This is a genomic window from Mycobacterium sp. SMC-18, from assembly GCF_045310895.1.
Classification (GTDB): Bacteria; Actinomycetota; Actinomycetes; order Mycobacteriales; family Mycobacteriaceae; genus Mycobacterium.
The window spans coordinates 1-55,717 of sequence record NZ_JBJIAL010000008.1 but is presented as its reverse complement, the minus strand read 5'-3'; the positions used below and the strand labels follow the sequence as shown (position 1 = coordinate 55,717).

The following is a 55,717-nucleotide window of genomic DNA, read 5'->3' as shown; positions in this document are numbered from 1 at the left end:
CCACACCGCCCGGCCGGCGTGTCGCGTGCCCAACGCGCATGTCGGGCGCGAAAACGTCAGTCCAGCAACACGGTGGCGTACGTACCCAGCTGGCTGAACCCGATACGCCGGTAGATCGCCCGAGCCGGGGCGTTGAAATCGTTGACGTAGAGGCTGGGCGTCCGGCCGCTGCGCAGCACCGCCGACGCCAAGCTTGCCGTGCCGGCGGCACCGAGACCGCGGCCACGCCAGTCCGGGTGTACCCACACACCCTGGATCTGACCGACCCGCGACGTCTGGGCGCCGATCTCCGCCTTGAACACGACCTGGCCGTCCTCGAACCGCGCCCAGGCCCGGCCCGCGGCGATCAGCCCCGCCAGCCGGCGGCGGTAGCCGCGGCCGCCGTCGCCCATCCGCGGGTCGACACCCACCTCACCGATGAACATGTCCACTGCCGCAACGACATACGCGTCCAGCTCGTCCATCCGGACCGGGCGCACCGCCGGGTCGACGGGGCACTGCGGAGCGTCGGACAGCGTCAGCAGCGGCTGGCAGTCCCGCACCTCGCGGGCCGGTCCCCACACCTGGGCCAGCTGCTGCCACATGGGCAGTACCAGCTCGGCGCGGCCCACGAGCGACGAACACCGCCGCGGCGCGCTCATGACCTTGTCGGCGAACACCATCATGTCGGCCGCGGTGCCCCGCATCGGGATCAGGTTCACCCCGGCGAAGCACAGCGACTCGGCGGGCCGGCTACGCGTCCACAGCTCACCGCCGATGGCCACCGGATCGAGGCCGTGGTCGCCGACGCGGGCAGCCACCATGCAGGTGCCGACCGGATCCTCGTCGAAGACCTGCTGCACCTGGGCGACCTCGCGCACCACTGAGATCCGGCGCGCATCTGCGATCCGGAACAGCGGAGGAGCCGACATTCACCGACCTTCTGCGAGTGTGACCTGGTTGCTAGTTGGGGCTGTCCGTGACCGTAGTCACAGAACTGTGCTCAGCTTACGGTTACGACGGGCGAACCGCTCGCATCGGTTCCCGACTCGGCGGCGATTCGCATCGCCTCTTCGATCAGGGTCTCGACGATCTGCGACTCGGGCACGGTCTTGATCACCTCGCCGCGCACGAAAATCTGGCCCTTGCCGTTGCCGGACGCCACGCCGAGGTCCGCCTCGCGTGCCTCGCCCGGCCCGTTGACGACGCAGCCCATGACGGCGACGCGCAGCGGCACGTCGAGCCCGTCGAGGCCGGCCGACACCGCGTTCGCGAGCTTGTAGACGTCCACCTGGGCACGTCCACAGGACGGGCACGACACGATCTCCAGGCCGCGGGGCCGCAGGTTCAGCGACTCCAGGATCTGGTTGCCGACCTTGACCTCCTCCACCGGCGGCGCGGACAGGGACACCCGGATGGTGTCGCCGATGCCCTCGCTCAACAGCGCGCCGAACGCGACGGCGCTCTTGATGGTCCCCTGGAACGCCGGACCGGCCTCGGTCACGCCGAGGTGCAGCGGGTAGTCGCACTTCGCGGCCAGCTGCCGGTAGGCCTCGACCATGATCACCGGGTCGTTGTGCTTGACGCTGATCTTGATGTCACCGAAGCCGTGTTCCTCGAACAGCGAGGCCTCCCACAGCGCCGACTCGACGAGCGCCTCCGGGGTCGCCTTGCCGTACTTCTCGAGCAGCCGCGGGTCCAGCGAACCGGCGTTGACGCCGATGCGGATCGGGATGCCGGCAGCACCGGCGGCCTTGGCGACCTCCTTGACCCGGCCGTCGAACTCCTTGATGTTGCCCGGGTTCACGCGCACCGCGGCGCAGCCGGCGTCGATGGCCGCGAAGATGTACTTGGGCTGGAAGTGGATGTCGGCGATCACCGGAATCTGGCTGTGGCGAGCGATCTCTGCCAGCGCGTCGGCGTCCTCCTGCCGCGGACAGGCCACGCGCACGATGTCGCAACCGGACGCCGTCAGCTCGGCGATCTGCTGCAGCGTGGCGTTCACGTCGTGGGTCTTCGTGGTGCACATCGACTGCACCGCGATCGGGTAGTCACTGCCGACGCCGACGTCGCGCACCATCAGCTGACGGGTCTTGCGGCGCGGCGCCAGGGTCGGCGGGGCCGGCGGTTCACTACCGACACCCGGCATACCCAAACCGATGGAGGTCATCACGGTCTCCTACTGGAAGATTCGAATGGGGTTCACAAGGTCTGCCGTCACGGTCAGCAGCATGTAGCCGCCGATCACCACCAGCACGACGTAGGTGGCAGGCATCAGCTTGAGGTAGTTCACGGGCGCCGCGGCGACTTTGCCACGGGACGCGCGAATCATATTGCGCAGCTTCTCGAAGACCGCGACCGCGATGTGTCCACCGTCGAACGGCAGCAGCGGCAGCAGGTTCACCGCGCCCAGCACGAAGTTCAGCTGCGCCAGGAAGAACCAGAACATCACCCACAGGCCGCGGTCGACGGTGTCGCCGCCGATGATGCTGGCCCCGACGACGCTGATCGGGGTCTCCTTGTCGCGCTCGCCGCCACCGATCGAGTGGATCAGGGCACCGACCTTGGTCGGGATCTTCGCCAGCGACTTGCCCAGTTCGACGGCCAGATCGCCGGTGAAGGTGAACGTCGCGGGCACTGCGGTCAGCACGTTGTACTGCGTCGGTCCGGGCTGCGGCGCCGCGGTCACGCCGATGGCACCGACCGTTGCAGCGGTGTCGGAGTCTTTGTTCGTGAATCGCTGCGTCTGCTCGACGTTGACGGTGGTGGTGAACGTCTGGCCGCCGCGTTCGTAGACGACCGGGACAGTGCCGCTCAGGCCACGGATGGCCTTCGCCATCTCCTCGAAGGTGCTGACCGGCTTGTCGCCGACCTTGACCACCGTGTCACCGGCCTTCAGGCCCGCCGCCGCGGCGGGGCCGGCGCCCGGGTGCGGGCACGGCCCGAACAGGTTGTCCCCCGTCTTGGTGATCTGCGGCGCCACACAGGCGGTCTCACCGATCTCCGCGGTCGTCGTCGGGTGCAGGTTGGGCAGGCCCCACGTGACGGCGATGCCGTAGATCAGCACCAGGCCGATGATGAAGTTCATCGCCGGTCCGGCGAACAGGACGGCGACGCGCTTCCACACCTTCTGCTTGTACATCGCGTAGGGCTCGTCCTGCGGCGCGATCTCGTCGACCGACGTCATGCCCGCGATGTCGCAGAAGCCGCCCAGCGGCACGGCCTTGAGCCCGTATTCGGTGGTGCCGAGCCGGTTGGGCCGGTGCGTGGACCACAGCGTCGGGCCGAAGCCGACGAAGTACCGCCGCACCTTCATCCCGGTGGCCCGGGCGACCCACATGTGACCGCACTCGTGCAGGGCCACCGAGACCAGAATGGCCAGCGCGAAGAGCGCAATACCGATCACGAACATCATCGGGCGGGCACAACCTCCTGTGCGACGATGCGCCGCGCCCGGTCCCGGGCCCAATCCTGCGCATCGAGTACGTCATCCACGGTACTGGGTTCGGCGGCCCATTGATCCGCAGCGCCCAGCACTTCAGCAACGGTCCGCACGATCGCCGGGAACGTGATCCGGCCGTCGAGGAACGCGGCCGCGGCCTCTTCGTTGGCGGCGTTGTAGACCGCGGTCAGGCAACCGCCGCGGGTACCCGCCTCGCGGGCCAGCCGGACCGCAGGGAAGACGTCGTCGTCCAGTGGCTCGAACTCCCAGGTCGCCGCCGTGGTCCAGTCGCACGCCGAGGCGGCGCCCGGGACGCGGGCCGGCCAGCCCAGCGCCAGCGCGATGGGCAGCTTCATGTCGGGCGGGCTGGCCTGCGCAAGCGTCGAGCCGTCGGTGAACGTGACCATCGAATGCACGATGGACTGCGGGTGCACCACGACGTCGATGCGGTCGTAGTCGATGCCGAACAGCAGGTGGGTCTCGATGAGCTCGAGCCCCTTGTTGACCAGCGACGCCGAGTTCAGGGTGTTCATCGGGCCCATGGACCAGGTCGGGTGGGCACCGGCCTGCTCGGGCGTGACGGCCTCGAGGTCCTTGGCCGCCCAACCGCGGAACGGTCCGCCCGACGCGGTGAGCACCAGGCGGGCCACTTCGTCGGCGGTGCCACCGCGCAGGCACTGGGCCAGCGCCGAATGTTCGGAGTCGACGGGCACGATCTGGCCGGGCTGCGCCGCCTTGAGCACCAGCGGGCCGCCGGCGACCAGCGATTCCTTGTTCGCGAGGGCGAGCCGGGCACCCGAGTGCAGTGCGGCCAGCGTCGGCTTCAAACCGAGCGCGCCGACCAGAGAGTTGAGGACGACGTCGGCCTCGGTGTCCTCGACCAGCCGAGTGGCGGCGTCGTCACCCGCGTAGGTGACGTCGCCGATGCGCTCGGCTGCGGTGGGGTCGGCAACGGCGATGTTGGTGACGCCGGTCTCGGTGCGCTGCCGGGCCAGCAGTTCGGCGTTGCCGCCGCCGGCCGCCAGGCCGACGATCTCGAACCGGTCGGGGTTGGCGGCGATCACCTCCAGCGCCTGGGTACCGATCGACCCGGTACTGCCGAGCACCAGGACTCGTAGCCGCTCACTCACGTCTCTATTGTGCCGCCCCGGCCTGGCTTCGGCGCCGTCGGTGGCACATCCAGATCAGCAATGACGGATCGCCGGGACGGGCCGCGTCAGGCAGGCACGGTCGTGGCGCGGCGGATCGTGATGTCGCCCGAGGCGGTGCGGGCGTGCACGGTCAGCCGCCGGTCGTCGTGCTCGGGGCCCGCGGCGGGAGTCAGGTCGCTGCGCACGGTCCCCGACCGGCTGTCCAGATCGAGGTTCGCGGCGGTCCCCTGGGCCACGCCGACCTCGACGTCGCCGCTGGCGGTCGCGGCGGAGATCGATCCCGACTCGGCGCCGGCGACGGTCAGCGATCCGGATGCGGTCCGGCTGTGCACGCTCCCGCGCAAGGTGCCGACGGTCGCCGAACCGCTGGCCGCCTGGAACTTCAGGCCGCCGTCGAGGCCGTCGATCGACAGCTCCCCCGACGCCGTGGCTACGTTGGCGTTGCCCACCACGCGACGAGCGGCAACGTCACCGGAAGCGGTGGCGGCCTTGATGTTTCCCTCGACAGCGTCGAGCGCAGCGGTGCCACTGGCAGCGTCGAACCGGCAGTCGCCGATCGTGCCGTCGACCCGCAGGTCCGCTGACGACACCGCGACAGCGAGCCTCGACAGCGACGGCATCGCGATGTCGACGTTGACCGCGCCGCGCGACAGTGACAGCAGTTTCTTGCCGACGGTCACCGTCAGCGCGCCGTTGGCGAAATCGATGTGCGCCTGCTCGGCCCCTCGGACGTCGGCTGCCCGCAGCGGGTCACGCGGCGTGACGCGCACCTCGGTGTCAGCGCGGTCGGCGGCGGTGATGCGCACCGCGCCGGCACCCAGTTCGATCGTGGCGGTGATGGGGCCGGGCGTGGGAAAGGTTCGCATTGTGGTCTCCGATCGGTGGATGGGTTTTCTTCGGTTCGGCGTCGTCAGCGGACCCAGCCGGTGACGGTGTTGCCGCGCTTCCGGTCACGTGGCGCCGGCCCGCCGAGCGCGGCGCCGACCGCGCGAACCAGCCAGGCGTTGACCGACAGGCCGTCGCGCCGGGCGGCGGCGTCCACGCCGCTGCGCAGCCCCTCGGGCAGCCGGAGGGTGACGCGCCACGTGCCGCCGTCGTCGCCGGCCGGGACTGCGACGTCCCCGTCAGGCAGCTCCGCATCGGGGTCGGCACTGCGTGGATCGGCTTCGGCCGACAGCCCGGTCACGGCGAATTCCGGGTCTCGACCGCGCAGGCGCACGTCGACCGACGCGGGCGCCAGCTCGCGGGTGATGTGCTCGGCCGCCTCCGACAGCGCCTCGAGCAGCGCGAGCCGCAAGGCGGAGTCCAGCGGCGCGGTGAGCCGTTCGGCGAGTTCAGCGGCTTCCTCGCCGCCGGCCGCAGCGGCGATTTCCAACTCCAGCCGAACTCCGTCGACATACGGTTGCAGATCCATGACACCAATATGACACCATTACGGTGTCACCACAAGCGTCATTTTGACGCCACACATCGCGGCGCCCGCGCCGACGACACCCACCCGCAGCGCTCCTCCCACGAATACGACCGAGCGTCGTATGTAAGAATGTCGGCAATCCACCGGATCGTTAAGGAGTAGCCGTGGCCACCACCGAGGTCGAACGAAGCACCGGAGTCGACGTCGAGGACGTCCCCTCTGCCGAGTGGGGCTGGTCCAAGATGAACCGCGGCGTGATTCAGGCCGGTGGCATCCTGTCGGCCATCTTCCTGCTGGTGATGCTGCGCGGTAACCACGTCGGCCACGTCGAGGACGCCTGGCTGATCGGCTTCGCCATCCTGATCATGGTGATCGTCGTGCGCGGCTGGTGGCTGCGTCGTCGCGGCTGGATCCGCTGACCTCGATCTTTTACGGCAAAGGCCACGAACTCTCGCGAGTTCGTGGCCTTTGTCGTTGACGCGTTCTAGGCGGCGGCCTCGGGCTCCCGGTGCCGCTTGTCCGAATGGAAGAACGTCACGAGTGTCGTTGCGCCACAGATCAATCCAACGGTGCCGATCAGCTGCGGGCCGGTGAGGCGGTCCGCGAGCCCGCCACCCACGCCCGCGCCGATCATGAACGACCCCAGCAGGGCGAGATAGCCGAGCCAGTCGTAGACGGTGCCGTTGCCGCAGATGTGGCGTTCCAGCCCCTGTCCCAGCTTGACGACCGTGCCGGTGACGTAGCTGAGCGGTACCGCTACCTCACCGTTCTTGACGAAGCTGGTGTTCAGCGCGCCCACCGAGAAACAGATGATGAGGATGCCGGTGAAGTTGACGTCCTCGTAGTACCAGCCGTCCTCATAGAGCTCGACGACGGACGCCACCAACAGGCCGAAGGTCACCAGGGCCGTGGCCCCGTGCGGATGGTTCTGCCAGTACCTGCGCCGCAGGAACGACGCCACGAAGACCCCCGCCAGGAAGCAGGCCATCAACCACAACGCCGCCTGCGGCCCGGCTCCGGACACTTTCTGCCGTTCCGCGACGTCGAACCAGCCGAGTACGGCGCGTTCGGTGTTGCCCGTCATGAAGGTGACGAAGTATCCGGCACTGTGCAGGAACGCGACCGCGCCGATCATGCCGGCCAACCACGACAACAGCCACGACAACCGGGCCTCCGGTCCGATGGCGGCTTCCTTGCTCACAACCCTGTCTGGCGACTGCTCATCCACCGGCACATTATATACGGCAGGGTCGGCGGACGGCCCAGATCAGACCGGCGCGGTCACCGGTCCTGCGACCGGCAGGTGAAGCCGAGGCGGAACTTGCCGATCTGGATTTCGTCACCGCTGGTGAGTGGGAGGGCCTGAACCGGGGTCCCGTTCACATAGGTGCCGTTGAGGCTGCCGGCGTCGATGATCCAGTATTCGTCGTCCAGCCAACGGATTTCGGCATGGTGCCGGCTGACGGTGATGTCATCGAGAAACACCGCGCTGTCGGGGTGCCGGCCGGCGGCGACGACTTCGTCGGCCAGCAGGAACTGGCCGCCGGGTCCGGGACCGCGGTTGATCACCAGGACACCCGAGCCCGGGCGTACCTCGGACGCCTTCCGGTGGACGGCAACGTCGTCGCCGAGGCGTGGCTCGTCGATCAGACTCATATCGGGTTTCCTTTGCCTGGATGGGTTTTCGAGGCGCTGCGGGTGGTGTGGCTGCGGGCGTGGGCGATGGCATCGTCCAAGTTTTCGATGAGATGGTTCTCGTGCCGCAGGGAGTCGATGATGCCGACGCCCGCGAGGAGGTCCCGGTGCTCGGGCCTGACCCCTTTGATGATCACGGTGATGCCGCGCGCCTCGAGGTCTTCGACGATCTGCGTCAAGGTGTGCGCGCCTGTCGCGTCGAGCATGCCGAGCTGCGACAGCCTGATGATGACGACGGACGTCTCGGGATGGTTGCCGTCGGTGATCGCGGTCGAAATCCGTTCGGCCGCACCGAAGAACATCGCGCCGTCGAGCCGCAGCACGGCGATGCGCTCGTCGCCCGGCACATACGGCCCCGGCAAGTCCTCGCGGGTGACGCTGCTGCGCCGGGCCAGGGTGCGCAGCGCGAACAACGCCGTCGCCGCGATCCCGATCTCGACGGCCTGGATCAGGTCGAAACAGACTGTGACGGTTGCGGTCAGCACAAACGTCAGCGCGTCCGAACGCGTCGACCGCAGAATCCGCATGACCGTGTGCGGCGAGATCATCCGGAACGCCGTCACCATCAACACGGCCGAGAGCGCCGCGAGCGGAATGGTCCCGACCAGTCCGCTGACGAGGTACACCACGGCGAGCAACACCAGCGCGTGCACGATGGCCGCGACGCGGGTTCGCGCGCCGGACCGCACGTTGACCGCGGTGCGGGCGATGGCGCCGGTGGCCGGCATACCGCCGAACACCCCGGATGCGACCGACGCCAACCCTTGTCCCACCAGTTCGCGGTTCGGATCGTAGGGCCCCGTCGGGGACATCGTCGCCGCGACCCGCGCCGACAGCAGCGATTCGATGGCGGCCAGCGCGGCGATCGCCAGTGCCGCGCCGAACAGGGAGTGCAGCACCGCGAGGTCGGCGTGCGGCCAGACGGGAGCGGGCAGCCGCGACGGCAGCTCCCCGATGCGGGGCGCGGACATTCCGGTACCGGCCACCAGTGCGGTCGCCACAACAACGGCCACCAGGGACGCCGGTACCGCGGGATGCAGCCTGGGCAGCCCGATCATCAGGACCGCCACCAGCGCTGTGACGAGCAGAGCCGGCCGCGCCGCGTCCATATCGATGTGCGAGACGACGACGCCCGCGGCCACCAACGGGGACCGTCCGGCCGGTGCCGCCTGCCCGAATGCGGCCGGAACCTGCTGCAGGAAGATGATGGCCGCGATGCCGAGGGTGAATCCTTCGATCACCGGCCACGGAATGAACGTCACCGCGCGTCCCACGCCGGTGAGGCCGGCCACCGCGACGATGATCCCGGCCAGGATCGTGACCGCGGCGACGCTGCCCAGTCCGTACTGCGCGACGATCGGCGCCAGCACCACCGTCATCGCCCCGGTCGGCCCCGATACCTGAACGTGCGATCCGCCGAAGACCGCGGCCACCAGACCCGCCACAACCGCCGTGACGAGACCGGCCGCCGCACCTACACCCGAACTGATGCCGAACGCCAGCGCGAGCGGCAACGCGACCACTCCGACCGTCACGCCGGCGAGGACATCGCGGCGCCACGAGCGACTCAGGCCGGCATAGTCCGCGCGCGACGGCAGCAGCCGGGTGATGCGGTCGGCGGTGAGCGTGGTCATCGGCTGGTGCCGATCGGCGGCAACGAGCCGACGGCATCGAGCTGATCACGTTGGGCGGCAAGGGTATCGGCGAGGAAGGTCCGCGCGATGAGCAGCAGTTCGGCGATCTTCGGATGCGCCAGCGTGTAGTACACCGCGTTGCCGGCCCGGTAGCCGCTGACCACGTGATGACGTTTGAGCACGGCCAGATGCTGGGAGAGCAGCGTCGGTTCGATATCGCTGGCCGCGAGGATGTCGCTCACCGGAGTCGGGCCCTCGGAGGTCGACAGGATCTCCAGCACCCGGATGCGCGCTGGGTGCGCCAGCGCTTTGAAGAGGTTCGCCTTGATCTCGTACAGCGGCCGTTCGGGACCGTCGAGCACGCTGTCGACCATCTACGGCCCCCTATTTGATGGATTGAAGAAATTCTCAATCCATCATAGCGTGGCAGGCCCTCCCGACCGATTCGCCAGGTGACCTTCCCCCAGACAACTCACAGGCTCGCGCAGCGAAATATTGTGGGCTGGGTAACATTCGCGATATGACCGTAGCCGACAACACGATCGACCTGGGAGATCAAGCCTCCTTCACCGGCTTACGGGCGCTGGGCCGCGGCCCGCTCATCCAATACACCTGGATCTACGAACATCCGGTGAACCTGGATGGCCTGCGCCGCCTGCACCGCAACCTGGGTAGCGGCGGCCTGCTGGGCCGCCGCATCGAGCGGTCGCCGCTGCCGTTCGGCCGCCACCGGTGGGTCCGCTCCACCGGGCCGGTGGACCTCGACATCGCTCCCGGGACGCGGCCCGTCTCCGAGATCAACGACTGGGTCAACGAACGCGGCTACATCCCCGTCGACCCCGAGCACGGTCCGCCGTGGCACCTCGGCGTGCAGCAACTCGAAGGCGGCGGCGCGGCCGTGTCGCTCGTGGTGTCGCACACCGTCGGTGACGGCCTGGCCATTGCCGAGGCCGTCGCCGACGCGGTCAACGGGTCGCCGCGCGATCTCGGCTACCCGATCGCCGGGGCCCGTACCCGGCGCGAGGCCCTGCGCGAAGACCTCCGCCAGACGGTGCGCTCGGTGCCCAGTTGGTTCAAGGCCGTGGTCGGCGCGGTCAAGATCGCCCGCGACCAGAAGGGCGACCTGGCGGCGTCGGCCAAATCGGTGAGCGCGCCGGTGTCCAGCGGGATCACCACGCCGGTGACGCCGCCGTTCGTCGTCGTCCACATCGGCATCGACGAGTGGTACCAGCGCGCGAAAGCCCTCGGCGGCACCAGCAACGTGCTGTTCGCCGCGCTCGCTGCCCGGCTCGGGCTGGTGGTGGGCCGGTTGGGCGACGACGGCCGCGCCATGCTGTCGTTCCCCGTCAACATCCGCACCGAGGGCGACACCCGGGGCAATGCCCTCAGCACCATCACCGTGATGGCGGATCCCGAAAAGGTCAGCACCGACCTGTCCGAGTTGCGCAGCGACGTCAAGCGCGAACTGGCCGGTGTCGACGAGTGGACCCGCATGATGCTCACGCCGCTTCCCCTCACTCCCCTGGTGCCGAAGTTCGCGGTGCGGCGGCTCGAGAAGATGGTGCTCAAGGTCGGCAAGCCCATCGGTTGCTCCAACCTGGGCCAGTTCCCGCCCGCGTTCAACCGGCCCGACGGGACCGACGCCGACAATTTCCACGCCCGCCTGGTCGAGCCGGGCCTGACCCCGGTGGACCTCGAGCGTCTGAACGGCCACCTGTTCCTGGTGTTGTGCCAGACACCGACGTCGATGATCGTGACGGTCACCGCATGGGAACCGGGCGAGACGAACACCAAAGCGGCACTGGCTGATTCCACCCGCAAAGCGCTGGCCGAACTCGGACTCACCGGAACCGTCGACTAAGTTACCGGGTAGTACCATCTGTTTCGTGGACAGCACGGCGAGCAATCAGGGCAGCTCCGTCGAGGACGCCTCGACCCCGAGCCGAATCCTGGTGGCCACCGCGGAAGTGCTTGCCCGTCAGGGCCAGACCAAGCTCAGCCTGTCCGAGGTCGCCACGCAGGCCGGCGTCTCGAGGCCCACCCTGTACCGCTGGTTCGCCTCCAAGGAGGCTCTGCTCGAGTCGTTCGGACGGTACGAGCGCGACTTGTTCGTCGACGGCATGACCGCGGCCACCGAAGGGCTGCGCGGCAACGAAAAGCTCGATGCCGCACTGCAATTCATCGTGCAGTACCAGAAGACCTATTCCGGCGTACGGGTCATCGACATCGAACCGGAGGCCGTGCTCGCCCAGCTGCCGAACGTGGTGCCGACCATGCGTGCCCGCCTGCAGAAGCTGCTGTCCGGGCCGAACGCCGAACTGAAGGCCGCCACGGCCATCCGGATCGCGGTGTCGCACTACCTCGTCCCGAGCGACGACACCGAGCAACTACTGGCGCAGCTGCGGCACGCCGTCGGTTTGCGCTAGCCGGCTAGCCCTCGGCCGCCAATTGCCCACAGGCAGCGGCGATTTCGCGGCCGCGGGTGTCACGCACCGTGCAGGACACCCCGGCGGCCTGTACCCGGCGCACGAACTCCCGCTCGACCGGCTTGGGACTCGCGTCCCACTCGCTGCCGGGGGTCGGGTTCAGCGGAATCAGGTTCACGTGCACCAGCGGACCGAGCGCGCGGTGCAGTTTCTTGCCCAAAAGGTCTGCGCGCCAAGGCTGGTCATTGACATCGCGGATCAGCGCGTACTCGACCGACACCCGGCGACCGGTGACGTCGGCGTAATACCGGGCGGCCTCGAGAACTTCGGAGACCTTCCACCGGTTGTTGACTGGGACCAGCGTGTCGCGCAGCTCGTCGTCGGGGGTGTGCAGTGACAGCGCCAGCGTCACCCCCAGCTTCTCGTCGGCGAGTTTGCGGATCGCGGGTGCCAGGCCGACGGTCGAGACCGTCACCGACCGGGCGCTGATCCCGAAACCCTCCGGCGGCGCCGCGGTGATCCGGCGCACGGCGGCCACGACCCGGTTGTAGTTGGCCAGCGGCTCCCCCATGCCCATGAAGACGATGTTGGACAGCCGGCCGTCGTGCTCGTTGCGCATGGCGGCCGACGCCGCGCGGACCTGCTCCAGGATTTCGGCGGTCGAGAGGTTCCGCTTCAGGCCGCCCTGACCGGTGGCACAGAACGGGCACGCCATGCCGCAGCCGGCCTGCGACGAGATGCAGACGGTGTTGCGCTGCGGGTAGCGCATCAGCACCGACTCGAACGTGGTGCCGTCCACCGCGCGCCACAGGGTCTTGCGGGTCTCCCCGGCGTCGCACTGAATCTGCTTCGCGGGGGTGATCAGGTCGGGGAACAGCGCCGAGGCCACCTGATCGCGCACCGATGCGGGCAGATCGGTCATCTCGTGCGGATCGGCGATCAACCGCCCGTAGTACTGGTTGGCCAGTTGCTTGGCCCGGAACTTCGGCAATCCCAGCTCGGTGACGGCCGCCACGCGTCCCTCGGCATCGAGGTCGGCCAGGTGCCGCGGCGGCATGCCGCGGCGCGGTGCATCGAACACCAGAGGAAGGGAAACGGCCATAACGGGCTTCAGTATCGCACCGACGGCACCCCCGGGACGAAATCACAGCCGAAAATCGTTGGACTCGGCGTCTATGAACACTCACCATGAGCCCATGCCGCCCCGTCCCGCGTCGCTCCTGGCCTTCGTCTACGCATTGGGTTATCCCATTGGTGCCCTTGCGGTTTCGGCCCTGACACCCATGGCGACGCTGGTGTTCCGATTCGGCCTCGCCGCCGCCATCCTGTCCACGTGGGCCCTGGCCGCGCGTGTGAAATGGCCCACTGGCACGCGGCTGGTGCACGTCGTGATCAGTGGCCTGCTCACGCAGGCCGTGCAGTTCATCTGCCTGTACCTGGCACTGATGCACGGCGCTCCCGCGGTGCTGGGTGCCGTCGTCATCTCGATGAACCCGGTCGCCACCGCGCTGCTGGCCGCCGTGTTCCTGGGCGAGCGTCTGACCGCCATGCGCGTCGTCGCCCTGATCCTCGGCGCACTGGCGGTGCTGGCCGCGTGCGCCCAGCGGCTGCTGATGGTCGGTGGCGTCGACGCGGTGATCGTGCTGCTGGTCGTCTCGCTGCTGGCGCTGGCCTCCGGCGGCGTCTACCAGCAGCGGTTCTGCCGCGGCGTGGATTTCCGCGCCACCGCTGCGGTGCAGAACGCGGCTTCCTTGGTCCCGGTGGCGATTCTGGCCGCCGTCATGCCGTGGACAGTGACCAACGTGCACACCGCGGTGCTGGCAGTGGGGGCTGTGGTGCTGCTCAACGCGACGTTGTGCATGACGATGTACGTGCGGGCCATCGATCGCTACGGCGCCGCCGCGGTGGCCATGCTGTTCGCGGTCATCCCGGCCATCGCCGGCGTGCTGTCGTGGCTGCTGCTGGGCCAGCGCCCAGACCTCGGTGTGGTGGTCGGCCTGGTGCTCGGCGCGCTGGCCTGCTGGCTCAATTCGCGGGCCGTGGCGCGGACCGTCAGGCCAGCAACTCCAGCACCAGCCACGCCGCCACTCCAGACGGCAGAATCGAGTCGATCCGGTCCATCAGACCGCCGTGACCGGGCAGCAGAGTGCCCATGTCCTTGATCCCGAGGTCGCGCTTGACCTGCGACTCCACCAGGTCGCCGAGCGTGCCCGTGATGACGAGCATGATGCCCAGCGGCACACCGACCCACAGCGGCCGGCCCGCCAGGTAGTGCACCGACAGCACCGAGACGACGATGCTGAACAGCAGCGACCCGCTGAAGCCCTCCCAGGACTTCTTCGGGCTGATCGCCGGCACCATCGGGTGCTTACCGAACAGCACGCCCGCGGTGTAGCCGCCGATATCGGAGGCCACGACGCCCAGCATCATGCAGAACACCTGCATGGCACCCTCGTGGTAGCCGCCCTGGTGCGGGTAGATCAGCAGCGCCGTGAAGGCGCCGAACAGCGGTACCCAGGACGCCAGGAAGATCGTCACCGACACGTCGCGCGTGTAGTTGACCGGCGCCGCTTTGAGCCCGCCGGACAACAACCGCCAGATCATGCACAGCGCGACCGTGGCACCGAACGCCCCGAGGGCGCCGGCTTCCCGGTAGGGCCACGTCAGCCAGATCATCGCCTGGCCGCCGATCAGCAGCGGGATCACCGGGACGGCATAGCCACCCTCACGTAGCCGGCGCACCACCTCGTGCGTGGCCAGCGCGACGGCCAGAGCCACCAGCGCCACCCACAGCTGCGGGACGAACAGCAGGGTGGCGATGACGGTGCCGCCCAGGAGGACGCCAACGGAGATGGCGGCGGGCAGATTGCGCCCGGCGCGCGATGTCTTCTTGGGCTCCCCCGTGGGGGTGGTTTCGGTGGCCACGAATGTGCGGATGCGGACGGCTGGAGATCCTCAGACCTCGAGCAGTTCGCCTTCCTTGTGCTTGACCAGCTCGTCGATCTGAGCCGTGTAGGTGGCGGTCGTCTTGTCCAGGTCCTTCTCGGCGCGCGCGACCTCGTCCTCGCCGGCCTCGCCGTCCTTCTTGATCCGGGACAGCTCGTCCATCGCCTTGCGACGGATGTTGCGCACCGACACCTTCGCGTCCTCGCCCTTGCCCTTGGCCTGCTTGACCAGTTCCCGGCGGCGTTCCTCGGTCAGCTGCGGGATCGAGATGCGGATGACGCTGCCGTCGTTGCTCGGGTTGACGCCGAGGTCCGAGTTCCGGATGGAGTCCTCGATGGCCTTGAGCTGGTTGGCCTCGTACGGCTTGATGACGACCAAGCGCGCCTCGGGGACGTTGATGCTCGCCAGCTGGGTGATGGGCGTCATCGAGCCGTAGTACTCGATGTTGATCCGGTTGAACATGCCCGGGTTGGCCCGGCCGGTGCGGATCGACCCGAGGTCGTCACGGGCCACCGCGACGGCCTTGTCCATCTTCTCTTCGGCATCGAAGAGGGTTTCCTCGATCACTTCATCTTCTCCCGTCAGTCCCGCTCGCCCGGCCCCAGCTCTAGCTGGAGACCAGCGTTCCGATCTTCTCACCCGCGACCGCGCGCGCGATATTGCCTTCGGTCAGCAGATTGAAGACCAGCATCGGCATGCCATTGTCCATGCACAGGCTGAACGCGGTGGCATCGGCGACCTTCAAGTCGCGTTCCAACACCTCACGATGGGTGATGCTGGTGATCATCTGGGCGTCGGGCACCTCACGCGGGTCCGCGGTGAAGACGCCGTCGACGGCCTTGGCCATCAGGACCACCTCGGCACCGATCTCCAGCGCGCGCTGCGCGGCGGTGGTGTCGGTGGAGAAATACGGCAGGCCCATGCCCGCGCCGAAGATGACCACGCGGCCCTTCTCGAGGTGCCGACGGGCCCGCAGCGGGATGTACGGCTCGGCGACCTGCCCCATGGTGATGGCGGTCTGCACGCGGGTGTCGATGCCTTCCTTCTGCAGGAAGTCTTGCAGCGCAAGGCTGTTCATCACGGTGCCGAGCATGCCCATGTAGTCACTGCGGGTCCGCTCCATGCCGCGCTGCTGCAACTGCGCACCGCGGAAGAAGTTGCCGCCACCGATGACGACGGCGACCTGGGCACCGGCGCGGACCACCTCGGCGATCTGCCGGGCGACCAGAGCGACGACGTCGGGGTCCAGGCCCACCGCGCCGCCGCCGAACATCTCACCACCGAGCTTGAGCAATACCCGCTTGTAGGCCGGCCGGATCAAACTCTGGCCACCGTTGTCTGCCTCGTTGTCTGGGCTGCCCATCAGACTCCTTCGGTCCCCACAAGTCACAACTGCCCCGGCGATCGGCAGCGGCTCCATCCTGCCTCATGGCGATCGTGCCGGAGGCAAGGAGGGTGGAACCCGATGGGCGGGCGGCTACCCGACGGACTACCCCAGGTGCGCCTGCAACAACCACGCGCGAACCGACTTGAGTCCGTTCGGCTCGTCCCTGACGTCGACGTCGGCGAAACCTCCGCCGGGGGCGCCGGTCGCGCCGAAACCGTCGGGCATGTTGCCGTGGATGCGTGCCGGGGAGATGTCGTCGATCACCCAGTACTTGCCGACGACATCGCGCAGCTCGTCCTCGGTCACCGGGTTGGCCGGGCCGGCGGGCATGCCGCCGCGGTCGAAGACGAGAACGATGTAGGTGGCGCCGGGCGCGGCGGCCCGCACGATCGAGCGCTGGTAGCCGTCCCGGAGTTCGACGGGCATGGAGTGGAACAGCGTGCTGTCGATGATGGTGCCGAAGCGGCCGTCGTACCCGGTGAAGTCGCTGATGTCGGCGACCTCGAAGCTGGCATTGTGGGCGCCGCGCCGGGCAGCTTCGGCCCGGGCCAGTTCGATGGCGGTGGCCGACTGGTCCAGACCCACGGTGGTGAAGCCGCGCTCGGCCAGATAGATCGCGGTGGCGGCCTCGCCGCAACCGGCGTCGAGGACGTCGCCGTGCACCTTGCCGGCGTCGATCAGCGCGGCGATCTCGGGCTGCGGCACGCCGATGCTCCACGGCGGCCGGGCACCCATCTCGGGAGCCTCGCCGCGGTACGCGCTTTCGAACATGGCATCTGTGGGTCTGGTCATACCTCCGGTTTATCAACGAGCTTGATATATGTCAATATAATTGACATGTTCGAAGGTGAAGACGCTCCCCTGGGCTATCTACTCAGCCGTATCGCCAACGCGCTGCGCGCCGAGATCACCGCCAACGTTCTCGAACCGCTCGGCCTGAGCTTCCCGCAGTACGTCTGCCTGCGCATATTGGACAACCGCTCCGGCATGTCCAATGCCGAGATGGCACGCTTCATCGGGGTGTCACCACAGGCGATGAACATCGTGGTGCGCGCGCTGCAGGACCGCGACCTGATCACCCGGCCCTCGACCGTCGCAGCCGGACGCTCCCGGCCCACCGAGCTGACCCGGGCCGGCCGCACCCTGCTGGGCAAGACCGACGCCGGGATTCGCGCAGCCGACGACGCCCTGCTGGCCAACTTGAGCCCGGCCCAGCGCCGGCAGTTCCGCGAGACGCTGACGAGCCTGATGCCGCCCGACTAGAGGATCGCGGCGGCGACGATCAGGCCGAACGCCAGGTACGCGGCCGCGACGTCGAGCACGACCGGGGAGAACTTCTCCTCGTGGAGCATCTCGCCGATGTCGAGGCCCTTGACGGCGCCGATGAGGCGCACCGAAAGCGCCTGTGCGGCAATGCCGACGAGGCCGAAGACCAGCGTCTTGATCAGGCCGCCGGCCAGGTCGCCCGTCGAGCTGTAGATGGCGAGCACCACGATGAAGGCCATCGACAGCACACCCGAGGCGGCCACCGCCGCGGCATTCGGCCGGCCCGAGCGGACCAGCTCGCGCAACGGTCCCGGCGTGGTCCAGTCGATCACGAAGAAGCCGAGGATCATCAGCGCGCCGCCGACGATCGCGTACAGCGCGATGGCCGACGCGCCGTGTCCGACGATGGACCAGTAGTCGTTGCCAAGAGCGGTCAGGGTCATGAAGTTCGTTTCCTTCCGGTCACTGCGGGATGCGGTGGGGCACAAAGGCTGCGCCGTTGTCGGTGACCAGACCCGAGGTCTCGCGGATACCGAGGCCGGCCGATTCGTCGCCGACGATCCAGGCGCCCAGCGCGGGACGCATGTCGTCGAACTGCGGTAGCGGGTCGAGCAACTGGTACACGTAGCCCTCTTCGCCGTACACGCCGCCGGTCTGTGTCTCGTAACCCGCGCCGACGATCGTGACGTTCGCCCCCTCGCGCCCGAGTTTGGGCTTGCGGACGTATTCGGTCAGCTCGTGTGGATCATCGATGTAGGCCGGCAGCAGGTTCGGGTGCCCCGGGTACATCTCCCACAGCACCGCCAGGATGGCCTTGTTGCTGAGCAGCGACTTCCACAGCGGCTCGATCCACATGGTCTCCGGCAGGGATTCGGCCGCGTACTTGCCGAATTCGTCGTCGAGCACCCATTCCCAGGGGTAGAGCTTGAACAGCGTCGAGATCGGGGCGTCTTCCAGATCGACGAAGCGATTCAGGTCCCGGTCCCAGCCCAGTTGCTCGATGGCCAGGCCGACGGTGTTCATCCCGGCCTCGGCGGCGCACTCCTGCAGGTAGGCCAGCGTCACGTTGTCCTCACCGCTGGTGTCCGCAGAGGACCAGGTGAAGTGGGCTTCGTTGCCGGGCAACCGATCCTGGATTTCCTTCCACCGCTCCACCAGCTTCTCGTGCAGCGAGTTCCACTGGTCGTCGGCGGGAAAGACATCGGTCTTCCAGTACCACTGCAGAATCGCGGCTTCGAGCAGCGACGTCGGGGTGTCGGCGTTGTACTCCAGCAGAACCGGGGGCCGGCGGCCGTCGTAACGGAGGTCGAAGCGACCGTAGAGGTGCGGATCGCTACGGCGCCACGACTTTTCGATGTGCGGCCAGCTCCACTCCGGCAACCCGAAGTCGCGGTAGCGCTCGGTCAGCACGATGTTCTCGACGGCTTCCAGGCACATCGAGTGCAGCACCTCGACCGAAGCCTCGATCGAGAGCACCTCGTCCATGTCGAACACGTAGTGCACCGACTCGTCCCAGTACGGACGGTCATTCCCGTGTGCGTCGGTGGCCGGGGTGTCGAAACACATGCCCTGGCTGGCCACGATCTGCTGCCACCCCGGTCGCGGGGCGTGACGTTCGCGCCGCATCAGCTACCGGAGCTTCCGTGGCTCGACGAACCGAAGCCGCCGCGCGACACCGATGACCCCGACTTGGAGATGGAGGTGCCGGATTTTGTTGTGGCCGTAGTGCCTTTCGGCAGGGTCAGGGTGCCACCGTGGGCGATGCTGCCCACGCCGGAGTTGGAGCCGCCGTAGTAGTACCGGTACGGCGATCCCATGTACAGAAACGTGCTGCCGCCGCCGTAGTTGGTGCCGCTGCTGCAGTAGCTGTCCGGCACCACTTCGTTGCTGCCGTCCTTGACGCAGGACGCGCTGATCTGATCGTCGCGATGGAAGATCGCGTAGCCGGCGGCGACCACCGCCACCACGCCGACGCCGACCGCCGAACCGATGAGGACCTTCTTGCCGGTGGCCGCGCGCTTACGCGCCTTCTCGGCTTTGACCCGCTCGATCTCTTCTTCGGCTTCGCGCGCCCTCTTGGCCTTGTCGCGGGCCCGGGCCTCGGCGACGGTCGGCTGCCGCGGCTTGGCGGTGGCCGGGTCCTGCCAGCGGACGGAACCCTGCGGTTCTGCCGGGGGTGCCGGCGGCGTGAACTCCGGTGTCGGATTCGGGGTGGGACCCGCCGGGGGCACCGGCGGCGAACTCGGCTCGGACCCGGGCGCGGGCTCCGGCCCGCCGCCTTGTGCCGACGACTTCCACGGCTGCCTTTCAGCCCCGTTCTCGGGCCCGACAGTCATGCACACCCCCAATTGACGCAACCTGTGAGACAGCATAAGGCTGGCCGCCCGACAAAGCGGCCGTTGCCGCTGCTTGCGTCGAGCAAAAATAGCCCCGCCGGCCGGTCGACGTCAGCGCGCCGCGAGCGACGGCCAACCGATTTCCCGCTCGAGCTCGAACGCCAGTGCCAGCAGCGTCGCCTCCTGCCCCGCCGCCGCGCCGAACATCATCCCGACCGGCAGCCCCGACGCGGACCGGGCCAGCGGCAGCGAAACCGCCGGGGCGCCACTGGCGTTCTGCAGCGGCGTGAAGCCGACCCAGTCGATGAGCCGCGACATGACCTGGTCGAAGTCGGCAGTCGGGTCCAGGTGCCCGATCGGCGGGGTGACCTCGCTGAGGGTCGGGGTGAGCACCACATCGTAGTCGCGGGCCAGGCGCGCCGGAATGCGCCGTGACGCGGCCAGCCGGGCGATGGCGGCCGGCACGCGGTGCAGATTGCGCGCCGCCTTTGCTTCCAGTCCCAGTGTCAGGTTGTCCAACTTGCCGCGATCGAAGCTGGGGCCGAAGGTGCGTTTTCCACTACGGACCAGCGCAAAGGCCAGGAAAGACCAGTAGAGCAGGAAGTCGTCGCGGAACCGCTCCGGTGCCGGGTTGCCGATCTGGGTGACGCGATGGCCGAGCTCCTCCAGCCGGGCCGCGGTCTGCATGGTCAACTCCCGGATCTCGGGGCCGGCGTCCCGGCCGATCGAGCTCGTGCACACCGCAATACGCAGCCGGCGCCGACCGGGCGCGGTGACGTCGCCGATGGCCGGCAGTTTCGGGTTCCGATAGACGCGCTCGGCTTCGCGGTAGAACGCCGCGGTGTCCCGGACGCTGCGGGTGAGGACGCCGTTGGCGACGATCTGCAGCGGCATCCGGGTCTCACGGTCCAGCGGCAAGCGGCCACGGGTGGGCTTGAGACCGACCAATCCGTTGCAGGAAGCCGGGATTCGGATGGAACCGCCGCCGTCGTTCGCGTGGGCGATGGGCACCACGCCGGCCGCGACGAACGCCCCCGACCCGGACGACGACGCCCCCGCGGTCACCATGGTGTCCCACGGATTGCGCACCGGGCCCAGCCGGGGATGCTCGGCCGAGGCGCTGAAACCGAACTCCGACAGCTGTGTCTTCCCGAGGGCCACCAGCCCCGTCGACAGGTACAGGCGCGCCCACTCCCCGTCGGCCGGCACCGGCCGGGGCGCCCAGGCGTCGGCGCCCTGCATGGTGGGCCAGCCGCCGACCGCGACGTTGTCCTTGATGAACGTCGGTACCCCGTCGAAGAATCCCCCGAAAGGTCTTGGTGCATTCGCCTTTTCAACAGCCTGCTCGAAGGCTTCGTACGCCATGCCGTTCAGTTCGGGCTGTGCCTTCTCGGTACGGGCGATGGCCGCCTGCACCACCTCGACCGCCGACACCGCACCGCTGCGGATCGCGTCGGCGACACCGACCGCGTCGAGGTCGCCGAGGGCGTCGTCACCGAATGTGCTGATGCGTGTCATGGCACCCACGGTACCAAGCAGTACCACCAGCCCGCCTTACCCCCAGATTTCACGTTGTGAGTCCGGACACCGACTGCGTGCACCGTTGAACGCGCTGCGTAAACGCCCAGTTTCCCCGGCGTAACTTTCCATTTGAACTAGTGCCATATGGAAGTAACTGGTGCTAATTTCCGTTCGACCCGGCTGCTGCAGGTCGCAGACCGGTCCGGTCATCGGCGCCCGTATCCGAGCTGCCTGCCTGATGCATTGCATCACTGGCGATTACGACGGATTCGACAGGAACGCGTTCATGACTACCGAGCAATCCCTAGACGAAGTGCACGGCCAACCGATGGCCGCCGCCCGCGTCGGCCCATGGTCCCGCTTCGTCACCTGGGCCAACCAGGACACCATCGAGGACTTCTCACTTCGCTACGCGCCCAAGTCTTTTCGCAAATGGTCGCCGATGGCATGTGCCGTGGCCGCCTTGGGCGGCATCGCCTACCTCGCCGACTACTCCATCGGCGCCTCGATCGCCGTCACCCACGGCGCGGCCAGCGCGGTCGTCGCGATCCTGGTCGCCGCGGTCACGATCTTCCTCACCGGCATCCCGATCGCGTATTACGCCGCCAAATACAACATCGACATGGACCTGCTCACGCGCGGAGCCGGTTTCGGATACTTCGGCTCAACCCTGACGAGCCTCATCTACGCCAGCTTCTGCTTCATCTTCTTCGCGCTCGAAGGCGCGATCATGGCGCAGGCGATGAAATTGGCGTTCGGCATTCCACTGGCCGTCGGCTACATCATCGGCTCACTGATCATCATCCCGCTCGTGCTCTACGGCATGACCGCCCTGGCCAAGTTCCAGGTCTGGACCCAGCCGTTGTGGCTGATCCTGTTCGTCGCCCCCATCGCCTTCATCGCGACCGCGGATCCGGCGGGCTTCCACGGGTTCCTGAGCTGGGCGGGCAACGGCGGCAGCGAGCAGGTGACGGCCATCGGAGTCGGCGCGGGCGCCGGCGTGGCGTTGTCGCTCATCGCCCAGATCGGTGAACAGGTCGACTACCTGCGCTTCATGCCCGAGAAGTCGGAAACACCGCCGCTGCGCTGGTGGGCCGCGGTGCTCGCCGCCGGCCCCGGCTGGGTGATTCTCGGTGCGGCCAAACAGATCTGCGGCGCCTTCCTGGCCTTCTACGTCGCGGGCAAGGTCGGTTTCGCGGCCGCCACCGAACCCATCGAGCAGTTCCTCGGCGGCTTCGGCTCGGTCATCCACAACGACGCCCTCGCCCTCGGTCTGGCCACGCTGATGGTGTTGCTGTCGCAGGTGAAAATCAATGTGACAAACGCATATTCGGGCTCGTTGTCCTGGTCGAACTTCTTCAGCCGGGTGCTGCACGTGCACCCGGGCCGGGTGGTGTACCTCGGTCTGCACATCGCCATCGCGCTGGCACTGATGCTCAGCGACATGTTCGCCGTGCTCAACACCATTCTCGGGTTCTACTCGAATGTCGCGATCGCCTGGATCGGTGCGATCGTCGCCGACCTCGTGATCAACAAGCCACTGCTCAAGCTCAGCCCGTCGTACGTCGAGTTCAAGCGGGCCTACCTCTACAGCATCAATCCGGTCGGATTCGTCTCGATGCTGGTCGGTTCGGTGTTCTCGATCATGGCCTTCTACCACGCTTTCGGAGATTTCCTCGCGGCCTGGTCGCCCTAGCTGGCGCTGACGCTGTCCTTCGTGCTGTCACCGGTGATGTGCATCGCGACGAAGGGCAAGTACTACCTGGCGCGGCGCAATCCGCTTCGTGAGGAGATCGAGAAGGAGCCGCTGTGGGCGGGCCAGACGCTGCTGGACGTCGTCGACCAGAAGCGGTACGAGCTGCCGGACATGGTCCACGACTGCCCCTTCCACCACGGCACCGTGTCCTCGCTGACCTGCACGCTCACCAAGGACTGCCATGACATGTGCAAGAAGGACGGCTACACCGATTTCACCAGCGCGGAACTACTGAAAACTGCGGTGACACCGCAGTCGAGCTGACGCACCGTCATGGCCTCGCCCAGAGCACCGGGCGGGGCCATGACTGTCGGTCAGGGGGTGAGTTCGGCGATCACATCGAATTCGAGTTGGTCTGCGCTGGCGAGGTACACGGGTTGACGAGTATGAGCACCACGCATGACGACCTCGCCGCGCGGACCCTGGTAGGCGACATTGGAGCGCGCCCGGTCGATCGCGGCCACCTCCAGGCTGCGGGCCGTCTGCGCCAGCGCGGTGAGCAACAACAGTCCCTCGTAACAGGATTCACCGATGTTGTTGAGAGCCGGGGCCGCACTGCCGAACCGCTGCAGATAGTGCGAGCCGAACCCCATGTTCACCTCCGTGGGGAGGCTCTCGAAGTAGCCGCACGCGGTGTACAGGCCGGTGGTCGCCCCACTTCCGCTGGCGCACAACACATCCTCACCGATCATCAACGACAGGCGCACGACGCTCTGGTCCAGGCCGGCGCGGGCGAACGCGCGATTGAACGCCGCGTTGTCCGCACCCACCATCAACACCAGCACCCCGTCGGCATCCGAGGCGGTGATGACGTCGAGCATCGTCCGGAAATCTCGCCCGCCCAACGGAACGAATGCCTCGCCGACGAACTCGAGGCCCGACCGCCACATGTACTCCTTGGTCACGCGGGCGGTCTGCCGCGGCCAGATGTAGTCGTTGCCGACGATGCACCAGCGTTTCAGCCCGAGGTGCTCACGCAACCACGTCAACGCCGGAAACAGTTGCTGCTCCGGCGTTTCCCCCACCATGTACACGCCGTCGGTGCTCTCGCCGCCCTCGTAGAACGTGGTGTACACGTAGGGCACCCGCCCGGCCGTCTGCGGGGTGATGACCCGCCGCGCATTCGACAGGTGCCAGCCCACCACGGCGTCGATCTGCTGCTGGGCCACCAGGCGGCCCAGTTCGTCCGCGAGCTCGTTCAACGGCGCGCCGGCGTCAACGGCATGAATGCGAACCGGCCGGTCCAGGATGCCGCCGGCGGCGTTGATGTCCTCAGCGGCCAGTTCGGCGCTCGCCTCGCACGACGGTCCGAACATCCCGGCGGGCCCGCTCAACGGCACCACGAGCGCAATGTCGACCGCATCCCGGTCGGGGCGCGCGGGAGTCGTCGCAGGTTTCGGATTCACCATCACCTCACCTTGGGAGACCAGCCCAGCCCTGCCACACCAATCGCGACGACCACGACGTCCGGCGGCCGGGTGGCCAGAATTCATTTTGAAGATACCTTCCGATCAGCGCTGTTTCACGGCGAGACGACAGGTCCGACCACGGTAGGCTGGGCGCCACCATGGAGATGAAGCCCGGCGCCCGTGCTGACACCATCGAGGAACTCGCTCGACTGGTGAAGTCGGTCGCCTTCGAACTGGACCGCGTCGTGACCGATCACCTGGGCGGTCTGACGGTGCGTCAGTGGCACGTGCTGGCCGCACTCGAGGGTGGCGCCGGAAAACCGATGACGGCACTGGCCGAGGTGACGCTGCTGCCCGGGCCGAGTCTGACCCGGCTCGTCGACGGGATGGTCGACGACAATCTGGTGCTGCGCAAGGCCGATGTGGTCGATCGCCGGCGGGTGTTGGTCTACCAGACCCGCCGGGGCAGCGCGCTGTACCGCCAGATCCGGGATCGGCTCAACAAGTCCGAACAGCTGGCCGCGCTGTGCACGTCAGCGTCGCTGCAGCCCGAAGCCCTGACCGAGCTGCTGGGCGTCCTGCAGGGTTCGAGCTCCCCGGCAGACCTGCGCGGCTGACACCGGTACCCGCCAAACAGCCAGTCCCCCAAGGTAATCGGGGAACTGGCTGCCGGCTGCGGGATCAGAAACTGGCGTGTGGCGCGCCCATTCCGGGATCGATCTGGTAGGGCCCCGATGCCGACGGCGCCACCGGGAAATCGAAGATCGCCGTCGGGATGTACACCGTCGCACAGGAATTCGGGATGTCCACCACGCCGGAGAGCCGGCCCTCGATCGGCGCGGATCCGAGCAGCAGGTAGGCCTGCTCCGGGCTGTAGCCGAACTTCGTCAGGTAGTCGATGGCGTGCAGACATGCGCGCTGGTAGGCCAGATCCGAGTCGAGGTATTTCTGCTCGCCGTCGAGCGTCACCGAGGTGCCGGAGAACGCCAGCCATTCCGAGTACTGCGGGTCGGTGTTGCCGGGCATGAAGATCGCGTTCTCATGCACGCCGTAGGTTTCCATGCCGCCCTTGATCAGATCCACGTGCAGGTCCATGAACCCGCCCATCTCGATCGCGCCGCAGAACGTGATCTCGCCGTCGCCCTGCGAGAAGTGCAGGTCGCCGAACGACAGGTTCGCGCCGGGGACGAACACCGGATAGAACACCCGGCTGCCCTTGGTGAGGTTCTTGATGTCCTGGTTTCCGCCGTTCTCGCGGGGCGGCGCGGTGCGGGCGGCCTCGGCGGCAGCCTTGGTGAAGGCATCGCCGCGCAATGAGCCCAGGATCGCGTCCTGCGGTTCGGGCGGCAATGCCAGCGGCGGCACGCGGTCGGGATCGGTCGCGATCAACGCGCCTTCGCGGGCGTTCCATTTGGCCAGCAGCGCCGCCGACGGCGCGGTGCCCATGAGGCCGGGATGCACGATGCCGGTGTACTTCACATGGGGCACGTGGCGCGAGGTGGCCTTCTGCCCCGAGAAGTCCCAGATCGCCTTGTAGGCGTCGGGGAATTGGTCGGTGAGGAACCCGCCGCCGTTCTGCTTGGCGAAGATGCCGGTGTATCCCCAGCCCTGCCCAGCCAGCGGCCCCGAGTCTTCCTGCGGAATGGGCCCGACGTCGAGGATGTCGACGATCAGCAGGTCACCCGGCTCGGCGCCCTCGATCGCGAACGGCCCGGACAGGCAGTGCACGCCCTTGAGTGGCGCGTTGAGGATGTCCTCGGCCGAGTCGTCGTTGTGGATGGCACCGTCGAACCACTCGCGGCAGTGCGCCCGGAAGCTGTCCCCCGGCTTGACGGTGACGGCCGGCGGGATGTCCGGGTGCCATCGGTTGTGGCCGACCAACTGTTGGTCGGTGAACTTCTTCGCCGAATCCAAGGGGAACAGCAATTCCGGCACATTGACCTCCTAGCGACACAAACACACTTGCTTCCGAATGGAAGTATTCAATACTGAAGGTGTCTCGTCTGCGGTTCGGGCAAGTTACATCCGGATGACGTTGGCGGATAGGGCTTATGGTGTCGTTGTGCCTACCTACGTATTCCGGTGTGGACAGGGTTGCCCGGACTTCACCGAACAACATTCGATGGCGAGCGTGCCCGCCGATACGCCGTGTCCGAGATGCAGCGGCGCGGCCAGGCGCCGAATCGGAGCGCCCGCCCTGGGCGCCGGCAACTCGCCGGGCATGCGGGCGCAGGACGCCACCCGCGCCACGGCGGACCGCCCCGATGTCGTCCAGAGCCTGCCCACGAGTCGCCGCCGCGCGCCGGTGACGACGAATCCGTTGCACCGCAAGCTGCCCCGGCCCTAGCCGGACAAAAGCAAAACCCCGCGCACTCCGGGATCGCCGGGTTTGTGCGCGGGGTTTTGTCAGTGAGCAGCGGGTGTGCTGCCCAAGTTCTTACTGCTGGCCGACCTCGAACCGCACGAAGCGGGTCACGGTGACGCCGGCCTCGTCCAGCAGGGCCTTCACGGTCTTCTTGTTGTCGGACACCGACGGCTGGTCGAGCAGCACGACGTCCTTGTAGAAGCCGGTGACGCGGCCTTCGACGATCTTCGGCAGTGCGGCCTCGGGCTTGCCCTCTTCCTTGGCGGTCTCCTCGGCGATACGACGCTCGTTGGCGACCAGGTCGGCGGGCACGTCCTCACGGGTGAGGTACTTGGCCTTCAGCGCGGCGATCTGCAGCGCGACCGCGTGAGCGGCCTCTTCGGAAGCACCGTTGTACTCGACCAGCACACCCACGGCCGGCGGCAGGTCCGCGGCACGCTTGTGCAGGTAGGTCTCGACGGTGCCGTCGAAGTAGGCGACCCGGCGCAGTTCGAGCTTCTCGCCGATCTTCGCGGACAGGTCCGCGACCAGCTGCTCGACGGTGGTGCCGTCGACGGTGGCGGCCTTGAGGGTCTCCACGTCGTTGGCCTTGGCCGCGACGGCAGCGGTGAGGATCTGGTCCGCGAGAGCCTGGAATTCGGCGTTCTTGGCGACGAAGTCGGTCTCGGAGTTCAGCTCGATGAGGGCGCCGTCCTTGGCGGCGACCAGGCCCTCGGCGGTGGCGCGCTCAGCGCGCTTGCCGACGTCCTTGGCACCCTTGATGCGCAGGACCTCGACGGCCTTGTCGAAGTCACCCTCGGTCTCAACCAGTGCGTTCTTGCAGTCGAGCATGCCGGAGCCGGTGAGCTCCCGCAGTCGCTTTACGTCAGCAGCGGTGTAGTTAGCCATCTCAGCTTTCTGTGGTGGTGGTTTCGGTGGTCTCAGCGGCAGCGTCGGTGCCGGCGGTCGCACCGGCGAGCAGTTCCTGCTCCCACTCGGCGAGCGGCTCGGCGCCTTCGGCCTCGGTCTTGGCACCCGAGCGGGCCTGCAGACCCTCGGCAACCGCGGAGGCGATCACCTTGGTCAGCAGCGCGGCGCTGCGGATGGCGTCGTCGTTACCCGGGATCGGGTAGTTGACCTGGTCGGGATCGCAGTTGGTGTCCAGGATCGCGATGACCGGGATGCCGAGCTTGATGGCCTCGGAAACGGCCAGGTGCTCCTTGTTGGTGTCGACGACCCAGATGGCCGACGGAACCTTCTGCATGTCCCGGATACCGCCGAGGCTGCGCTCGAGCTTGTTCTTCTCACGCGTCAGCATGAGGATTTCCTTCTTGGTGCGACCCTCGAAGCCACCGGTCTGCTCCATCGACTCGAGTTCCTTCAGGCGCTGCAGGCGCTTGTGAACGGTCGAGAAGTTGGTGAGCATGCCGCCCAGCCAGCGCTGGTTGACGTAGGGCATGCCGACGCGGGTGGCCTCGTCGGCGATGGACTCCTGGGCCTGCTTCTTGGTACCGACGAAGAGCACGGTGCCGCCGTGGGCAACGGTCTCCTTGACGAATTCGTACGCCTTGTCGATGTAGGTCAGCGTCTGCTGCAAGTCGATGATGTAGATGCCGTTGCGGTCGGTGAAGATGAACCGCTTCATCTTGGGGTTCCAGCGACGGGTCTGGTGCCCGAAGTGTGCGCCGCTGTCCAGCAGCTGCTTCATGGTCACTACGGCCATGTTGGTGCCTCACTCAGTTATCGGTTGTCGTCCGGTATCGGGTGATTCCGGACCCTGGCGTCTGCTGCGTGCCGGACCCAACTCGGTTGTCCGAGGTGGGACCGCCCGGCATGCGGTGGCGACCCGAGATCGAGCCGCTGTGCAGGCGCGCGAAGTCAACCCACGAATGCGGATTGCAGGTGGAAGTTTACACGCTCGCCGGGGGTGCTTTTGTCCACAGTGCGCGGGTTATCCACAGATCGGGTTTCTGGGGGTGCCGAAGCCGCCGCCGAAGCGCTGAACTGGCCTGATGCGGACTCTACTGGCGCTCCTGCTCGCCGGACTCGGCTCGACCGGCGTGGCGCACGCCACCGACGACCGCCTGGACTGGCCGCTGCGGCCGCGACCGGCCGTCGTGCGCACGTTCGACGCGCCGCGGCCGAACTGGCAGCGCGGGCATCGGGGCGTCGACCTCGCCGGTGCCGCCGGCCAGACGGTGTACGCCGCCGGCCCGGGCACCGTGGTGTTCGCCGGCGAGCTCGCAGGCCGGCCCGTCGCGTCGGTCGCTCATCCGGGCGGGCTGCGGACCAGCTACGAGCCCGTCCGGGCGGCGGTGCGCGCCGGCGCCGTCGTCGCGGCGGGTACGCCGCTCGGCACGCTGCTGGCCGGGCACCCCGGCTGCGCGAGCTGTCTGCACTGGGGCGCCATGTGGGGCGCGTCGTCCGACGCCGACTACGTCGATCCCCTCGGCCTGCTCGCCACCACCCCGATCCGCCTCAAGCCCCTTTGACCGCGAGCGGCCGTGTTTGTACGGCGACACGCCGCTATTCGCGTGCACGATGCGCACCCTCGCCGGCCGCGAGCGGCCCCCAAAATGCTCGCGACGACGAGTTAGGCCCGAGGGTGGGCCTGGTCGTGGACGGCGCGCAGCCGGGCGACGGTCACGTGCGTGTAGAGCTGCGTCGTCGCGAGCGATGAATGCCCCAGTAGCTCCTGCACCACGCGCAGGTCGGCACCACCTTCCAGCAGGTGGGTGGCCGCGCTGTGGCGCAAGCCGTGCGGCCCGATGTCGGGTGCACCGTCCACCGCCGAGATCGTCTGGTGCACGACGGTTCGCGCCTGTCGGGGGTCGAGGCGTCGTCCCCGTGCCCCGAGCAGCAGCGCCGGGCCGGACGTCGCGACCGCCAGCGCCGGGCGGCCGTCGGACAGCCAGGCCCGCAGCGCGTTGAAGGCCGGTTCCCCGAAGGGCACGGTGCGCTCCTTGTCGCCTTTACCGAGCACGCGCAGCAACCGGCGGCTCTGGTCGACATCATCGATGTCCAGGCCGCACAGCTCGCTGACACGGATGCCGGTGGCATACAGCATCTCGACGATCAGCCGGTCCCGCAGCGCCACCGGATCACCTTGTTCGGCACCGGAATTCGCCGCCGACATGGCATCGACGGCCTGGTCCTGACGCAGCACTGCGGGCAGCGCACGATGCGCCTTGGGGGTCTGCAGCCGGACGGCCGGGTCGGTCTCGAGCAGCCCGCGCCGCACGGCCCACGCAGTGAAGGTCTTGACCGCCGAGGTCCGGCGGGACAGCGTGGTCCGGGCGGCGCCCCTGGCGGCCTGTTCGGCGAGCCACGACCGCAGCGTCATGAGGTCCAGGTCCGCGAGGGTCGCGTCGTCGCCGAGGAATTCCCCCAACGACCGCAGGTCACCGAGATAGGCGCGCCGCGTGTGCTCGGAACGCCCGCATTCGAGTTCGAGGTACTGATCGAACTCGTCGAGAACCGCCTGGTGCACTCCCCTACGTTGGCAGAACGCTCGGCCGATCGCCCGTCACGCCACCCGTCGGTTTCCGAGCTGTGACCTCAGGCGTCGACGCGCCTGCCCGCACGTTCGGCGAACGCATCGAGCGCAGCAAGAACTTCCGGGGATCGCCATACGCGATTGCGGCGCCCAGCGGTGGTCTCGATGATCACGCCTGCCTCAACCAATGGAGTCAGTACGCGCTGGGCGTGTGCAGTCTGGGCCACAATGCCTTTGTCCACGAGCAGTGCGGCATTGATCACGGGGCGGCTGGTCAGTAGGTCGGCCACCTTCCACGCTCCTGAATCCGCACGCGCGGTGATCCTGTCGTTCCAGCTGGCGCGGATGGTACGCAGGTCTGTGACCAGCTGCCGACCGTTGACCGTGGCGCGCAGACTTGCCTCGGCAAATCGCTCCACGATGGGCGCGGCGTCACCCTCCCGGTACGCCGTAAGTGCCCCGATGTATCCGTCCGTATCGGCCAGCAACCCCGCCGACACCGGCACAGTGATCTGACGAGTCAGTGCCTTATTGCGCAGCATTGCCTGGACCAGCGCACGCCCGGTGCGACCGTTGCCGTCGGTAAACGGGTGCAGCGTCTCGAATTGAGCGTGGGCTACCGCGATCAGCGGCAGTACTGCGGTGTCGGTGCGCCTCGTGAACGCGATGAGGTCGTCGATCGCAGCGGGAATGAGTTCGTGACGTGGGCCTACGAATGTCGCACCGACAGGTGTCGATCCACGACCGATCCACACCGGCTCGGTACGCCATTGCCCCGGGGTGTGCCGTGGCTGATTGACCATGAGCGCGGCGTGCATCGCGAGGATGGCTGCGGCGTCGATGGTCCCCGAGAGATCCAACGCAGCCTGCATCGCGGCGGTGTTGGCGACGATGTCGGCGGCGTTGCGCTTGCCAGTGCCACCGACGAGCTCTTCCTCGGCGACAGATCTTGCCGACGCCGAGAGATTCTCGATCTGGGAGCTGGCAGCAGATTCCGACCGCAGCAGGACCGCAGCGAACGGTGCGATCTCGCCGCCTAGTTCGGCGTCGAACCGGGCGATCTCGCTGCTTCAGCCTCGGCCAAGACCGCGTCAGGCAACACCAGGTCCAGCTCGGCGATGCTTGCCGGCACTGCTGGATGGTAGGTGCCGTGTTTGGGTGGCATACCTGCGTAATGAACCTGCGGCTCCCAGCGCACATCCTCGTAAGTAACAGCGCTAAGTGGATGCACACTGCGACCTTACATCCATTTATCGGTTAAGTGGATGTAAGATTGGGTGTTGCATCCACTTGTTCGCTCAGGCGTCGACGCGACGCAAGGCATCCGGCGTCAGTTCGGCCAGTGAGCGGTAGCCGTCGATGGCCATGGTCAGGTCGGTCTCGGCCAGCAGGGACCGCACCACGTGAACGACGCCGGCGGTGCCGGCCAGCGCCATGCCGTACGCGTACGGCCGGCCGATGCCGACCGCCGTCGCCCCCAGCGCCAGCGCTTTGACGACGTCGGCGCCGGTCCGGACGCCGGAGTCGAACAGCACCGGCAGTCCGTCGGCCGCCGCGACGACGCCGGGCAGGCAGTCGATGGCCGGAATTCCGCCGTTGGCCTGCCGGCCGCCGTGGTTGGAGCAGTAGATGCCGTCGAGGCCGGCGTCGCGGACGCGCCGCGCGTCGTCGGGGTGACAGATGCCCTTGACCAGCAGCGGCAACTTCGTCAGCGATCGCAGCCAGGGCAGGTCGTCCCAGGTCAGCGGGTTGCCGAAGTCCTGCACCCACTGCATCACCACGCCCTGTGGGTTCTGCTCGGGCGGCGCGGGCAGCTTGGCACGGAAGACCGGGTCGCTGGTGTAGTTGGACAGACAGTGGCCGCGCAGCTGCGGGAAGTTGGCCGTCGACAGGTCGCGGGGACGCCAGCCGGGTACCCAGGTGTCGAGGGTGACGACGATGCCCTGGTACCCCGCCGCTTCGGCACGGCTGACGAGGCTCGCCGCCAAATCGCGGTCTTTCGGGGTGTACAGCTGGAAAAAGCCTGGGGTATCACCGAATTCGGCGGCGACGTCCTCCAGCGGATCGCTGGTGAGCGTCGAGACCATCATCGGCACCCCGGTCTGGGCCGCAGCCCGCGCGGCATGCAGGTCGCCGTGGCCGTCGCGGGCACAGATGCCCATGACGCCGATGGGCGCGAGGAACAACGGCGATGGCAGCTTCAGCCCGAACAGGTCGATCGTCAGGTCCCGCTCGGTGGCCCCGACCAGCATCCGCGGCATGAGGCCCCAGCGCTCGAAGGCGCTGACGTTGACGCGTTGCGTCCGCTCGTCACCGGCGCCGCCGGCGACGTACGACCAGATCGACGGCGGCATCGCGGCCTGGGCGCGCTCCTCGAGTTCCGCGAACGAGATCGGCAGCGTCGGGACGACACCGCCGAGCCCCTGCAGGTAAATCTCGAGTTGATAGTCACCGAACGCCATCAGGCCGCCCTTCCGTCGCAAACTTCGGCTGAGGATCGCACATTAGCGTCGGCCTGCGCGTCGGCTTTCCGGCCTATGCCTCGGCTTCGGCCTTCGCCAGCTCGGCCTTCCACTGCCGGAAGGTCTCTTCGGTCCGGCCGCGGCGCCAGTAGCCGGAGATGGACGCCCATTCGGCGCCGACGCCGCGCTCCTTGCGCAGGTAGGGCCGCAGGTTGTGCATGACGGTCTGCGCCTCACCGTGCACGAACACCTGGACCTGGCCGGGCAGCCAGTCGGCCGCCCGGACCGCCGCGATGAGCGGCGCGTTGTCGCCGGCCTGGTCATCGGGCACGAGGTCGGCGCGGCCGCCGCGGTGGATCCACTGGATCTTCACGCCGGCCGGCGCGGTCAACTCGAGTTCGTCGTCCGGTCCGTCGACTTCGATGAAGGCCTGGCCGATCGCGTTGGGCGGCAACGCTTCCAGCGCGGTGCTCAGCGCCGGCAGCCCGGCTTCGTCGCCGGCCAGCAGGTGCCAGTCGGCGGCCGGGTTGGGCGCGTATGCCCCATTGGGTCCCATGAGATACGCGGGGTCGCCTGGCGCCAACGACGCCGCCCACGGCCCGGCCACGCCGGTGTCGCCGTGTACGACGAAGTCGACGGTGAGTTCGCGCTGCTCGACGTCGACGCTGCGCACGGTGTAGGTCCGCACCGTCGGGCGCTGGTCGGCCGGCAGCTCCTCGAAGCTGTCCAGCGTGAGCGGCTGCGCGAGATCGGCCACCTGGACACCGGTGGGCACGATGACGAACTTGACGTAGGAATCTGTGAATTCCTTGGGAGTGAAGGTGTCGAACCCGTTGCCGCCGAACACAACACGAATCATGTGCGGGGTCAGGCGCTGGGTGCGGAGTACTTCGAACGTATGAATCGGACGGCCTGCCACGCCTCGACTATACGAGCGGCGCGGCCGCCGTGGTGGGCTACCGAGCCAGCACCGCCGCCGTGTACTTGGGCTTCCAGTCCGACGTCAGCAACGCACCGAAGTTGGATTCGAGGTCGTCACGCTTGGCGGTGTCGGTGTCACGCACCGCGAAGATGAAGGCCGGGCCGCTCCAACCCGTCCCCGCCACGCCCGACAGCACCTGCAGAATCTGGCGCGCCTGCTCGTCCTGGCTGACGCCCCGGGCCTGCGGCGCGCACGTCGAGGCGCCCAGTTCCGTCATCCACACCTTCTTGTCTCCGTCGCCGTTGACGGTCATCAGGTCGTGCACGCGCACCAGGTCCGACCACCCGTTGTCGCCGTCTTCGGCGATGCCGCCCGGGAACACATACGGGTGCATCGCGGTGGCGTCGAAGAACTTCCGCGCGCCATTGGCGTACATGTCGGCGAGGAATTTGGTCGGCGCGTCCGGGCCGGTGGCGCGGCTGAGCCCGGCGGCGATGACCGTGGCGTCGGGCTGAATGGCCTTGATCGCCGGATAGGCCGCCTTGAGCAGCTCGGTGTAGACGGCAGCGCGGTTGTCGGTGAATCCGAAGAACAGCGGCAGATTCGGCTCGTTCCAGATCTCCCAATCGGCGACGCGGTCGCCGTAGCGCTGCACGACGGCCGTGACGAAGGCGGCGTAGTCCGCCGGATTCACCGGTGGCGCACTGAAATACGAACCCGGCGCCCGAGCCCACGTGGGGCTGTACGCGATCAGGCCGAGCACCTTCAGGCCACGCTTCTTGGAGCCGTTCACCCAGTGGTCGACGTAGTGCCAATTGTATTGGCCCTTAACAGGTTCCACGATGTGCCAGTCGATCAGCACCCGCATCCACTCCGCCCGCGTTCGGGCCACGGCATCGAGTTCGCGGTCGGCGTCGGCGTCGCTCATCCAGGACTGCGGCGCGCCGACGCTGAATCCATAACCGGCGTCGGGCACCGCGGGCATCGCGACGAGCGAAGGCCGCACCCACACGCATTCGCCCGCTAGCAGCGCGACGACCAATCCGATGACGGCAGCGAGCCACCGAAAACAGCGGCGAGCGCGAACCATGCCAGCGGGCATTCAGGCGGACGGCTGCAGTGCGGGCAGCGGCTCGGTCGCGATGCGGTGCGCCTCTTGGGTGTCGATCCCCAAGGCGCGCAACACAAGTTCCGCAGTGGCCGAGCCTGCCTCACGCCAGGTCTGATGACCTTCCAGAACCATCCACATGGCGCTGACCGTGGCGCCCATGACCATCGAGGCCACGCTGTCGACTCCGATCTCACCCAGCTGGTAGCGGCCGGCCGCCACGCCGGCGTCGACGTCACTGCTCGGCGGGCCGGCCATCCAGGTGCGCAGCGTCTCTTCGCTGAGGCCGAACTTGACGGCGAACCGTCCCAGCATGGGGTTCTCGTGCCCATAGCGCACCCACATCCGAATGCCCGTGGCCAGCCTCGTCGCGGCATCATCGGTCGCCGCCGCCAGGAACGAAGCCGAAACGCGCCGATGCAGGTCCGCGGTGACCTCACTGACGACGCGATCGAACAGATCGTCCATCGAGCCGACGTTCCGGTACAGGGTGCCGCGGGCCACGTTCGCCTCTTGCGCCAGCTCACTGATGGTGACCTGCGTGGTGCCCTTCTCGACGAAGAGCCGCACTGCCGCCGTCACGATCCGGTCGTCAGTTGTGGTCATGGCGCGGCTCCTTCAAGTTCTCCTGCACCGTCTGCATCACCTGTCCAATCCATAACGATAGCAACAGCGATTGCACACATCATCGATCTTCTGAACAACTTTGTTCAAAATACACCCTTGACTTGTGTTGAACACTTCTGTTCAATTCGATACATAGTTGTTGCCACTCGAAGGGATCAACGATGATCGAACCCTCCCCGACTGACCGGATCCCGGTACTGATCGCCGGCGGCGGGCCGGTCGGCCTCACCTTGGCGCTGACCTTGGCCCGTCAGGGCGTGCCGGCACTACTCGTCGAACGCAATCCGTCGACGACGACGCACCCCAAGATGGACATCACCAATGGCCGCAGCATGGAGCTGTACCGGCAACTCGGCATCGCCGACGAACTACGCAAAGTGGCTGTCCCCGAGGACAATCCGTTCGACGTCGCGTGGGTCACCAAGCTCAGTGGGTGGGAGTTGGCGCGATTCCGCTACCCCGGGGTGGCCGCGCGCCGCGACGCCATCCGGGCCTGCATCGACGGGACCATGGCGTTGGAGCCCCCGATGCGGGTCTCCCAGGCGATTCTCGAACCGGCGCTGAAGGAGATCCTGGAGACGCGCACCGGCGTCGACGTCCGGTATGGGTGGGCATTGCAGTCGTTCCGCCAGGACGCCGGCGGCGTCGACGCCGTCATCAACTGCAGCGCCACCGGCGAGACCCGGACCGTACGCGCGGACTATCTGGCCGGTTGCGACGGCGCCGGCAGCATCGTGCGACGCGAACTGGGAATCGCGTTGCACGACATCGATATCCGCCGTATGGCCGCCCGCGAAATCGGGCTGCGCAAAATGGTCGCGGGCACGGTGCGGGCATTCATGGACCAGCGACAGACCCCGATGGACGGCCGCGTGTACATGGTGCATTTCACTTCCCCGGCCCGCGAGATCTTGGAGCGGTTCGGCACCACCTGGCACACCCAGTCCCCCGAAGGCTGGACCCTCATCTCGCAGAACGACCGTGACACCTGGACGTTGCACACGCTGATCGGCGTGGGAGTGAAGACCGAGGCGATCGATCCGAAGCAGTTCCTGTTCGCCCGCCTGGGAGTCGAATTCGACTGCGACATCATCGTTGCCAACGAGTGGCGGCCCCGGCTGTCGCTGGCCGACTCGTACGGGCACGGCCGAGTCTGGCTGGCCGGCGACTCCGCCCACCAGGTGGTGCCCAACGGTGGCTACGGCATGAACACCGGTGTCGGCGACGGGGTCGGGCTGGGCTGGGCGCTGGCCGCCGTTGTCAACGGCTGGGGCGGTCCGCGCCTGCTCAGTGCGTACGCGGCCGAACGCCGCGGCGTCGGGATCGCCAATCGGGATGCCTCAGCACGCCACACCATGGTGCGCCTGGCCATCCAAATGGCAAACCGCGCTTCGCTTTCCGGGCAGAACTGGTCAGGTGAACGCGACCGCGCACGCCTGGGACGCGAGATTCTGGATCTCGGCAACCTCGAAAACGAGGCCGACGGAATCGAGTACGGATACCGCTATGACACCTCACCGGTCGTCTGTACGGAACCGAGCTGCCCGCCGGCCGGCCCCTCACATCGGTACATCCCGAGCACCGTGCCGGGTGCCCGCCCGCCGAGTGTCTTCCTGCCCGATGGCACAGCGTTGTTCGATCTGTTCGGCCCCGGATTCACCCTGCTGCGTTTCACCGATATCGATATCACCGACTTGATGGCGGCGGCCGACGACCGCGGTGTCCCACTGACCGTCGTCGACGTCCGCGACGCACACACCCGCAAGCTCTACGAGCGCGACCTGGTGCTCATCCGTCCCGATCAGCACGTCGCATGGCGCGGAGACCACGGCCCCGCCGACGCGCTGGCCGTGATCGACAAGGTCCGGGGTGCGGTCGGCGCCGCGGTCACAGCGTCACGAAAGGAGTACGCACGATGAGCAGCAACACCATTGGCGCCCACAACGGCCTGCACAGCGCGCAGGGGGCACTGGCCGGCGAGCACCCTGGGCGCTCCCGCAACCCACTGATCAAGGTGACGGACGTCGCCTGGCTGGAATTCGACAAACCCGACCTGGCGCGCGCCGAGGCCTTTGCCCATGCATTCGGCTTCGGCACCGCGCTGCGCACCGATACCGAATTGCATTTGCGCGGCAGCGATCCCGACGCCCCGTGTGTCCTCATCCGGCGTGGCGCGCAGACGCGTTTCCGCGGCATGGCGTTCGCCGCCGGCGACGACACAGACCTGGTCCGACTGGCCGACAAGACCGGCGCCCGGGTGACCGCGCTACCGGAGGCGATCGGCGGGCTGGGTGTGCACTTGACCGACCCCAGCGGTATTCCGGTGCACGTGGTGTCCGGTACGCATCCGCTGAGCCCGCTGCCGGCCCAGGCACCGCACACCTTCAACCTCGGCCACGATGTCGTCCGGATCAACGCCACTCAACGGCCGCCGCGGGTGCCGACGACGGTGCAACGCCTCGGCCACGTCGTCGTCCAGTCCACCAAATACCGTGCCGCGCTGGACTGGTACCTCGATACGCTCGGCTTGATCGTCAGCGACTTCCTGTACTTCCCGGGCCAGCGCGAACGCGGCCCCACCATGAGCTTCATCCGGTGTGACCGCGGCTCGATCCCGACCGACCACCACACCCTCGCCTTGGCGCTGGGGCCCGCGAACCGCTACGTCCACTCGGCCTATCAGGTCAGTGACCTCGACGCCCTCGCCGCCGGTGGTGAATACCTCAAAGACCATGGCTACCAACGCTCCTGGGGCATCGGCCGGCACATCCAGGGCAGCCAGATCTTCGACTACTGGCGTGACCCGGACGGGTTCATGGTCGAGCACTTCACCGACGGCGACATGTTCGACAGCACGCTCGAACCCGGATGGGCCGAGTTCACCGCCTCCGGCCTGGCGCAATGGGGACCGCCGGCCACCGCCGACTTCCTCGGCACCAGTCCGCGGCACGCGCGCGGCGAGGTACGAGAACTGCTCACCGCCCTGCGCAGCAACAACGAATTCGACGTCAACCGCCTCATCGGCCTACTGAAAGCAGCCAAGTCATGACCATCTCCGTTCTGCGCACCGCCGACGCCTGGTGGGTGCACACCGCCACCGGTGCCGCCAAGATCGCCACCGATGCGACCACCACGGGCGCCCTGCTCGCCGACCGCGTCGCCATCGAAGCCGCTGCCGCCGACACCGCCACGGTGCCGGTCGACAGCCTCGAACTCGTGTCTCCCGTGACCGTACCCTGCCGGGTGGTCGCCCAGATGACGAACTTCGCCTCGCACGTCAAAGACGCCGGGATGGAACCGGCCTCGATCCCGTTGACCTTCTTCCGTAAATCGTCGGCGTCGATCACGGGCCCATCGGACGCGATCGTCAAACCCAGCCACGTGCAGTTCCTGGACTACGAAGTGGAGATCGGTCTGGTCATCGGCACCGACATCCCGGTGGGCAGCACCATCACCGAGGCCAACCTCGCCGACTACGTAGCCGGACTGGTGGTCACCAATGACGTCTCCGCGCGCGACATCCAGCTGCCCCAGACACAGTTCTACGAGGCCAAGTCCTACCCCACCTTTACGCCCGTCGGCCCGGCCCTGGTGCTGTTGACCGCCGCCGAGCTCAAGCGCTTCGGCGAGCTGCGACTACAGCTGCGCGTGAACGGCCAACTGCGGCAAGACATGCGCGTTGCCGGCGACATGATCTACCCGCCGCTGCAGGCCCTGCAATCGCTGACCCGCTTTCAAGACCTCAGTGCCGGCGACCTGATTCTGACCGGCACACCCGTGGGCACCGCGCTGAGTGCGCCGCACAAGGCTGTCGCGTTCATCGGGTCGCTGCTGCCGCCCGCCGTGAAATGGAAGGCCTTCTTCAAGAGCCAGGCGCGCAACCCGAAATACCTGCACGACGGTGACGTCGTCGAGACGACCATCGCCACCGATGACGGCGCCATCGACCTCGGCGCCCAGCGCAACATCGTGAAGTACGCATGAGCGCGAACCTGTTGTGGCCCAGGTACTCCAGCCCGAGCGACCTGGCCGACATCGAAGCCGTCCCACTTTCCGAGCGGGGCTTGCCGGCCTCCACCTACGCGCTGCTGGCGCGCGCGGCACAGATGTGGCCGGACCGGATCGCCGTCAGCGTCGTGCCCGACGGCGAACGTTGGGAGAAGCCCGTTGAGCGCACCTTCAGCCAACTGCTGCACGACGTGCACCAGAGTGCAAACCTGCTGTACCACTTGGGCGTTCAGCGCGGTGACGCGGTCGCGCTCATCGCACCGAACTGCGATGAGCTGATCACCGCGACATTGGCGGCCCAGGTGTCCGGCATCGCCGCGCCCATCAATGGCGCACTCTCGCCGGAGCACGTCAGCGAGCTGGTGCGGCGATCTGGCGCCCGCGTCCTGATCACGGCCGATGCTCAACTCGACACCTCGGCATGGGCCGTGGCAGAGCGTCTCGTCGGCGCCGGCTTGATCGACACCATCCTGCTGATCGGACCGACCGGCGCCACACCCGTCGACGTCCCCGCGATGACAGGGGCGAAGGTCGACTACCTGACGCGACTGTCCGCGGCACACGACGGCACTCGATTCCACGGCACCACACCAGAATCCACCGATCTGGCCGCGCTGTTCCACACCGGCGGAACCACCGGCGCGCCGAAACTGGCCGCCCACACGCACGCCAACGAGGTGGCCGATGCATGGATGATCGCCGCCAACACGGTGCTCGATGAAACCCCGGTGTTGTTCGCCGCGCTGCCACTGTTCCACGTCAACGCCCTCGTGGTGACGCTACTGGCGCCGCTGCTGCGCGGACAGCAGGTGCTGTGGGCCGGCCCGCTCGGCTACCGGGATATGTCGCTCTACGGCAACTTCTGGAAAATCATTGAGCGCTACGGGATCTCCACCATGAGCGCGGTACCGACGGTGTACGCCGTGCTCAGCCTGCTCCCCGTCGATGCCAACATCTCCAGTCTGCGGATGGCGATTGTCGGTGCCTCCGCGCTGCCGCCTGCGGTGCGCAGCGATTTCGAGTCGCACACCGGTGTCCCCCTGCTGGAAGGTTACGGCCTGACCGAGGCCACCTGCGCCAGCGCGCGCAGCTTCCCCGACCATCCCCGGCCCGGCTCGGCCGGTCAGCGGCTCCCCTACCAACAACTCAAGACCGTCGACATCGACGACAACGGCGACTGGCACGAACTGTCGGCCGGCCAGATCGGCACCCTCGTGGTCGGTGGCCCCACCGTGTTCCCGGGCTACGTCACCGACCGCAGCTCTGACGGTTTCGTCCTCGACGGCAACGGCAAGCTCGTCGACGGTTGGCTCGACACCGGCGACCTCGCATGGGTCGACGACGACGGCTTCGTCCATCTCTGCGGGCGCGCGAAGGACCTGATCATCCGCGGCGGGCACAACATCGACCCGGCAATGATCGAAGACGCACTGCTGGCGCATCCCGACGTCACCGGCGCGGCCGCGGTCGGCCGGCCCGACGTGCACGCCGGTGAGGTACCGGTCGCGTATGTCACATTGCGGCCCGACGCTGCCACAACTCCGGATTTGTTGCGGCAGTGGGCCGTTGAGCACGTCGCCGAGAGCGCGGCCGCTCCGAAATCGGTAATCGCGATCGACGCCATCCCCGTCACCGCCGTCGGTAAGCCGTACAAGCTGCCGCTGCGGGCCGACGCCGCCCGAAGCGCGGTCCGTGACGCCGTCGCAGATGTCGACGGCGTGCGCGGCGTGACCGCGGATACCGAAGACGCAGCAACGGTTGTCACGGTGCGCGTGGCCCCCGGCACGGACCGTGCCCCGGTCGAGGCAATCCTGGGCCGTTACGCCCTCACGTGGCGGCTGGTGGATGCGGAGTGAGCACCGTGACGCCAACCCGCACCACGTCGCTGCTTGCTCCACTCATGTTGCGTAGCGATCTCTCGCGTGACGCAGCCACCACATACTGGGCAAAGACGCACGCCGACAAGGTCATACGTTTGCCACATCTCCTCGAATACAACCAACGGCTGTTCTCGTCCACCGACCACGGGTTCTGGCCGGCCACCGCCGGCATAGGTACCTCGATACCGCGCACATGGCACCTCGACGGCTGCGCCGAGATCCGATTCACCAGCGCCGCGGCCATGCTGCGCACCGGCCTGCACTCGCGCGAGGTGTTCCTCGATGAGCAGAACGTCTTCACCCGGGTGTTGGCCCACCACACAGGGCCGCGCGGCGGACGCTGGTTCACCGACGGGTACGACAACTCCGCCCAGCAGCACGTCGCACTGTTGTTGCGCCGCCGAATGGGTGTCGCCGCCAGGATGTTTCGTTCCTTTGTGCATCAGCAGCTGAGCCCGGCGCTGATGGCAGCAGGCGCAAGGGATCTACGGTCCTACGCCTTCCTACCGTATACCCCGCTTCTCGGCGGATCGCCCGGCGTCGCCCACGACAACCCGCCCCAACACCGGTACCACGCAGCGGTGTTTTTCGGCGTGGACGATCGCGCCGCGCTCGACGAGCTTCTCACACACGACAATTTGGCCGAGGTGCTCGACACGCAGCACACCGTGCTGACCGCAGTGCACGGCTATGCGGTGGAGCGCACCGTCCCGGTGATCGGCCGTTCTCGAACCACATCTTTCAACCTCATCGAAGGGACGACCCCATGAGCTTGCCCACCCCGAACCCGTCGTCGACTGCCGTCGTCACCGGCGCGTCATCCGGCATCGGCGCCGACATCGCACGCGAACTCGCCGCCCGCGGCCACAACGTCACCTCGGTGGCCCGCCGCGAAGACCGGCTGCATGCACTTGCTGCGGAGCTCTCGTCAGAAGTCAATGTCGAAGTGATCGGGTGCGATGTCACCGATCCGACGCAGCGGGCCGCACTGTTCAGCACCATCGCAACGCGCGGTCTGCAGGTCGACATCCTGGTCAACAATGCGGGCATCGGAACCATTGGCGCAGTTGTCGACTCGTCCGTGGATGCGGAAATCAACCAGGTCCGCGTCAATGTCGAGGCTGTCATCGACCTGACGACCCGCGCCGTACAGCAGATGGTTCCCCGCCGCCGCGGCGCCATCCTCAACGTCGGGTCAAGCGCCGGGTTCATGCCGACACCCACACAGGCCGGCTACGCCGCCACCAAGGCATTTACCCATGTGTACGGCGAAGGACTGCGCGGAGAGCTCGCGGGCACCGGCGTCACTGTCGCCACGTTGTGCCCAGGGCCTGTGGCGACCGAATTCCTCTCTGCCGCAGGCGCTGACGACGATGTATTCCGGTTGCCCAAAATGATGTACATGTCCTCCCGCGACGTTGCACGAGCCGGCATCGAGGCCATCGATCGCGACTGCGGGACGGTGATCCCGGGGTGGCCAACCCGGGTTGTCACCCGTATCGCGCGCCTTGTTCCCAACCGCCTCCTCGTGCGTGTTCTTGCCTCGGGCAGGCGCTCGCTGCTGACGAGCAGTTGATCCCATGACCGACCCCTCCTCGACGGCATCCGCACTCAAATCCGCAATGTGCGTGGCGGTCCCGAACTATCTGCGGTGGTACCACCGCCACGAAATCCACATCGACGCCGAGATTCCCGAGCCGGCGTTGCTTGTCGCCAATCACGGCTTCGGCGGCCTGGCGGACCTCAACGTGCTGGCGATGATCGCCGTCCGCGAGAAAGCGGCACTCAAACGGCCGACCACCGCGCTCGTTCACCAGGTGGCGTGGACGGTCGGCGCGGGCCGCATCGCCGAGTTTCTCGACGGCCGGCCCGCAAGCCAGGAATCGGCAGACGCCGCCTTCGCCGCCGGGCACAACGTGCTGGTGTTCCCCGGCGGCGACGTCGATGCCGGGAAGTCCTGGCGGGACCGCAATCAGGTGCATTTCGATGAGCGCTGCGGGTTCGCCCGCCTGGCCATGACTCATGACGTCCCGGTGGTCCCCGTCGTGACGGCCGGCGCCGGTGACTCGTTGTTCGTCGTGTCCGACGGCCGAGGCCTCGCCCGACGATTGGGCCTGCACCGGCGTCTGCGCATGAAGACATTGCCCATCAGCGTCACCATTCCGTGGGGACTCAATATCGGCGTCGCCGGCATGCTCCCCTACGTCGCATTGCCGACCAAGCTGGTGACCGCGGTCCTGCCCCCGATGACCGCGAATCCCGGGGAAACCGCCGAGGACTTCGCGTCCCGAATCGAGGCCGCCATGCAGACGCGCCTCGACGCACTCGTCGCCAACCGCATGCCGATCATCGGCTGATTCGAGTCGAGGATCGAAATGCCTGACCCTGTAACGCAATCCGTGCCCGTTGTCGTCGTCGGAGCGGGACCGACCGGTGTCACTGCCGCGACGTTGCTCGCCGACCACGGCGTGCCGACGCTGGTTCTGGACCGCTGGGAATCGGTCTATCCCCAGCCCCGCGCGGTGCACCTCGATGACGAGATTCATCGCATTCTTGCCCGCCTCGGCGTGGCCGAAGAGTTCGCCACGATTTCCCGCCCAGCGCTCGGCTTACGGTTGCTCGACCAGAACCACCACACGCTGGCACAGTTCGACCGCGACCCCGCCCGCAGCCGGCATGGCTTCCCGCAAGCCAACATGTTCGACCAACCCGAACTGGAACAGCTGCTGCGTGCCAACCTGGCCACGCGACCAAATGTGCAGCTGCGCGGCAACTCCGAGGTCACCGGCATCACCCAACACGAACCGGGCCGCGTCCGGGTGACCTACTCCGACCGCGCCACCGGGACGGAGCACGTCGTCGAAACCAGCTACGTGCTGGGCTGCGACGGAGCCAACAGCATCGTGCGAGCCTCCATCGGTGCGGCCATGGACGACCTGCGGTTCGAGCAGCGCTGGCTGGTGGCCGACGTCGTCACCGAAGCCGAACTCGAGCAGTGGGATGGCGTGCACCAGGTCTGCGATCCCGTTCGGGCTGCGACGTACATGCGGATCGGCCCCAACCGCTACCGGTGGGAGTTTCGACTGCTGCCGCCGGAAACAGCCGCCGACTTCAGCACGATCGAGACCCTTCGGCCCTTGATCGCACCGTGGATCGGCGATGTCGCCGACGACGACCTCGACCTGGTGCGGGTCACCGAGTACACGTTTCGCGCACAGATCGCCGACAGATGGCGGGACCGCAACGTGTTCCTCCTCGGCGACGCCGCCCACCTCACGCCGCCCTTCATCGGGCAGGGCATGGGCGCGGGCCTGCGTGACGCGATGAACCTGGCGTGGAAAGTCGCCGGTGTGATCGACGGCGAACTACCCGAAGCACTGCTGACGACCTACGAGCAGGAGCGGAAACCCCACGCGCGCAGCATGATCGGCCTGGCATTGGCCATGGGGTGGGCAATGACGGCCGGTGGTCATGCGGGAAACTTGGTGCGGCGCACCGTCACACCCCGGCTCCGGTTGATACCCGGCCTGCGCGACAAGCTCACCCACGGCACGACCCCCCGGCTGCACGAGTCTGCGTTGGTCATCAAGAGCCGGAGACCCCGCCACCTTGCCGGCACCTTGTGCCCCAACCCGGTACTGGCCGACGGCCGGCGCCTGGACACGGTGTTGGGCAACGGCTTTGCACTCGTCACCACGACGCGTCCCCTGGCGTTCCAGCTCGCCGCGCTCGATGAGCACGGCATCGTCGTTCATGTCGCCGAGCCCGGGGGCGAACTGGAGCGGTGGCTGCGCCACGGACATGCGACCGCTGCCGTAGTCCGGCCAGATCGGACGGTCATGTGCGCGGGCCGCGACGTGTCGAAACTCTGTGCCGCGATACCAGGTTTCACGTCATTCGCTCAGGCTCGCAACGCCCAGCCACCCATCCAGACCACCAGTTAGGCGATCGTCATGTCGTCCTTCCTCTACCAACTGGGCCACCTGCTGGTGCGCCGGCGCCGCTGGGTCATCGTGGCCTGGCTGCTCGCGCTCGCCGTCGCGGGCGGCCTGGCCGGCTTCAACAAGGGCACCGACGACACCTTCTCGGTGCCCGGCACCCAATCTCAGGACGCCCTGGACTACCTCGGGCGCGTGTTCCCCGAAACCAGCGGCTCCTCGGCCCAGCTGGTCATCGTCGCCCCGGCCGGCCAGGACGTCACTGCGCTGAGCGCCGCACCGACCGCGACTGCCGTCGACCAGCTCACCAAGCTGCACCAGGTCGCCTCGGTCATCAACCCGTTCGATCCCGCCCCGAAGACCGACACCCCGCCCGGCAGCCCACAACCCCGGATTCAGGCACCCATCTCGACCGACCATCGCGCCGCGATCCTCACCGCCCAACTGACGGTCGCACTCGCCGACGTCACGCCCGAGACCCGCGATCAGATCACCCATATCGGACAAGACCTGGCCACCGCGATCGGCCACGGCGTGAGCGTGCACGTCGGTGGGCCCGCCTTCAGCAATCCGGTCCCCAAACTCAGCCCCACCGAAGGGATCGGCCTACTCATCGCGCTGCTGGTGCTGCTGGTGGTGTTCGGGTCCCTGATCGCCGCCGGTATGCCGCTACTGACCGCGATCCTCGGTGTCGCGATCTCGGTGGCGCTGATTTACGCCGCCACCGCCGTCACTCCCGTGTCGTCGACCGCGCCGATGCTGGCGGTGATGCTGGGGCTGGCCGTCGGCATCGACTACGCACTGTTCCTGTTGTCGCGGCACCGCGACCAACTCACCGAAGGTCTCGACGTCGCGGAGTCGGTGGCCCGCGCCACCGCCACGGCCGGATCGGCCGTGATGTTCGCGGGTCTGACGGTAATCATCGCGCTGCTGGGCCTGTTCGTCGGCGGTATCCCGTTCCTGACCACGATGGGTCTGGCGGCCGCTTCCGCCGTGGCGATCGCCGTCGCGATCGCGGTCACTCTGATCCCCGCGCTGATGGCTCTCGCCGGCGAACGTCTGCGGCCCAAAACCAAACCGACGCAGGCAAAAACGGCCACCAAGACGCGACCCCGCCGTATCGAATGGAGCCGACTGTGGGTGCAGTTGGCCACCCGCAAGCCGTTGGTGACGGTCGTCGTCATCGTCGCCGGCCTGGCCGTGTGCGCGCTACCGGCGACTGAGCTGCGACTTGCTCTGCCCGACAACGGTTCCGAAGAACACGGCAGCCCCGCCCGCGACACGTACGATGTCATCGACGAATATTTCGGCCCCGGCTACAACGGCCCGCTCATCGTCACGGCCGACATCATCGCCAGCACCGACCCGATCGGTGTGGTCAACAGGATCGCCGAAGACATCGCGCACCTGCCCGGGGTGGCCAGTGTCCCGCTCGCCACCCCAAACCCCAAGGCGGACACCGGCATCATCCAAGTCGTACCCACCACAGCCCCGGACTCGGCGCAAACCGAGACCCTCGTGAACACGCTGCGCGCCCAGCGTGAGCATTTCAAGCAGGCCTATGGCATCGACACCGCCGTCACTGGCATCACCGCCGTCGGTGTCGACGTGTCGGCCCAACTGGGCGCCGCGCTGGTGCCGTTCGGCGTGCTGGTCGTCGGGCTGTCACTGGTCCTGCTCGCGATGGTGTTCCGCTCGGTCTGGGTGCCCGTCAAAGCCACCGCCGGATATCTGCTGTCAGTGGGTGCCGCCTTCGGGGCGACCTCCTTCGTCTTCCAACAGGGCCACTTGGCGAGCGCGCTCGGGGTGGACCGGGTCGGCAGTGTGGTCAGCTTCCTGCCGATCATCCTCATGGGTGTGCTGTTCGGCCTGGCCATGGACTACGAGGTGTTCCTGGTCTCGCGGATACGGGAAAGCTATGTGCACGAAGGCGATCCGCAGCAGGCGATCCAATCCGGATTCGTCTCCGCCTCGCGCGTCGTGACCGCCGCCGCTGTCATCATGTTCGCCGTGTTCGCCGCGTTCGTCCCCGAGGGCAGCGCCGTCATCAAACCGATCGCCTTCAGCCTCGCCGTCGGCGTCTTCGTCGATGCGTTCCTGGTCCGCATGACCCTGGTCCCGGCGGTGCTCGCACTGCTCGGCCGGCGCGCGTGGCACCTGCCCGGCGCCATCGACCGCCGCCTGCCCATCTTCGACGCCGAAGGCGACGGCCTCATGCACGAACTGCGGCTGGCGGACTGGCCCGAACCCGGTTGCGACGATGCCATCGATGCCGCCGGTCTGACGCGCACCGACGACCGCGGTTGCACCGTCTACGCCGACATCGATCTGGCCGTGCCGCGTGGTTCCGTCCTCGTGCTACACGGCCCCGGTCCGGCCGGAAAGACCGCGCTGCTGTACACCCTGGCGGGCCGTGTCGGCCGCATCGCCGGTGACCTCAAAGTACTGGGACACGTTCTGCCGCAACATATGCGGACGGTCCGCCGACAGGTCGCCGTGGTCACCTGCCACGACACCGCCGCGCCGGAAGCCGCGCTCGACGAGGCGCTCGCGAACGACGTCGAGCTGATTCTCATCGACGACGCCGACGTCGTCATCCGCACCACCTCGCGGGACCGGCTGCGCGAAGTCCTCGCTGACCGCCACAGCACATCCGGACGCCCTGTCACCTTCGTGGTGACCTGCCAGGACCTCGCCCGCATCGCCGACCTGTTGCCCGATGACACCGACGGCGTCCACACCGTGGACCTCAACCCTGCAACCGCCGGAGCGACAAAATGATCGCCTCTCTCACCAGCCTCACCCGCGACTCCGTAGCGCACGGAAAGCTCCTGTGGCGCACTTGGTTCGGTCTGCTGTTGCTACCGGTGCTCGTGATGGGCCTGTTCCTGTGGGCGTTCTGGGCGCCCGAATCCAACCACGGCGCCGCCAAGGCCGCCGTGGTCAACAACGACAAGCCCGTGACCGTCGATGGCCAGACCATCCCGCTGGGGCGGCAATTGGCCAGCAACCTCACCACGTCGAAGGCTGCCTTCACCTGGATCCTGACGGACGCCGCAGATGCTCGCGACGGTCTGGCACGCGGCGACTACGGCGCCGTCGTCACCATCCCGGAAGACTTCTCCGCCAAGGCGACATCATCGGCGAGCAGCAATCCGCTCGATGCGGGTCAAGCCGAAGTCCGGGTGCAGGCGTCCAATGCCACCGGTGTCGCGGACCCGCTGGTCACCAGCCAAATCGCCCAGGTGGTGCTGCGAACCCTCAATCAGCAGATCGTCCAGACCTACCTGGACCGGGTGTACATGTCCTTCGGCACCATCCACGACCAGCTCGACGCCGCAGCGGACGGCGCATCCCAATTGGCCGACGGGGCAGACAAACTGACGGCGGGCGCAGCACAGCTGTCGGCCGGAACCAGTGAGCTTTCTTCGGGACTCGATGCGGCCCAAGCCCAGGTAAACCAGGTACGGACGGCAGCTTCCGGCTTGCAGGATCAACTTCAGCTACCACCGCCTCCCCCACCGCCGGCAGCGATCACCGGCCGCGTCGACGCACTCACCGGGCAGATCGGCACCGCCATCAATGGCGTCCATCAACTCGATTCCGGTGCGCATCAGTTGGAGGGCGGTTTGCGGCAACTGTCCGGTGGCGCACACGAATTGGCGACCCAACTCGCGCAGGGCCGCGATCAGGTACCCCCCTACGACAAGGCACAGCGGGAACGCATGAGCAATGTCGCGGCCACGCCCGCCGTTGCGGTAACCGACGGCACCGATCTGGGCGCTGCCGTCGCCGCAGTAGCGGTAACCCTGGCGCTGTGGGCCGGCGCGCTCAGCATGTTCATCAGCGCCCCGCCGCTGCCGAACGCCGTTCTCACATCGCGGCAGTCCACGCGACGGATCGTGGCGAACGCGATCGCGCCAGGTGTCGCGATCGCGGTGGTGTCCGCGATCCTGTTGAGCCTCACACTCATACCGGTGCTCCATCTATCTGCGGGCAGGTGGTTCGGATTGCTCGGGGTGGCGATAATGACGGCATTGGCGTTCACGGCTCTCAACCAGGCCGCCACCGCCGCGTTCGGTCTGGCGGGCCGGTTCGTCTGCATCGCCGTGCTGGTTCTCGCGGTCGTCACCAGCCTGACCTCCACGATTCCCCCGACACTCCACAGCATCGGCGACGTACTGCCCACGCACGCAGCGATTCTCGCGCTGCGGGGAGTGATCATCGGGTCGAACACCACCATCGGCGGGGCGCTCGAACTCGCCGTCTGGATGATCGGCGCCGCGGTCGCAACCCTGTTTGTGACCGAGCGACGTCGCTCGCTCAACGGCCGACAGTTGCGCCTCGGCTACCACCCGTCGCCCGCGGTATGACAATGCCAATCTGCCGGTATCGCCCGGAGGAGAGAACAGTTCCTTCAGCGCGAGCAACAGCCACCAATCGTCCACTGCCGACGTCCTGAGAGGAACATCGATGCGACGCCCACCCGCCGGCCTGCCGATCTACGCGCCGGACATCTACGCTGTCGACGCCATCACCAACCCCTATCCCCACTACCAGAGGATGCGTGACCTCGGTCCGGTGGTATGGCTGGCGAAGCAGCGGGCATATGCGTTGCCGCGCTACACCGAGTGCAAATCGGTACTGCGCGACGACAAGACCTTTCTGTCGGGTCAGGGCGTGGCGCTCAACCCGATCACCAACCGGATGTCGCACGGCACCACACTCAACAGCGACGGCGTCGAGCACGAACAACGCCGCAAGCGCGTCGCGCACCGCATGCTGCCGCGCGCTCTGCGCGCCATCAGCGACACCGTCGACGACACGGCTCGCAGGGTCGTCGAGACAGCGCTCGGCAAGGGAGATGTCGACGGTGTCAACGACCTCGCGGCTGCGCTACCGCTGGCGGTCGTACCCGACCTCATCGGTTGGCCGCGTGATCAACGCGATCACCTGATTGCCTGGGCCGGAGCGACATTCGATGTACTCGGCCCGCTCAACTGGCAGGCGATCAAAGCGGTGCCCAACACCCTGCTCATGCTGCGCTTCGCCCGGCGCGTGGTTCGGGAGCGCAACGTCATCGAGGGCAGCATGGCGGATGAGCTACTCGCCGCGGCGGACGAAGGCCAACTGGCGCACGACGAATGCCCGCCGTTGCTCGTCGACTACATCGCCCCGTCGATCGATACCACCATGAGCGCGATCTCCAACGCGTTGTACCTCTTCGCCAGGCACCCCGACCAGTGGCGACTACTCAAGGATGAGCCCGGCCTCATGGCGAACGCCGTCAATGAGATCGTCCGCTACGAGCCACCGCTACGCGCCTTTGCGCGGTGCACGGCGCAGCAGACCGAAATCGCCGGATGGCCAATCCCCTCGGGCGCACGAGTCCTGGTGATCTATGCCTCCGCCAACCGCGACGAACGAGAGTGGGAGAACCCCGCGGTCTTCGACATCCGACGTGACGCCGGCCGCCACGTCGGTTTCGGGCAGGGAGCGCACGCCTGCGCCGGACAGGCCCTGGCCCGCTTGGAGACAACGGCGATGTTGCGGGCGCTGATCGAGCGCGTGGACCGGATAGAACTGACCGGCACGCCCAAATGGGCGATCAACAACATCATCCGCCGCCACGAACGGTTGCCGCTCAAGCTGATTGCCGCCTAGTCCCGGAGACCGAACAGCTCACCCCGCCCTCCTGATCCGCCACTGCCCATCCTGTTTCTCCACCAGCCCGCTGATCTCCAGCAGCGCCAACGGTCCGAGCACACGTTCGGGCGGCAGGGCCGCACCGACCGAGATCTGCTCGAGGCTGCGGAAACCCCGCGCCGGCAGCGCCTCGTACACCTGAAGCTGGTCCGGGGTCAGGCCATCCAGCGGTGTCTCCGGATGGTCGGGTTCGCCGGCGAGTTCGCCTATCCGCCCGATCAATTCGACGACCTGCTCCGCCCGGTCGACCAGAACGGCGTCGTTGCGAATGAGAACGTGGCATCCTGCCGAAGCGGCCGACGTCACCGGGCCGGGCACCGCACACACCTTGCGCCCCATCGCGGTCGCCCACGCCGCGGTGTTGGCCGCCCCGCTGCGCAAACCCGCCTCCACCACCACGGTGGCGCCGGATAGCGCCGCCGCCAAGCGGTTTCGGGTCAAGAACCGGTACCTGGTCGGCCGCTCCCCCGGCGGATACTCACTGAGCAGCAGCCCCGAGGTGGCCACCCGGTGCAGCAGCGCCGAATGCCCGGACGGGTACGGCACGTCGACACCCCCGGCGAGCACCGCCATGGTGACGCCGTCCGACGCCAGCGCGGCGCGGTGCGCTGCGCCGTCGATGCCATAGGCGCCCCCAGAAACCACCGCGGCGTCACGTTCGACGAGGCCCGCCGTGATCTCGGCAGCGACATGCTCGCCATACGACGTGCAGGCCCTGGTGCCGACGATCGCGGCGGCGCGTTCGGCGATGTCATCGAGGCGGGCCGGGCCGAGCGCCCACAACACCATGGGCGGATAACCCGATGGCCGCGCCCGCACCTCCTTATTCCCGAACGCGACGAACGACAGGTATGGCCACTCGTCATCGTCGGGAGTGATCAGCCGCCCACCCCGGCGATCGAGAATCTCCAAATCCCGGGCCGCACAATCGACCTCACGGCGGGCCGCGACACTGCCGGTGAGTTCCTTGTCCTCCTGACCACGGCGAATCATGTCCGCCGTCTCGACCGGGCCGCGATCGGCCACCAATGCCGTCAGCCGCGGGCACGGCGGTTCCACCACGCGCGACAGATACGCCCACGCTCGTCGTTCCAGATCGTCGTCACTCATCGGAGCTCTCCCTCTCGGAAACCCAAAGCCGTGCTGACGTCTTCGAGATTGGGTGAATCGCGGCCCGCCAGATCAGCCAGAGACCACGCGACACGCAAGGTGCGGTCAACGCCCCGGATACTCAACCGCCCGGAATCCAACGATTCTCGTAGCGGTTTCATCGCGTCCCGGCTCAGCCGGAATCTGCGGCGCAGCACGGGCCCAGGCACCTCGGCGTTGGTGCGGACGCCGACTTCCTGCCATCGCTCGGCGGCGGCCGCGCGGGCGGCGGCGACCCGGGCACGGACAGCACCGGTGGATTCGGCGGCATGGTCACCGAACGCCCCGGCGAGTACCGGATGCATGTCGACGCGCAGATCGACTCGGTCCATCAACGGCCCGGACAGCTTGCCCAGATATCGGCGCCGGTCGGCCGACGGGCATACGCAATCCCGCGGGTTCGGCGGCGCGCACGGGCAGGGATTGGCCGCGAGCACCAACTGAAACCGTGCCGGATAGCACGCCACGCCGTCACGACGGGCCAACCGAATCTTGCCTTCCTCCAACGGGGTTCGCAAGGCTTCGAGCACGCTGGTCCCGATCTCCGCGCACTCATCGAGGAACAAGACGCCACGATGCGACCGGCTGATGGCACCGGGGCGCGCCATCCCGGAGCCGCCGCCGACCAACGCCGAGACACTGGACGTGTGATGCGGCGCGACGAACGGCGGGCGGGTGATCAGCGGCGTATCACCGGTGAGCAGCCCCACCACCGAATGGATGGCGGTGACCTCCAGGGCCTCCTCCTCGGTCAGGTCCGGCAGCAGCCCCGGCAGCCGTTGGGCCAGCATCGTCTTGCCGATTCCTGGCGGCCCCGTGAGCATCAGGTGGTGCGCGCCCGCGGCGGCGATCTCCACTGCCCACCGCGCTTGCGTCTGCCCCACCACATCGGCGAGGTCGACGCCGTCGTCAGCGGCCGGCGCCGTCGTGTCGACCCGGCCGTCCAGCGCCGCCTTCCCGTTGAGCCACGCCTGCATCTGCCCGAGCGTGCGAACGCCCGACACCTCGATGCCGTCGACCAGGCTGGCCTCGGCCAGGTTCTCGGCGGGCACCACCACCGACGGCCAGCCCTCACGCTTGGCGGCCATGACGGCGGGCAGCACACCCTTGACCGGGCGCACCCGCCCGTCGAGCGCCAGTTCGCCCAGCAGGACGGTCTTCTCCAGCCGCTCCCAGTGTGTCTTCAGATGCGCCGACAGCACCGATGCGGCGATCGCCAGGTCGTACATCGACCCGCCTTTCGGCAGCGTGGCCGGCGACAGCCCGAGAGTGAGCCGCGACATCGGCCAGCTGTTGCCGCAGTTGGTGATCGCCGCCCGGACCCGGTCCCGCGACTCCTGCAGCGCCGCGTCGGGTAGGCCGACCAGATGCACCCCCGGCAGCCCCGAGGTGATGTCCGCTTCGATCTCCACCATGACGCCGTCGAGGCCGCGGATGGCCACCGAGTAGGCCCGTCCCAGCGCCATCAGCCGATACCTTTCAGATGCACCAGCTCCGGCTCCCGGCCGCCGAGACGTACACCGACCACGTCGATCCGCACATCGGGCCAGTGGGCGTTCTGCTCGGCCAGCCAAACACTGGCCAGCCGACGCAGGCGACGGGCCTTCTCGGGCGTCACCGCTTCCTCGATACCGCCGAACTCGGTCGTGGTGCGGGTCTTCACCTCGACGAAAACCACCGCACTGTGGTCCCTTTCGGTGGCGATGACGTCGAGCTCACCCCACCGGCAACGCCAGTTCCGGGCCAGGACCGTCATTCCGAGCGAGATCAGGTGATCGACCGCGAGTTGTTCACCGAGTGCTCCGATCTCGGCGCGGGTCATGCGTGGTGGTGTGTTCATGCCGTCACGGTGGCCGGAGCCACCGACAGATCACGGGACGAAGACCCCCGGATCCGGCGCCCGGAAGACAGTTATGCACAGTGCGCGATTCATCCACAGGACGGCCCGCGTGCTGACCGCCGGCGGCTTCAGCGCTGCGAAGCGGTGGGGTCCCACAGCCCGTGCGCCGAGGAATCTTCGACTTGCGTCTCGTAGATGGTCACCTTCATTTCGATGACGTCGAGGCAGTGCTGAAGGCTGGCGAGTTGCGCACGGACGTGGGCTTCATGTCGCCGTAGGAGCTCCAGGCGCTGGACTTCGTTACCTGGCCCTTGGCGTACCAGGGCGGCGAATTCGGCGAGCTGGGCAAGCGGCATTCCGGATTCGCGTAGTCGGACGCAGATCTCCAGCCAATCAATATCGGTTTGCGTGTAGCGGCGGCGGCCGGAGCTTGTTCGCGTGAGGTCACTGACGAGTAGGTTCTCGCGTTCATAGAACCTGAGGGTGTGGACACTCAGGCCGGTGCGTTCTGCCACTTGCCCGATCGTAAAAGTCTGTGTCATAAGAATATTCATCCCCAGAGGTTGACCTAGAGCGCACTCTAGATTCTAGCGTGGCGGCATGACTGCAACCACCACACAGCAACCGATCCTGTCTGGGTTTGGACATGAATCGACCAGCCAGGACGTCATGGCCGGCGTGGACCTCGCCGGCGCCGTCGCTGTCGTCACGGGCGGCTATTCAGGCCTGGGGTTGGAAACCACCACCCATCTGGTCCGGGCAGGAGCGCACGTCATTGTGCCGGCCCGTCGCGTGAACACCGCCGCTCGCGCCGTCGACCATCTCGGCGACGCCGTGACGGTGATCGACGCTGACCTTGCCGACCTCGATTCGGTGTCCAGGTGCGCGCAGCACATCCGCGATACATGGACTCAGATCGACCTGTTCATCGGTGCTGCCGGCATCATGGCCACTCCCCTGCGGCGGGTTGGTCAAGGCTGGGAGAGCCAGTTCGCCGTCAATCACCTCGGCCACTTCTCGTTGGTCGCGGAACTGTGGCCCGCGTTGGCGCGCGGAAGGGCCCGTGTGATTGCGTATTCGTCCGCCGGCCACCATATTTCGGATATCCGGTGGGATGATCCACATTTCACCACCGGCTATGACAAGTGGCAGGCCTACGGTCAGGCGAAAACGGCCAACATCCTGTTCGCATTGCACCTGGATTCACTCGCGGTGGGTACGGGCGTACGCGCGTTTTCTCTGCATCCGGGTTCCATCCTCACTCCATTGCAACGCCATCTCGAGTCGGCCGAAATGGTCGACCGCGGCTGGATCGACGAGCAGGGCAACGTCGCAGACCAAACGTTCAAGACCGTGTCCCAGGGCGCCGCAACCGGTCTTTGGGCGGCGACCAGCCCACAGCTGGCAGACCGGGGTGGTCTGTACCTCGAGGATTGCGACGTCGCAGGCCCGGCCGGCGCGGACGGTACCGGGCTGAAGTCCTACGCGATGGACCGCGACAAGGCAGCCGAACTGTGGGACCTCAGCGTGGCGCTGACGGGCCGTGACCTGAACTGACATCTGCCCTCGGCCGTCGTTGCGCAACCAGGCGACCATCGAGAGCGGTCCGAAAAGACTGATTACTGCCGAGGAACAATCAATGGTTGCGTCCAGCAGAGTGGTGTATGAGTCGGACCTGATTAGCGGTACCGGCGTGTCGTAGCCGACTGATTGAAGGTCATCGCGTGATTCTTCGAGGGACCCGTCAAAGTCACTCGAGCAAAGGAACCACGCGATGACCGTTGCCCAGAATATCGACCTGCCGACTGTGCTGGCCGAACGACTCACCACCACACATCCCGACGTGCTGCGCGAGCTGCTCGCCACGTTCATCCA

At 67.5% G+C, this 55,717-nt stretch carries 56 protein-coding genes; 23 read left to right on the top strand and 33 right to left on the bottom strand.

All coding sequences use genetic code 11. The features are described from left to right. Positions 1-56 precede the first annotated feature (56 nt). The 6 genes from ACJH6J_RS09365 to ACJH6J_RS09340 form a co-directional block, all read right to left on the bottom strand. Positions 57-911, bottom strand: a complete 855-nt coding sequence (locus ACJH6J_RS09365) for a GNAT family N-acetyltransferase (protein ID WP_212811821.1) — start codon at positions 909-911, stop codon at positions 57-59. Between the two features lie 71 nt (positions 912-982). Further along, the gene (gene ispG / locus ACJH6J_RS09360; protein WP_061009581.1) at positions 983-2,149 is read right to left on the bottom strand and encodes a flavodoxin-dependent (E)-4-hydroxy-3-methylbut-2-enyl-diphosphate synthase; all 1,167 of its coding nucleotides are present in this window, start codon (positions 2,147-2,149) and stop codon (positions 983-985) included. 9 nt (positions 2,150-2,158) lie between these two features. Continuing rightward, on the bottom strand, positions 2,159-3,394 hold the full coding sequence (locus tag ACJH6J_RS09355; protein WP_406774917.1) for a M50 family metallopeptidase: 1,236 nt from the start codon (positions 3,392-3,394) through the stop codon (positions 2,159-2,161). Then, complete coding sequence (dxr, locus tag ACJH6J_RS09350; protein WP_406774916.1) at positions 3,391-4,551, bottom strand: 1-deoxy-D-xylulose-5-phosphate reductoisomerase; 1,161 nt, start codon at positions 4,549-4,551, stop codon at positions 3,391-3,393. Before dxr ends, ACJH6J_RS09355 begins: the two co-directional genes overlap by 4 nt. Before the next feature lie 86 nt (positions 4,552-4,637). Beyond that, entirely contained in the window at positions 4,638-5,438 is an 801-nt protein-coding gene (locus tag ACJH6J_RS09345; RefSeq protein WP_406774915.1) for a DUF4097 family beta strand repeat-containing protein, read from the bottom strand. Between the two features lie 44 nt (positions 5,439-5,482). Continuing rightward, a complete protein-coding gene (locus ACJH6J_RS09340; protein WP_406774914.1) occupies positions 5,483-5,986 on the bottom strand; it encodes a histidine kinase in 504 nt (167 codons plus the stop codon). Between the two features lie 164 nt (positions 5,987-6,150). On the opposite strand from ACJH6J_RS09340, the gene ACJH6J_RS09335 reads away from it, so the two are divergent. After that, positions 6,151-6,405: a DUF2631 domain-containing protein gene (locus ACJH6J_RS09335; RefSeq protein ID WP_212811827.1), complete on the top strand. Its 255-nt coding sequence runs from the start codon at positions 6,151-6,153 to the stop codon at positions 6,403-6,405. A 65-nt stretch (positions 6,406-6,470) separates the two neighbouring features. On the opposite strand, the gene ACJH6J_RS09330 is transcribed toward ACJH6J_RS09335, so the two are convergent. From ACJH6J_RS09330 to ACJH6J_RS09315, 4 genes are read right to left on the bottom strand one after another with little or no spacing between them, the layout of a single operon-like run. Further along, on the bottom strand, positions 6,471-7,214 hold the full coding sequence (locus ACJH6J_RS09330; protein ID WP_406801329.1) for a YoaK family protein: 744 nt from the start codon (positions 7,212-7,214) through the stop codon (positions 6,471-6,473). 53 nt (positions 7,215-7,267) lie between these two features. Further along, a complete protein-coding gene (locus ACJH6J_RS09325) occupies positions 7,268-7,642 on the bottom strand; it encodes an FHA domain-containing protein (RefSeq protein WP_061001106.1) in 375 nt (124 codons plus the stop codon). After that, a complete protein-coding gene (locus tag ACJH6J_RS09320; RefSeq protein WP_406801330.1) occupies positions 7,639-9,315 on the bottom strand; it encodes a SulP family inorganic anion transporter in 1,677 nt (558 codons plus the stop codon). Before ACJH6J_RS09320 ends, ACJH6J_RS09325 begins: the two co-directional genes overlap by 4 nt. Beyond that, on the bottom strand, positions 9,312-9,689 hold the full coding sequence (locus ACJH6J_RS09315; RefSeq protein WP_029118369.1) for a metalloregulator ArsR/SmtB family transcription factor: 378 nt from the start codon (positions 9,687-9,689) through the stop codon (positions 9,312-9,314). Before ACJH6J_RS09315 ends, ACJH6J_RS09320 begins: the two co-directional genes overlap by 4 nt. 146 nt (positions 9,690-9,835) lie before the next feature. Between ACJH6J_RS09315 and ACJH6J_RS09310 the strand changes: the two genes are divergently transcribed. Together ACJH6J_RS09310 and ACJH6J_RS09305 are read left to right on the top strand one after the other, a co-directional pair. Further along, complete coding sequence (locus tag ACJH6J_RS09310; RefSeq protein ID WP_212811830.1) at positions 9,836-11,176, top strand: hypothetical protein; 1,341 nt, start codon at positions 9,836-9,838, stop codon at positions 11,174-11,176. Between the two features lie 25 nt (positions 11,177-11,201). After that, positions 11,202-11,741 carry a TetR/AcrR family transcriptional regulator gene (locus tag ACJH6J_RS09305; protein ID WP_212811831.1) on the top strand — a complete coding sequence of 180 codons (540 nt, stop codon included), beginning with the start codon at positions 11,202-11,204 and terminating at the stop codon, positions 11,739-11,741. 4 nt (positions 11,742-11,745) lie between these two features. On the opposite strand, the gene rlmN is transcribed toward ACJH6J_RS09305, so the two are convergent. Then, entirely contained in the window at positions 11,746-12,843 is a 1,098-nt protein-coding gene (rlmN, locus tag ACJH6J_RS09300) for a 23S rRNA (adenine(2503)-C(2))-methyltransferase RlmN (RefSeq protein WP_212811832.1), read from the bottom strand. Between the two features lie 94 nt (positions 12,844-12,937). Here rlmN and ACJH6J_RS09295 point away from each other — a divergent pair, with 94 nt between their 5' ends. Further along, positions 12,938-13,903 carry a DMT family transporter gene (locus ACJH6J_RS09295; RefSeq protein ID WP_406803846.1) on the top strand — a complete coding sequence of 322 codons (966 nt, stop codon included), beginning with the start codon at positions 12,938-12,940 and terminating at the stop codon, positions 13,901-13,903. Here ACJH6J_RS09295 and ACJH6J_RS09290 read toward each other — a convergent pair. The 4 genes from ACJH6J_RS09290 to ACJH6J_RS09275 form a co-directional block, all read right to left on the bottom strand. Next, positions 13,794-14,666, bottom strand: a complete 873-nt coding sequence (locus tag ACJH6J_RS09290; RefSeq protein WP_020102016.1) for a phosphatidate cytidylyltransferase — start codon at positions 14,664-14,666, stop codon at positions 13,794-13,796. The genes ACJH6J_RS09295 and ACJH6J_RS09290 overlap by 110 nt on opposite strands. Before the next feature lie 30 nt (positions 14,667-14,696). Then, positions 14,697-15,254, bottom strand: coding sequence for a ribosome recycling factor (gene frr / locus ACJH6J_RS09285; protein ID WP_212811834.1), 558 nt, complete (start codon positions 15,252-15,254; stop codon positions 14,697-14,699). Between the two features lie 40 nt (positions 15,255-15,294). Continuing rightward, positions 15,295-16,050, bottom strand: a complete 756-nt coding sequence (gene pyrH / locus ACJH6J_RS09280; RefSeq protein ID WP_406801331.1) for a UMP kinase — start codon at positions 16,048-16,050, stop codon at positions 15,295-15,297. 126 nt (positions 16,051-16,176) lie between these two features. Next, positions 16,177-16,866 (bottom strand): class I SAM-dependent methyltransferase, encoded by a 690-nt coding sequence (locus tag ACJH6J_RS09275; protein WP_212811836.1) that lies wholly within the window; start codon positions 16,864-16,866, stop codon positions 16,177-16,179. A gap of 45 nt (positions 16,867-16,911) precedes the next feature. Between ACJH6J_RS09275 and ACJH6J_RS09270 the strand changes: the two genes are divergently transcribed. Further along, on the top strand, positions 16,912-17,337 hold the full coding sequence (locus ACJH6J_RS09270) for a MarR family transcriptional regulator (RefSeq protein WP_318984320.1): 426 nt from the start codon (positions 16,912-16,914) through the stop codon (positions 17,335-17,337). Here ACJH6J_RS09270 and ACJH6J_RS09265 read toward each other — a convergent pair. The 4 genes from ACJH6J_RS09265 to ACJH6J_RS09250 form a co-directional block, all read right to left on the bottom strand. Then, positions 17,334-17,783, bottom strand: coding sequence for a DUF350 domain-containing protein (locus ACJH6J_RS09265; protein ID WP_212811838.1), 450 nt, complete (start codon positions 17,781-17,783; stop codon positions 17,334-17,336). The two genes, ACJH6J_RS09270 and ACJH6J_RS09265, sit on opposite strands and share 4 nt — an antisense overlap. Before the next feature lie 19 nt (positions 17,784-17,802). Further along, positions 17,803-18,966 carry a glutathionylspermidine synthase family protein gene (locus tag ACJH6J_RS09260; protein WP_020102022.1) on the bottom strand — a complete coding sequence of 388 codons (1,164 nt, stop codon included), beginning with the start codon at positions 18,964-18,966 and terminating at the stop codon, positions 17,803-17,805. After that, entirely contained in the window at positions 18,966-19,571 is a 606-nt protein-coding gene (locus tag ACJH6J_RS09255; RefSeq protein ID WP_212814847.1) for a hypothetical protein, read from the bottom strand. Before ACJH6J_RS09255 ends, ACJH6J_RS09260 begins: the two co-directional genes overlap by 1 nt. Positions 19,572-19,787: 216 nt before the next feature. After that, positions 19,788-21,194 carry an amidase gene (locus tag ACJH6J_RS09250; protein WP_406801332.1) on the bottom strand — a complete coding sequence of 469 codons (1,407 nt, stop codon included), beginning with the start codon at positions 21,192-21,194 and terminating at the stop codon, positions 19,788-19,790. Positions 21,195-21,483: 289 nt separating this feature from the next. Here ACJH6J_RS09250 and ACJH6J_RS09245 point away from each other — a divergent pair, with 289 nt between their 5' ends. Further along, complete coding sequence (locus ACJH6J_RS09245; RefSeq protein WP_406803845.1) at positions 21,484-22,893, top strand: purine-cytosine permease family protein; 1,410 nt, start codon at positions 21,484-21,486, stop codon at positions 22,891-22,893. Between the two features lie 21 nt (positions 22,894-22,914). Beyond that, positions 22,915-23,217 (top strand): hypothetical protein, encoded by a 303-nt coding sequence (locus ACJH6J_RS09240; RefSeq protein ID WP_406803844.1) that lies wholly within the window; start codon positions 22,915-22,917, stop codon positions 23,215-23,217. Between the two features lie 50 nt (positions 23,218-23,267). Here the strand turns inward: ACJH6J_RS09240 and ACJH6J_RS09235 are convergent, their stop codons facing one another. Continuing rightward, the gene (locus tag ACJH6J_RS09235) at positions 23,268-24,362 is read right to left on the bottom strand and encodes a substrate-binding domain-containing protein (RefSeq protein WP_244872582.1); all 1,095 of its coding nucleotides are present in this window, start codon (positions 24,360-24,362) and stop codon (positions 23,268-23,270) included. A 158-nt stretch (positions 24,363-24,520) separates the two neighbouring features. Here ACJH6J_RS09235 and ACJH6J_RS09230 point away from each other — a divergent pair, with 158 nt between their 5' ends. Continuing rightward, positions 24,521-24,979 carry a MarR family winged helix-turn-helix transcriptional regulator gene (locus tag ACJH6J_RS09230; protein ID WP_244872583.1) on the top strand — a complete coding sequence of 153 codons (459 nt, stop codon included), beginning with the start codon at positions 24,521-24,523 and terminating at the stop codon, positions 24,977-24,979. Positions 24,980-25,043: 64 nt separating this feature from the next. Here the strand turns inward: ACJH6J_RS09230 and fmdA are convergent, their stop codons facing one another. Then, positions 25,044-26,297 (bottom strand): formamidase, encoded by a 1,254-nt coding sequence (gene fmdA / locus ACJH6J_RS09225; RefSeq protein ID WP_029118377.1) that lies wholly within the window; start codon positions 26,295-26,297, stop codon positions 25,044-25,046. 127 nt (positions 26,298-26,424) lie between these two features. Between fmdA and ACJH6J_RS09220 the strand changes: the two genes are divergently transcribed. Next, positions 26,425-26,709 carry a zinc ribbon domain-containing protein gene (locus ACJH6J_RS09220; protein WP_244872584.1) on the top strand — a complete coding sequence of 95 codons (285 nt, stop codon included), beginning with the start codon at positions 26,425-26,427 and terminating at the stop codon, positions 26,707-26,709. Between the two features lie 90 nt (positions 26,710-26,799). Here ACJH6J_RS09220 and tsf read toward each other — a convergent pair whose 3' ends face one another. Both tsf and rpsB read right to left on the bottom strand, forming a co-directional pair. After that, positions 26,800-27,615: a translation elongation factor Ts gene (gene tsf, locus ACJH6J_RS09215; protein ID WP_020102030.1), complete on the bottom strand. Its 816-nt coding sequence runs from the start codon at positions 27,613-27,615 to the stop codon at positions 26,800-26,802. A gap of 1 nt (position 27,616) precedes the next feature. After that, positions 27,617-28,429: a 30S ribosomal protein S2 gene (gene rpsB / locus ACJH6J_RS09210; protein WP_212811843.1), complete on the bottom strand. Its 813-nt coding sequence runs from the start codon at positions 28,427-28,429 to the stop codon at positions 27,617-27,619. 289 nt (positions 28,430-28,718) lie between these two features. Between rpsB and ACJH6J_RS09205 the strand changes: the two genes are divergently transcribed. Continuing rightward, on the top strand, positions 28,719-29,198 hold the full coding sequence (locus ACJH6J_RS09205) for a M23 family metallopeptidase (protein ID WP_406803843.1): 480 nt from the start codon (positions 28,719-28,721) through the stop codon (positions 29,196-29,198). Between the two features lie 101 nt (positions 29,199-29,299). Here the strand turns inward: ACJH6J_RS09205 and ACJH6J_RS09200 are convergent, their stop codons facing one another. Together ACJH6J_RS09200 and ACJH6J_RS09195 are read right to left on the bottom strand one after the other, a co-directional pair. Next, entirely contained in the window at positions 29,300-30,196 is an 897-nt protein-coding gene (locus ACJH6J_RS09200) for a tyrosine recombinase XerC (RefSeq protein WP_212811845.1), read from the bottom strand. Positions 30,197-30,264: 68 nt separating this feature from the next. Continuing rightward, the gene (locus ACJH6J_RS09195) at positions 30,265-31,020 is read right to left on the bottom strand and encodes a Fic family protein (RefSeq protein WP_406774908.1); all 756 of its coding nucleotides are present in this window, start codon (positions 31,018-31,020) and stop codon (positions 30,265-30,267) included. Between ACJH6J_RS09195 and ACJH6J_RS09190 the strand changes: the two genes are divergently transcribed. Beyond that, positions 31,015-31,242, top strand: a complete 228-nt coding sequence (locus ACJH6J_RS09190) for a hypothetical protein (protein WP_406774907.1) — start codon at positions 31,015-31,017, stop codon at positions 31,240-31,242. The two genes, ACJH6J_RS09195 and ACJH6J_RS09190, sit on opposite strands and share 6 nt — an antisense overlap. A 258-nt stretch (positions 31,243-31,500) precedes the next feature. On the opposite strand, the gene ACJH6J_RS09185 is transcribed toward ACJH6J_RS09190, so the two are convergent. The 4 genes from ACJH6J_RS09185 to ACJH6J_RS09170 form a co-directional block, all read right to left on the bottom strand. Then, positions 31,501-32,664: a lactate 2-monooxygenase gene (locus tag ACJH6J_RS09185; RefSeq protein WP_212811846.1), complete on the bottom strand. Its 1,164-nt coding sequence runs from the start codon at positions 32,662-32,664 to the stop codon at positions 31,501-31,503. A gap of 73 nt (positions 32,665-32,737) precedes the next feature. Next, positions 32,738-33,583 carry a siderophore-interacting protein gene (locus ACJH6J_RS09180; protein WP_212811847.1) on the bottom strand — a complete coding sequence of 282 codons (846 nt, stop codon included), beginning with the start codon at positions 33,581-33,583 and terminating at the stop codon, positions 32,738-32,740. 37 nt (positions 33,584-33,620) lie between these two features. Continuing rightward, positions 33,621-34,592: a cellulase family glycosylhydrolase gene (locus ACJH6J_RS09175; protein ID WP_244872586.1), complete on the bottom strand. Its 972-nt coding sequence runs from the start codon at positions 34,590-34,592 to the stop codon at positions 33,621-33,623. Positions 34,593-34,688: 96 nt separating this feature from the next. Further along, the gene (locus ACJH6J_RS09170; protein WP_212811849.1) at positions 34,689-35,300 is read right to left on the bottom strand and encodes a TetR/AcrR family transcriptional regulator; all 612 of its coding nucleotides are present in this window, start codon (positions 35,298-35,300) and stop codon (positions 34,689-34,691) included. Positions 35,301-35,482: 182 nt separating this feature from the next. Between ACJH6J_RS09170 and ACJH6J_RS09165 the strand changes: the two genes are divergently transcribed. The 11 genes from ACJH6J_RS09165 to ACJH6J_RS09115 all read left to right on the top strand — a co-directional run bounded on the left by ACJH6J_RS09165 (position 35,483) and on the right by ACJH6J_RS09115 (position 50,811). After that, complete coding sequence (locus tag ACJH6J_RS09165; RefSeq protein WP_212811850.1) at positions 35,483-37,240, top strand: FAD-dependent monooxygenase; 1,758 nt, start codon at positions 35,483-35,485, stop codon at positions 37,238-37,240. Further along, on the top strand, positions 37,237-38,370 hold the full coding sequence (locus tag ACJH6J_RS09160; protein ID WP_318986019.1) for a VOC family protein: 1,134 nt from the start codon (positions 37,237-37,239) through the stop codon (positions 38,368-38,370). Before ACJH6J_RS09165 ends, ACJH6J_RS09160 begins: the two co-directional genes overlap by 4 nt. Next, positions 38,367-39,305 (top strand): fumarylacetoacetate hydrolase family protein, encoded by a 939-nt coding sequence (locus ACJH6J_RS09155; RefSeq protein WP_406774906.1) that lies wholly within the window; start codon positions 38,367-38,369, stop codon positions 39,303-39,305. The genes ACJH6J_RS09160 and ACJH6J_RS09155 overlap by 4 nt, the downstream gene beginning before the upstream one ends. Next, entirely contained in the window at positions 39,302-41,185 is a 1,884-nt protein-coding gene (locus ACJH6J_RS09150) for an acyl-CoA synthetase (protein ID WP_406803842.1), read from the top strand. The genes ACJH6J_RS09155 and ACJH6J_RS09150 overlap by 4 nt, the downstream gene beginning before the upstream one ends. A gap of 119 nt (positions 41,186-41,304) precedes the next feature. After that, positions 41,305-41,979 (top strand): hypothetical protein, encoded by a 675-nt coding sequence (locus tag ACJH6J_RS09145; RefSeq protein WP_212811853.1) that lies wholly within the window; start codon positions 41,305-41,307, stop codon positions 41,977-41,979. Further along, complete coding sequence (locus ACJH6J_RS09140; protein ID WP_212811854.1) at positions 41,976-42,785, top strand: SDR family oxidoreductase; 810 nt, start codon at positions 41,976-41,978, stop codon at positions 42,783-42,785. Before ACJH6J_RS09145 ends, ACJH6J_RS09140 begins: the two co-directional genes overlap by 4 nt. A 4-nt stretch (positions 42,786-42,789) precedes the next feature. Continuing rightward, positions 42,790-43,566, top strand: coding sequence for a 1-acyl-sn-glycerol-3-phosphate acyltransferase (locus ACJH6J_RS09135; RefSeq protein ID WP_212811855.1), 777 nt, complete (start codon positions 42,790-42,792; stop codon positions 43,564-43,566). Between the two features lie 18 nt (positions 43,567-43,584). After that, entirely contained in the window at positions 43,585-45,153 is a 1,569-nt protein-coding gene (locus ACJH6J_RS09130; protein ID WP_212811856.1) for a bifunctional 3-(3-hydroxy-phenyl)propionate/3-hydroxycinnamic acid hydroxylase, read from the top strand. 9 nt (positions 45,154-45,162) lie between these two features. Beyond that, complete coding sequence (locus ACJH6J_RS09125) at positions 45,163-47,928, top strand: MMPL family transporter (protein WP_212811857.1); 2,766 nt, start codon at positions 45,163-45,165, stop codon at positions 47,926-47,928. After that, positions 47,925-49,520 carry a YhgE/Pip family protein gene (locus tag ACJH6J_RS09120; protein WP_212811858.1) on the top strand — a complete coding sequence of 532 codons (1,596 nt, stop codon included), beginning with the start codon at positions 47,925-47,927 and terminating at the stop codon, positions 49,518-49,520. Before ACJH6J_RS09125 ends, ACJH6J_RS09120 begins: the two co-directional genes overlap by 4 nt. A gap of 100 nt (positions 49,521-49,620) precedes the next feature. Then, positions 49,621-50,811, top strand: a complete 1,191-nt coding sequence (locus ACJH6J_RS09115) for a cytochrome P450 (protein WP_212811859.1) — start codon at positions 49,621-49,623, stop codon at positions 50,809-50,811. 18 nt (positions 50,812-50,829) lie between these two features. Here ACJH6J_RS09115 and dprA read toward each other — a convergent pair whose 3' ends face one another. From dprA to ACJH6J_RS09095, 4 genes are all read right to left on the bottom strand, one after another. Then, entirely contained in the window at positions 50,830-51,963 is a 1,134-nt protein-coding gene (gene dprA, locus ACJH6J_RS09110) for a DNA-processing protein DprA (protein WP_212811860.1), read from the bottom strand. Continuing rightward, on the bottom strand, positions 51,960-53,468 hold the full coding sequence (locus ACJH6J_RS09105; protein WP_212811861.1) for a YifB family Mg chelatase-like AAA ATPase: 1,509 nt from the start codon (positions 53,466-53,468) through the stop codon (positions 51,960-51,962). The genes dprA and ACJH6J_RS09105 overlap by 4 nt, the downstream gene beginning before the upstream one ends. Next, positions 53,468-53,824: a YraN family protein gene (locus ACJH6J_RS09100; RefSeq protein WP_064859396.1), complete on the bottom strand. Its 357-nt coding sequence runs from the start codon at positions 53,822-53,824 to the stop codon at positions 53,468-53,470. Before ACJH6J_RS09100 ends, ACJH6J_RS09105 begins: the two co-directional genes overlap by 1 nt. A gap of 146 nt (positions 53,825-53,970) precedes the next feature. Further along, positions 53,971-54,357, bottom strand: coding sequence for a MerR family transcriptional regulator (locus ACJH6J_RS09095; protein WP_371824539.1), 387 nt, complete (start codon positions 54,355-54,357; stop codon positions 53,971-53,973). Between the two features lie 85 nt (positions 54,358-54,442). Here ACJH6J_RS09095 and ACJH6J_RS09090 point away from each other — a divergent pair, with 85 nt between their 5' ends. Then, the gene (locus ACJH6J_RS09090) at positions 54,443-55,399 is read left to right on the top strand and encodes an oxidoreductase (RefSeq protein ID WP_212811862.1); all 957 of its coding nucleotides are present in this window, start codon (positions 54,443-54,445) and stop codon (positions 55,397-55,399) included. Positions 55,400-55,717 lie beyond the last annotated feature (318 nt).

Bases quoted from the DNA above. Each gene is read 5' to 3' on its own strand.
- ACJH6J_RS09365 (WP_212811821.1), bottom strand. From the start codon at position 911: ATGTCGGCTCCTCCGCTGTTCCGGATCGCAGATGCGCGCCGGATCTCA.
- ispG (WP_061009581.1), bottom strand. From the start codon at position 2,149: ATGACCTCCATCGGTTTGGGTATGCCGGGTGTCGGTAGTGAACCGCCG.
- ACJH6J_RS09355 (WP_406774917.1), bottom strand. From the start codon at position 3,394: ATGATGTTCGTGATCGGTATTGCGCTCTTCGCGCTGGCCATTCTGGTC.
- ACJH6J_RS09345 (WP_406774915.1), bottom strand. From the start codon at position 5,438: ATGCGAACCTTTCCCACGCCCGGCCCCATCACCGCCACGATCGAACTG.
- ACJH6J_RS09340 (WP_406774914.1), bottom strand. From the start codon at position 5,986: ATGGATCTGCAACCGTATGTCGACGGAGTTCGGCTGGAGTTGGAAATC.
- ACJH6J_RS09325 (WP_061001106.1), bottom strand. From the start codon at position 7,642: ATGAGTCTGATCGACGAGCCACGCCTCGGCGACGACGTTGCCGTCCAC.
- ACJH6J_RS09320 (WP_406801330.1), bottom strand. From the start codon at position 9,315: ATGACCACGCTCACCGCCGACCGCATCACCCGGCTGCTGCCGTCGCGC.
- ACJH6J_RS09315 (WP_029118369.1), bottom strand. From the start codon at position 9,689: ATGGTCGACAGCGTGCTCGACGGTCCCGAACGGCCGCTGTACGAGATC.
- ACJH6J_RS09310 (WP_212811830.1), top strand. From the start codon at position 9,836: ATGACCGTAGCCGACAACACGATCGACCTGGGAGATCAAGCCTCCTTC.
- rlmN (WP_212811832.1), bottom strand. From the start codon at position 12,843: ATGGCCGTTTCCCTTCCTCTGGTGTTCGATGCACCGCGCCGCGGCATG.
- ACJH6J_RS09295 (WP_406803846.1), top strand. From the start codon at position 12,938: ATGCCGCCCCGTCCCGCGTCGCTCCTGGCCTTCGTCTACGCATTGGGT.
- pyrH (WP_406801331.1), bottom strand. From the start codon at position 16,050: ATGGGCAGCCCAGACAACGAGGCAGACAACGGTGGCCAGAGTTTGATC.
- ACJH6J_RS09275 (WP_212811836.1), bottom strand. From the start codon at position 16,866: ATGACCAGACCCACAGATGCCATGTTCGAAAGCGCGTACCGCGGCGAG.
- ACJH6J_RS09270 (WP_318984320.1), top strand. From the start codon at position 16,912: ATGTTCGAAGGTGAAGACGCTCCCCTGGGCTATCTACTCAGCCGTATC.
- ACJH6J_RS09265 (WP_212811838.1), bottom strand. From the start codon at position 17,783: ATGACCCTGACCGCTCTTGGCAACGACTACTGGTCCATCGTCGGACAC.
- ACJH6J_RS09260 (WP_020102022.1), bottom strand. From the start codon at position 18,966: ATGCGGCGCGAACGTCACGCCCCGCGACCGGGGTGGCAGCAGATCGTG.
- ACJH6J_RS09250 (WP_406801332.1), bottom strand. From the start codon at position 21,194: ATGACACGCATCAGCACATTCGGTGACGACGCCCTCGGCGACCTCGAC.
- ACJH6J_RS09245 (WP_406803845.1), top strand. From the start codon at position 21,484: ATGACTACCGAGCAATCCCTAGACGAAGTGCACGGCCAACCGATGGCC.
- ACJH6J_RS09235 (WP_244872582.1), bottom strand. From the start codon at position 24,362: ATGGTGAATCCGAAACCTGCGACGACTCCCGCGCGCCCCGACCGGGAT.
- ACJH6J_RS09230 (WP_244872583.1), top strand. From the start codon at position 24,521: ATGGAGATGAAGCCCGGCGCCCGTGCTGACACCATCGAGGAACTCGCT.
- tsf (WP_020102030.1), bottom strand. From the start codon at position 27,615: ATGGCTAACTACACCGCTGCTGACGTAAAGCGACTGCGGGAGCTCACC.
- rpsB (WP_212811843.1), bottom strand. From the start codon at position 28,429: ATGGCCGTAGTGACCATGAAGCAGCTGCTGGACAGCGGCGCACACTTC.
- ACJH6J_RS09205 (WP_406803843.1), top strand. From the start codon at position 28,719: ATGCGGACTCTACTGGCGCTCCTGCTCGCCGGACTCGGCTCGACCGGC.
- ACJH6J_RS09195 (WP_406774908.1), bottom strand. From the start codon at position 31,020: ATGCACGCCGCGCTCATGGTCAATCAGCCACGGCACACCCCGGGGCAA.
- ACJH6J_RS09185 (WP_212811846.1), bottom strand. From the start codon at position 32,664: ATGGCGTTCGGTGACTATCAACTCGAGATTTACCTGCAGGGGCTCGGC.
- ACJH6J_RS09170 (WP_212811849.1), bottom strand. From the start codon at position 35,300: ATGACCACAACTGACGACCGGATCGTGACGGCGGCAGTGCGGCTCTTC.
- ACJH6J_RS09165 (WP_212811850.1), top strand. From the start codon at position 35,483: ATGATCGAACCCTCCCCGACTGACCGGATCCCGGTACTGATCGCCGGC.
- ACJH6J_RS09160 (WP_318986019.1), top strand. From the start codon at position 37,237: ATGAGCAGCAACACCATTGGCGCCCACAACGGCCTGCACAGCGCGCAG.
- ACJH6J_RS09155 (WP_406774906.1), top strand. From the start codon at position 38,367: ATGACCATCTCCGTTCTGCGCACCGCCGACGCCTGGTGGGTGCACACC.
- ACJH6J_RS09150 (WP_406803842.1), top strand. From the start codon at position 39,302: ATGAGCGCGAACCTGTTGTGGCCCAGGTACTCCAGCCCGAGCGACCTG.
- ACJH6J_RS09140 (WP_212811854.1), top strand. From the start codon at position 41,976: ATGAGCTTGCCCACCCCGAACCCGTCGTCGACTGCCGTCGTCACCGGC.
- ACJH6J_RS09135 (WP_212811855.1), top strand. From the start codon at position 42,790: ATGACCGACCCCTCCTCGACGGCATCCGCACTCAAATCCGCAATGTGC.
- ACJH6J_RS09130 (WP_212811856.1), top strand. From the start codon at position 43,585: ATGCCTGACCCTGTAACGCAATCCGTGCCCGTTGTCGTCGTCGGAGCG.
- ACJH6J_RS09125 (WP_212811857.1), top strand. From the start codon at position 45,163: ATGTCGTCCTTCCTCTACCAACTGGGCCACCTGCTGGTGCGCCGGCGC.
- ACJH6J_RS09120 (WP_212811858.1), top strand. From the start codon at position 47,925: ATGATCGCCTCTCTCACCAGCCTCACCCGCGACTCCGTAGCGCACGGA.
- ACJH6J_RS09115 (WP_212811859.1), top strand. From the start codon at position 49,621: ATGCGACGCCCACCCGCCGGCCTGCCGATCTACGCGCCGGACATCTAC.
- dprA (WP_212811860.1), bottom strand. From the start codon at position 51,963: ATGAGTGACGACGATCTGGAACGACGAGCGTGGGCGTATCTGTCGCGC.
- ACJH6J_RS09105 (WP_212811861.1), bottom strand. From the start codon at position 53,468: ATGGCGCTGGGACGGGCCTACTCGGTGGCCATCCGCGGCCTCGACGGC.
- ACJH6J_RS09100 (WP_064859396.1), bottom strand. From the start codon at position 53,824: ATGACCCGCGCCGAGATCGGAGCACTCGGTGAACAACTCGCGGTCGAT.
- ACJH6J_RS09090 (WP_212811862.1), top strand. From the start codon at position 54,443: ATGACTGCAACCACCACACAGCAACCGATCCTGTCTGGGTTTGGACAT.